Genomic DNA, 56284 nt, shown 5'->3' with positions numbered 1-56284 from the left:
CCGCGACAATGATCGCAGCGCATCTGGCGGGCATCGCGGTCTTTGCCACGGGCGGCATCGGCGGCGTGCATAAAGGGGCCGAAAACAGCTTTGACATCTCGGCCGATCTGATGGAACTCGCACAAACGGCTGTCACAGTCGTGGCCGCAGGCGCGAAGGCGATCCTTGACGTGGAAAAAACGCTCGAAGTGCTGGAAACCCAAGGCGTGCCGGTGATCGCATACGGCCAAGACGCCTTTCCCGCCTTTTGGTCGCGGGGATCGAAACTGAAAGCGCCCTTGCGCATGGATGATCCCGCCCAGATCGCCCGCGCCCATGTGACCCGCGCAGCCCTTGGCCTGCCCGGTGGGCAACTGGTCGCCAACCCCATCCCCGAGGCCGCCGAGATCCCCGTGGCCGAGCTGAGCCCCATCATCGCCACAGCCCAAGCCGACGCAACCCGTGCAGGCATCAGCGGCAAATCGGTCACGCCCTATCTGCTGCAACGCATATTCGAGCTGACCGAGGGCCGTTCTCTGGAGGCCAATATCGCTCTGGTGCGCAACAATGCACAATTGGCAGCCAAGATTGCACTGGAATTGCGCAATCCGGATGCAAATTGACGCGCCAGCGCCATTGTTACTGTCCATGGCAGCCCTTAGTTACTATTGGTTAACAAGCCAAACTGGACACCGCGCACGATGAACACACCTTTTGATCCCGATCCCGTCACCCCGACACGGCGCGGCATCCTCGGCCGTATGCGCGGGAATTTCCTGACGGGGCTGGTGGTGATCGCGCCTGTCGGCCTGACCATCTGGCTGATCTGGAGCGTTGTCGGCTGGATCGACGGGTTCGTGCTGCCGCTGGTGCCGTTCCAATATCACCCCGACCGCTTGATACAGGATTTGCTGGGGCTGGACCGATCGGTCCAGATCAACGTGCGCGGCATCGGCGTCGTGATCTTTCTGCTGTTCACCGTGTTTATCGGCTTTGTTGCCAAGGGCATCATCGGCCGATCGTTCATCCGCTTTGCCGAAAGTCTGGTGGAGCGTACCCCCGTTGTCCGCTCGATCTATTCGGGTATCAAACAAATCTCGGAAACGATCTTTGCCCAGAGCGAGCGTAGCTTTGAGACGGCCTGCCTGATCGAATATCCGCGCAAGGGCATATGGGCCATCGGCTTTATCTCGACCGAGGCGAAGGCCGAAATTGCCGAGAAATCGGACAACTCAGGCACGATGCTGTCGGTCTTTCTGCCCACCACGCCGAACCCCACATCGGGGTTCTTGCTGTTCTTGCCCAAACGCGACGTAGTCGAGCTGAACATGAGCGTCGAGGATTCCGCCAAACTGGTGATTTCCGCGGGGCTGGTCTATCCCAACGCCAAGGCGCTGGAAGACGGCGACGCGCCTATTGCGGATATATCGAACCGCTAAGCATCGCGCTACACCGCCTTGATTACGTTACAGAAACATCTCGCGCAGGTTGACGCTGCTGCGTTTGCCCACATTGTCGATGTCATTGCGCAAAAACGCCTCTCCCGCGGCACGGCCTGCATCGCGCAGCGCGCTGATCACTGCGGCATTCGGCACGATCTTAGTCGCGGCAGAGAGTTTTGCCATCAAACTATCATCGGCAATCATATGCACATACACCCGCGAGAAATGGTGGTCGGAGGTGGCGACCCCTTCTTCGATCAGACGCTGCACAAAATCAATCGCCCGCAACTCACGCAGAAGGCTTGAGTTAAAGCTGATCTCGTTGATGCGGTTCTGGATTTCCTGGGGCGTGGTCGGTACTTCGTCCCGCTCCAGCGGGTTGATGTTGATGATCACAATGTCATCGGGAAACGGGTCAACGAACAGCGGGAAAAGCGCGGGATTACCGGTAAAGCCACCGTCCCAGAATGCCTCGTTCCGGCCCGTGGTTTTGTCAAAGATTTCGACAGCCTGAAAAACAGTCGGCAAACAGGCCGAGGCCATCAGCGCTTTTGGGCCGATCTCTTCGCCCTGAAAAATGCGGATTTTGCCGTTGCGCACGCGGGTGGCACCAACGAAAAACGCAGGTCCCTCGTGGGCGCATATTTTGTCGTAGTTGAATTTCTCGACAATCGGTTCCAGCGGGTTGCGGTACAACGGGCCATAGCTGTAGGGCGACATCACGCGGCTGACCGCATCGCCCATCATATAGGGCAGGCTGAATTCGATCTGTTTGCTCAACGCGCCAAGGCCAAAAGGCGCCATCCAGGTGCCGATCGACAGGTCCGTGACACCCGCGACCTGCATCCACAGCCATTCGAGGTTCTCACGCGCACCCTCACGGCCGCCCGCAATCATCCCCGATTTCAGCGCAGCACCGTTGAGCGCCCCCGCCGACGTGCCGGACATGGCGGCAATCTCCAGCCCGTCCTCTTCCAACAGGCGGTCAAGAACGCCCCATGTGAACGCGCCATGAGCGCCGCCACCTTGCAAAGCAAGGTTGATCTTTTTGGTCAGTGCCATTGGGCGCGCCTTTTATAGGGGATTACAGAGCTGTCCAGCCGCCATCGACGCTGATCGTCGTGCCGGTGATTTGTGCGCCTGCGTCCGAACACAGGAACGCCGCCGTGCCGCCCATCTGCTCAACGGTGGCGAATTCCTTGCTGGGCTGGCGTTTGAGCATGATATTCTTGATCACGTCTTCGCGGCTCATGTCGTATTCTTTCATCGTGTCGGGGATCTGGCTTTCGACAAGGGGCGTCAGCACATAGCCCGGGCAAATGGCGTTTGCGGTGATCGGCTCTTCCGCCGTTTCCAGCGCTGTGGTCTTGGTCAGGCCGACAATCCCGTGTTTCGCCGCGACATAGGCCGCTTTGTAGGGCGATGCCGTCAGCCCATGCGCGGAGGCGATGTTGATCACACGGCCCCAGCCTGCCTTGCGCATCATCGGCAAAGCAGCAGCCGTGGTATGAAACGCCGAGCTGAGGTTGATCGCAATGATCGCGTCCCATTTCGCGGCGGGGAATTCATCAATCGGGGCGACGTGCTGGATGCCTGCATTGTTGATCAGGATATCGCAGGCGCCTGCCTCTTCGATCAGCTTGCGGCACTCGTCCCCTTTGGACATATCCGCCTTGATATAGCGGGCCGTCACGCCTGTGACATTGGCGATTTCTTCGGCCAGCGCGTGATCTTCCTTGCGGTCCGTGAACGAATTGAGCACCACATTCGCGCCTGCCTGCGCCAATTGTTGCGCAATGCCAAGGCCAATGCCCGAGTTAGACCCCGTGATTACAGCCGTTTTGCCGGACAGATCGTAAGTAAGCGCCATTTTCATTCTCCATTACGTGTTTCACCAACTGTACCGAAAATGCTGCAGGTGCGAAAGGGGGAGAGTCCGCAGCGTTATCCCAGTAGGTCAGGCTCCCAAATCGTATCCTGCGAGCCTAGGCCGCCCCAGGCGTAATATCCCCCAGAAGGGCCATCGACAAAGTTTTCCGCGCTCAGATCAGCCAGCACCATGTTCCAGATCACCACGGAATAGTCGCCTTCGGTATAAACCACCAGATTGGCGCGTTGTGTCGCCCCACTAAGGAAAGTGTCATAGGCAGTGGTCGCGTCCCACGTCCCGTTGTTGGAAGGGCCGGTCCAGAGCATATCCTCATCCGCGTCAAAATCCAGAATGACGGTCCGCCCCGATTGCGCGCCGTTGGGGTTGGTGACAAAGACGAATGCATCCGCCCCCTGCCCGCCGATCAACACGTCATCGCCTGCGTTGCCGAACAGAACATCGGCATGTGCGCCGCCGTTCACCGTATCGCTCCCTGCGCCGCCGATCAGAACGTCATTGCCGTGGCTGCCCGCCAACAGGTCGCCCCCCTCCGCGCCACTGATCTGGTCGTCGCCCACGCCCCCGATAACCGTATCATCGCCTGCGCTGCCAGTGGCCGTGTCATTGCCCATGCCCAACCGCAACAGCATCGCATCCGCGTCTTCCGCTGCACGCACATGGTCATCGCCACCCCGCAACATCAAGGACACCCTATCGTCCTGAACCAAAACGACATTATCTTCGATCCCGAACGACATACTCATCCCGGAGCCACCCAGCACGCTGACCTCGGCCTGCCCCGCGCCTTTGTGATCGTTCGTCAGAAAACCGTAAGAAAGGACAAAGGAGAACACCAATGCATCGGCATCTGTCCCCTCGGGGATTACCCACGACTGGTCATACGACTCATAGGGTGACAGATCGGGTGCCGCGACCGGAAGACCGACAGAGGCGCCGGCGGCGGCTTCGTCGAAAACAAATGTCAGCGTGCTGTGTATGATTGTGCCCGTGATGCTTTGATAAGCGGCGTCAAACCAGATCGCTGCCGCTAAGCTCCAGATAGGGGCGGTAAAAGCTGTCCCCCAGAAAATCATCAAGTATCGTCATTGAAACAGGGGACGGGTTCGTGACAACAGGCATGATCTTTTCCAACAGCGATTCTACCGTGGCTACCCTAACGGAAGGCAGTTGGGCTCCAAACATCACAATACGGGGAAAAGCACCTGTAATTGCTCAAAAAAAACGCCCGCACAAGGCGGGCGTCAAGTTATTGAGGCAGGTTTCATACAGGCAAGAAACCTATCGAGCAGTGAGTTCTTTATAAGGAATTACCGCCGTTTCGCCAAGCTAAAAGTTTGCGCCTGCCGCGCAGGCCCGTTAGACGTTATTCATAATAAAAATAAGGGCAGCGCAGGATTGTTTCGAAAATGGCGTTAGATAATTTCTCAAGAGCACAAGGCTTTGCGGCGCTCTCTTCACTGATTCTTTGGGGAATCGGTGCGCAGGCTGAACCACGCCATGCGATTTCCATGTACGGCGTGCCGGCTTTGGCCGATGATTACACCCACCTGCCCTATGCCAACCCCGAGGCCCCGCTGGGCGGTGACATCGTTTTGGGCAACACGGGCGGCTTTGACAGCCTCAATCCCTTCGTCCTCAAAGGCACCAAGCCGTGGCAACTGGGCTTTTTCACACATGAGACGCTGATGGGCCGTTCATGGAACGAGCCGTTCACCCTTTATGGTCTGCTGGCCGAAACGGTCGAGACGGATGAAGACCGCACATGGGTCGAATTCACCCTGCGCGAGGGCACGAGTTTTTCCGACGGCAGCCCGCTGACGGTCGAGGACGTGATTTTCAGCTTTGATTTGCTGGGCACCAAGGGCCATCCGCGCTATCACAATCTGTACAAGCAGATCGACCGCATCGAACAGACAGGTCCGCGCAAGGTCAAATTCACCTTCAACAGCGACAACCGCGAACTGGCCCTACTGGCGGGGCTGCGCCCGATCCTGTCCAAGGCCCAATGGGAGGGGCGCGAATTCGCCAACGCCCCTGTGCAAGACATCCCCCTCGGCTCTGGCCCCTATACGGTTACGGGCTACGAGTCGGGCCGCTATGTCACACTGTCGCGCAACAGCGACTATTGGGGCGTCAACATCCCCTTCCGCCAAGGCACCCATAACTTTGACACGATAAAGCTGGATTTCTACGGCGATTCCAAAGTCTTGTTCGAAGGCTTCAAGGCGGGCGAAATCTCGGCTGTGCGCGAATTCAACGCGGAATCGTGGCAGACCCAGTATGATTTTCCCGCCATTGCCCGTGGTGACATCGTCAAATCCGTGATCCCGCATCAAAAGCCGTCCGGCATGACGGGGTTTGTGATGAACACCCGCCGTGCGCCCTTTGACGACTGGCGCGTGCGCGACGCGCTGCTGCATGCGTTCAACTTTGAATATATCAACGATACGCTGACGGGTGGCGCACAGCCGCGTATTACCTCGTATTTCTCGAACTCGGTTCTGGGCGCCGAGGAAGGCCCCGCAAAAGGCCGCGTGGCCGAATTGCTGCTGCCCTATCAGGACACGCTGCCCGCAGGCACGCTGGAGGGCTACAGCCTGCCTACATCGGACGGATCAGCGCGCAACCGTGCAGGCATCCGTGCCGCCATGGCGCAACTGGAGGCCGCTGGATACTCCGTCACCGAAGGTACGATGCGGCGCGGCGACGGCACGCCCGTTACCTTTGATTTCCTGATCGCCAAAGGCAGCACCGAAGATGTCGCCATTGCCGAGCTTTTCACCCGCGCGCTGGAGCGGCTGGGCATCAAGGCCACAATCGAAACCGTTGATGACGCACAATATTTCTCTCGCACGGGGGAGTTTGATTTTGACATCACGCCCTTCCGCCGGTCCCTCTCGCTTAGTCCCGGGAACGAACAGAAGTTCTATTGGGGAACGGAGGCCGCAGACCAGCCCGGGTCACGCAACCTGATGGGGGCGCGTAATCCCGCGATTGACGCGATGATCGACGCGATGCTGGGTGCCCGCGACAGTGCGGATTTCGTGGCAGCCACGCGGGCGCTGGACCGTGTGTTGACCGCTGGCCGCTATGTTATCCCGTTCTGGTCCTATACCGAAGGGCGCATCGCGCATGTGCGTGAAATGCAATACCCCGACACATTGCCGATTTACGGTGATGGCGCCCAGTGGATGCCGGAACTATGGTGGTGGGACGCCGAATAACGCGGCCTCAGGACGCGGTGTTGCAGCCTCGCACCGCACAAGCTCCTTTTGAATCCACGTCGCTAACTTTGCCAGCCTGATCCCGCACGGATGTCTTTTGCAACATCCATGCCGAGCCCTAATAGAGTTTGACGATCGGCACCTGCGCCGTAATCCCGCTACTGCGCAATGGAAGCCTTGTCAGGGGCCGTTAAACGAGTGAAGTGACCCACAGGATCGTCGCATCCTCGTCCGAGGTCGAGATCACGTTATGCCCCATCGCCGCATCGTAATAGGCGCTGTCGCCGCGCCGCATCTCGATCGGTTCATAGAATTCGGTGAACAGTTTGACCACGCCGGTCAGAACATACAGAAATTCTTCGCCGTCGTGGCGCACCCAACCGTCGAATTCTTCCATCTGCCGCGCACGGATGCGGGCGCGGTAGGGAAGCATGTTCTTTTTACGCAAAGTGTCCGCCAGCAACTCGTGCTCATAGGTGGCTGTGGCCTGCGCCGCGCCCTCGCCCGATTTGGTCACAGCCATGCGGCCGTTGATCTGGTCGCCTGCGGGCGGCGTGAAAAGCTGCGGCACCGAAATCTCCAACCCTACGGCCAGCTTTTTCAACGCGTCATAGGTCGGCGACATCTGGGCGTTTTCAATTTTGCTAAGAGTCGAACGGGCAAGCCCCGCTTGGCTTGCTGCTTGTTCCAGCGTCCAACCACGTGCCTTGCGCAATTCGCGCACACGCGCACCCAGATCAACAGGCGGCACCGTATGGTTTGCCCCGTCTTCGCGGGCAATCTGGATCATGGATTTTGCGGATTCACTGGTCATGGCGCTATCTATAGGCAATGCGCCTCTGCCTTGCAACGCGGGCTTGTGCGCGGTAGCGATACCCCATGCTCAGCCTCTTTGATCAAACGCCCCCGCCGCCCTGCCCTGCGCCCTTCAACATGGCCGCCCATGTCTTGCGGGCGGGCGCAGAGACGCCCGACAAACTGGCCCTGCGGATCATGGGCCAAGAGGACTGGACCTATGGCGCGTTGATCGCCGCCGTGCGCGGTACGGGCACGGGCTTGCTGAACGCGGGGGCCAAGCGCGGGGACCGCGTGTTGATGCGGCTGGGCAATACGGTGGACTTCCCGCTGGCCTATCTGGGGGCGCTGGCCGCTGGATTGGTGCCTGTCCCGACCGCCGCCGCCCTCACCGCTGGCGAAGTCGCCCCGATGATCGAGACCTTGCGCCCCTCGCTGATCGTGCATGACGCCGATGTTGCCTGCCCCGATCACCCCCGCCGTATTGGTCTGGACGCATTGCGCACCATGCGCGGCCTGCCGCCTGTGGCCTACGATATGGGCGATCCTGCGCGTGCGGGTTATATCATCTATACCTCCGGCACCTCGGGCAAGCCGCGTGCCGTGCTGCACGCGCACCGCGCCATCTGGGCGCGGCAAATGATGTTTGAGGGGTGGTACGGGCTGCGCCCCGACGACCGTATGATGCACGCGGGCGCGTTCAACTGGACCTATACGTTGGGTACGGGGTTGATGGATCCGTGGACCGTGGGCGCAACTGCGCTGATCCCTGCGGCGGGAACGGCGGCCCCTGACATGCCGGCGCTGATGGCCGCCCATGACGCCACGATCTTTGCCGCAGCCCCCGGTGTCTACCGCCAGCTTCTTAACAAGGCTGACCTGCCCGCGCTGCCGCATCTGCGCCATGGCCTGAGTGCCGGGGAAAAGCTGCCGCCCGCCGTGGCCGCCCGCTGGCGCGATGCCACGGGATGCGATGTGTTCGAGGCATACGGTATGTCCGAATGCTCGACCTTCATATCCTCCGCCCCCGCGCACCCCGTGTCCGAGGGCGCATCAGGCCGCCCTCAACCGGGTCGCCGCATCGCGCTGATGGGCGCGGATGGCCCTGTTCCCATCGGGATGGAAGGCACGATTGCCGTGCATCACAGCGACCCCGGCCTGATGCTGGGCTACCTTGATGCGCCCGAAGAGACAGCCGCCAAGATGCAAGACGGCTGGTTCATGACGGGCGATCAGGCCCGCATGGACGCGGATTTCCAGATCACCTATCTGGGCCGCACAGACGATATGATGAACGCGGGCGGGTTTCGCGTCTCTCCGGTCGAGGTCGAGGCTACGCTGGCGAAATACAACGGCATTACAGCCGTGGGCGTGGCCGAAGTCGCACCCAAACAGGATGTCACCGTCATCGCCGCCTTCTATACCGCAGCTGCCCCACTGGACGAAGACGCGCTGCGCTTGTATGCGCAGGCCAATCTGGCGCGCTATAAACAGCCGCGCATCTACGTACATCTGCCGCAACTGCCCATGGGCGCCAACGGCAAAATCCTGCGCCGCGCCCTGCGCCGCCATTTCGAGGACATAAAATGACCGAGCTTGTAAAACTGGACATCATGTCAGACCCGATCTGCCCGTGGTGCTATATCGGCAAGGCGCATCTGGACCGCGCCTTGGCCGCAGCCCCCGATCACCCGTTCGAGATCGAATGGCACCCCTTTCAACTCAACCCCGATATGCCCGCCGAGGGAATGGATCGCCGCGACTACCTTGAGGGAAAGTTCGGCGGCAAGGAAGGCGCTGTAAAGGCCTATGCGCCCGTGGTCGAACACGCCGAGGCTGCGGGCCTGAAAATCAACTTTGAAGGGATGCAGCGGACGCCAAACACGCTGAACGCCCACCGTCTGATCCATTGGGCGGGGATTGAGGGTCGCCAGACGGCTGCCGTTAGCGCCCTGTTCAAAGCCTATTTCGTCGACACCCGCGACATCGGCGATGCCGAAGTGCTGGCCGATATTGCAGACAGCATCGAAATGGACGCAAGCCTTGTGACCCGCCTGCTCAAAACCGACGAAGACGCGCAAGCCATCCGCGACCGCGACGGGCACAGCCGAAAAATGGGCATCAGCTCTGTGCCGACCTTCATCGTGGGTGGGCGTCACGCGGTGCCGGGTGCCCAGCCGCCCGAGCTTTGGGCCAAGGTGATTGCCGACATCCAAGCGGGCTAATGCCACGATGTGACAAAAGGGCCGCACCACGCGGCCCTTTGCACAAACTGCTAGGCTGCGGCCGAAATACACCTTAGAATCAACCGCAAGAGGCACAAAGCCTCATCTAAAAAACGAATTCGAGCAGGTGTGCAGGCAGTGAACAGGACCCCCTCGGGACAGGTGGGCCTTTTTCTCAAGTCAAAGCAGAACAAGCATGGCTTCCAGCTCTTGGTGCGCATTTGCGTGCGGTTCGGTGTATTGAGAAAGGGCAGCTATGTTATCCTCCATGTCGTCACGTGTCGTGCTTACCTATGGGTCGTTCGACCTGTTTCATCAGGGGCATGCGCAATTGTTGCAGCGCTTGTCGATGATGGGGACCGAGCTGATCGTGGGATGTTCAACAGATGCCTATAACGCCAAGATGGGCGTGCCTGCGGTAACCCCTTATGCGCAGCGCCGCCTGATGCTGGAAAGCTGCCGTTTCGTCAGCCGCGTCATTGCCGAGCAGGAGTGGGAACAGAAATACACCGACATCGTGAACTACAATGTCTCGGTCTTTGCCATGGGCGACGACTGGAAAGGGCAATTTGACCACCTCAATGATGTGGCGCAGGTAGTTTATGTGCCGCGTGCAAAGATCATCGGCACACGCAAGCCATTCCACGCGGTCAGCCAGCCCGCCCTGCGTATGGTTGCAGGTGCTTGATCTCTAAGCGTTTTAGTGTTGCGGACCGCTCAACCCTAGGTTAAGCCTGCCCTATGGTATCGCCCCGATGCCCTATGTGTACCGGAGCGTGCCTTGTCCGTAACAACATCCGACTTTAAAATGAGCAAGCCAGAGTTCATCGCCCTATTGGCGATGATGATGGCGTCCATCGCGTTTTCCATTGATGCCATGCTGCCTGCCCTGCCCCAGATCGGCGCAGAGCTGTCACCCGATGCGCCGCAACACGCCCCCCTGATCCTCAGCTTTTTTCTGTTCGGTATGGGCGCGGGTACGTTTTTCACAGGTCCCCTGTCCGATGCCTTCGGGCGCAAACCTGTCATTCTTGTCTTTGCGCTGATCTTTATCACCGGCGCGCTGATCGCGTGGATCAGCCCCTCGCTTGAGATGGTGCTGGCGGGGCGTGTCCTGCAAGGGTTGGGGGCTGCCGGCCCGCGTGTGGTGTCGATGGCGCTGGTGCGTGACCGTTTCTCGGGGCGGCAGATGGCCAGAATCGTCTCGGTTGTGATGATGATCTTTACGCTGGTGCCCGCAGTGGCGCCGCTGATCGGTGCCTATCTTATTGCATGGACGGGATGGCGTGGCATCTTTCTGGCCTTTGTCACCTTCACGGTGATTTATCTAGTCTGGATGCTGACCCGCCTGCCCGAAACCCTGCCAAAGGCCAACCGCCGCCCGCTGCGCCTGTCGCTGCTGGTTGCCGCCGTGGGCGAGATGATGCGCCACCGCGTTGTCGCCCTGTCTATCGTTGTGCAGACGCTTGTCTCGGCAATGTTGTTTCTGACGCTGATGCTGGTGCAGCCGATCTATGATACGGTCTATGGCCGAGCGGATGAATTCCCCTTCTGGTTTTGCGTCATCGCCCTGCTGGCCGGACTGGCGAACCTTTTGAATGCGCTGCTGGTGGTGCGTCTGGGGATGCAACGGCTGGTCATGTGGACGCTGGGCGCGCAGATCGTGCTGTCGGGGTCTTTCGTGCTGTTTGGGCTTGGGGACACGGCCTATGGCTTTTATTTCTTTGTGTTCTTCCAGACCTGCATCTTCTTTCAGGCGGGGCTGACCATCGGGAACCTCAACGCCATCGCGATGGAGCCGATGGGCCATATCGCAGGCATGGCGGCTTCGGTCATGGGGGCAATCTCAACCGTGGGGGCTGTGCTGATCTCGGGGCCGATCGGCACGTGGTTCCCCCAAGACCACCACACGCTGGCGATCACCTTTGTCGTCTTGGCGTCTCTCGGGTTTGGCGCGATGCGCATGGTGGCCTGGGCCAGCGAAAGCAACGGTTAAGGCGTCTTTGCCTTCGCCTTTTTGGCGGCTTTTTCTTTTGCAACAACATGCTCGGCCAGATCGCGGGCAATGGCAAACGCGCCTTTGATCTTGTCTGTGTCGCTTTTCCAATCGCGGCGCACGACAATCTTGTTGTCTTTCACTTTGGCCAAGCCGCGCTGGTCGGCCATAAATTGCACCAACCCCTCGGGCGAGGCGAATTTGTCGTTGTGGAACTGGATCGTGGCCCCCTTTGGCCCGCCATCCAGCTTGGCAATGCCTGCGCGTTTGCACATCGCCTTGATCCGCACGACCAACATGAGCGTGTTCACCTCACGCGGCAGCGGGCCAAAGCGGTCGATCAGCTCGGCTGCAAATCCCTCCAGCTCGACCTTCTTTGTCAGCTCCGACAGGCGACGATAGAGGCCCAGACGCACATCCAGATCGGGTACATAGGCTTCAGGGATCAGTACAGGCACGCCCAGATTGATCTGCGGCGCCCATTGGCCGTCATTGTCCACAACGCCTTCCAGCTCGCCCGAGCGGATCTTGGCGATCGCGTCCTCCAGCATGGACTGATACAGCTCGAAACCGACATCGCGCATCTGGCCTGATTGCTCTTCGCCCAGCAGGTTGCCCGCGCCGCGAATATCAAGGTCTTGGGACGCGAGCGTGAACCCTGCCCCCAACGTGTCGAGCGAGCCCAGCACCCGCAGGCGTTTCTCGGCCAGCGGCGTCAGCCTGGCACGCGGTTTGGTCGTGAGATACGCATAAGCGCGGGTTTTCGAGCGGCCAACGCGGCCCCTGATCTGATAAAGCTGCGCAAGGCCGAACATATCGGCGCGGTGGACGATCATCGTGTTGGCGGTGGGGATGTCCAGACCGCTTTCCACAATCGTGGTGGCGAGCAAGATGTCATAGCTGCCGTCGTAGAACGCGTTCATGCGGTCATCCAACTCGCCCGCTGCCATCTGCCCGTGGGCGATGACATATGACAGTTCGGGCAATTGGTCCTTCAGAAACGCCTCGATCTCGGGCAGGTCGCTGACGCGTGGCACCACATAGAACGACTGCCCGCCGCGATAATGCTCGCGCAGCAGCGCCTCGCGCAGGGTGACGGCGTCAAATTCCGAGACATAGGTGCGGATGCTCAGGCGGTCCACGGGCGGCGTGCCGATAATGCTGAGGTCGCGCACCCCCGTGAGCGAGAGTTGCAGCGTGCGCGGGATCGGCGTGGCCGTTAGCGTCAGCACATGCACATCCGTTCGCATGGATTTAAGACGTTCCTTGTGACCGACGCCAAAGTGTTGCTCTTCGTCGATCACCAACAGACCGAGGTTGTTGAATTTAATGGTCTTTGCCAACAGCGCATGGGTGCCGATGACAATATCCACGGTGCCTTTGGTAATGCCATCACGGGTGGCGGCAGCCTCTTTCGCTGTCACGAAACGGCTGAGCGTGCGGACCTCGATCGGGAAGCCGCGAAAGCGTTCGGCAAAGGATTTATAGTGCTGGCGGGCCAGCAAGGTGGTGGGTGCAATCACCGCCACCTGCACGCCCGACATGGCCGCAACAAAGGCGGCCCGCATGGCGACTTCGGTCTTGCCAAAGCCCACATCGCCCACCACCAGACGGTCCATCGGGTTGCCGCTGGTCAGATCGTCGATCACGTCGCCAATCGCGCTCAGCTGATCGTCGGTTTCCTGGTAAGGGAAGCGGGCGGCGAAGGCGTCCCACATGCCGGGCGGCGGCTCCAGCACAGGCGCACGGCGCAAGGCACGCTCGGCTGCGATGCGGATGAGCTTGTCGGCCATCTCGCGGATGCGCTCTTTGAGTTTGGCTTTCTTGGACTGCCACGCACCACCGCCCAGCTTGTCCAGCAGCCCCTCTTCATGGCCATAACGGCTCAGCAGTTCGATATTCTCGACAGGCAGATACAGCTTGGTCTGGTCGGCATATTCCAGCAGCAAACATTCATGCGCGGCGCCGATGGCGGTGATGACCTCCATCCCCAGATAACGGCCCACGCCGTGATCCACATGCACCACCAGATCGCCGGGCGTGAGGCTTTGCACTTCGCTCAGGAAATTCTCGGCACGGCGCTTTTTCTTGGGGCGGCGGATCAGGCGGTCGCCCAGCACGTCCTGTTCGGAAATCACGGTCAGAGACCCATCGCCGAACGGCGCTTCAAACCCATGCTCCAGCGCCCAGACGGCCAGATGCAACCCGCGTTTGCCGATGCGTGTGGCGTCAGGGATCGGGATCGCCTCTGCCAGACCCTCTTCTTCGATCAGCCCAGTGAGCCGCTCGCGTGCGCCCTCGGAGTAGCTGGCGATCAGAACGGGGCCGTCTGCAAGTTTTGCTTTAATATGGGAGGCCAACGCCCCGAAAAGGCTGATGGATTCCTGCTGTCGCTCTGGCGCGAAGCTACGCCCGATGCGCCCGCTTGCGTCCAGCGCACGCGGCCCTGTAGGTTGCGCCAGCGGCACCAGTTGCAGCACACGGCGGTCGGCGATCTGGGCCTCCCAGGCGGCGTCATCCAGATACAGCCCCGCTGCGGGCGCGGGCTTGTAGACACTGTCCATCTTCGAGCGGTTCGCCATGGCGATTTTGCGCGTCTCGTATTGGTCCTCGATGCTCTCCCACCGCGCCAGCCGTGCGGGGGTGAGTTGGTCATCCAGTGATACGGTGGCGTCAGGCAGGTAGTCGAACAACGTCTCGAGCCTGTCATAGTAGAAGGCCAGCCAATGCTCGGCCCCTTGGTGCTTGCGGCCCGCGCTGATCGCCTCGTAGAGCGGATCATCGGTGCCCGCCGCGCCAAATTCGATGCGGTAGTTCTGGCGAAAACGGGTGATGGCGGCCTCGTCAAGGATCACTTCCGAAACAGGCGCAAGCTCGACCAGCTCCAGCTTTTCGGTGGTGCGCTGGGTGGCGGGGTCAAAGCGGCGCGCGCCGTCCAGAACATCGCCGAACAGATCCAATCGCACAGGCCCCAGATCACCGGGGGGATAGATGTCGATGATACCGCCGCGCACGGCGTAATCGCCCGGCTCCATCACTGTGGGGCTTTGCACAAAGCCCATGCGCACCAGAAATTCGCGCAGCGCCTTTTCGTCCACCCGGCCACCGACGCTTGCGCTCCATGCTGCATCGCGTAGCACGTCCCGCGCAGGCAGGCGTTGCGTCGCCGCCCCCAAGGTCGTCAGCAGGATATATTGCGCGGGCATCCCGTGCACCAGCCCCGCCAGCGTCGCCATGCGCGTGGCCGAAATATCGGCATTGGGCGAGACGCGGTCATAGGGCAGACAGTCCCAGCCCGGGAAGATGACCACTGGCATGTCCGGCGCGAAAAAGCGCAGCGCCTCGGCCATGGCGGCCATACGCTTGTCGTCGCGGGCAACGTGCAGGACCGGCCCGCCGGATTTGGCGACCTCGTCCAGCAGAAGCTTTGCGTCAAACCCTTCGGGTGCGCCTGACAGGGTGATATGATCGGGTGTTGTCATGATACCGCAGATGTGGCCCGCTTGTCCCGACTGTCAACCATCAAAAGGGTGTGACGCTCAGGTTCTGGTACATTCCCCACAGGGCGGTCACAAAGATCGAGATCATGCCGATGATCTGTGTATACAGACGGTGACGCGTCAGACGCTTGCGCAACACCTCGCCGCGTGAATCCTCGTCCTGAATAAGACGCGCGGTCGAAATGCTCAGCAGCCCCACCAGTGACAGCGGCAGCGCCAGCAACATCAGCGATTGCGCGAATTCATTGCCATAGACAAAGCCCAGAAGCCCCAGCATCGTCAGGAAGAAACACGCAAACCCCGCGATCCAAAGCCCTGACATCTGCGCGATAAACAACAGACGGTTGGTGTTGATGCGCACAAGGTCTTCTAGGTCAATCTCGGTCTGGCCGCCGTGGCGTCTGGCGCGCAGGACCATATCAAACGGCACACCCAACCCGTAGTGCGATGTCGTTGACCACACGACAGCCAGCACAATCCAGAACCAAAGGTTCGAGAAAGAGCGCATGTCGATCAACTCAAAAAGGGTTTGATACCAGTCCAAAAGGCGTACTCGAAATTCACGTCCCCCGTGTGATAACGGCCAGCCCCGTTGATTTCTACCCCCTAGTTTTGCGCAAATCCGTGCGGCCTCTTGAGCGTGGCAAAAATACGTGTCAATTTTGAAGGGCACCAGCGCCAAGGAACACCCCCATGCAGCCGATCCAAGCCCCCTTTCCCGCCACCCGCCTGCGCCGTGTGCGCCAAAACGACGGCATCCGCGGGCTGGTGCGCGAAAACTATCTGAGCGCGGCTGATTTCATATGGCCTGTCTTTGTACGCGGCGGCGAGAATATCGTTGAGGAAATCCCCTCTATGCCCGGTGTCATGCGCCGTTCGGTCGACCGGATTGTCGAGGCCGCGCACGAGGCGTGGGATCTGGGCATCGGGGCGCTGTGCCTGTTTCCCTACACCGGCATCGAAGAGCGCACCGCCAGTTGCGCAGGCGCGTGGGACCCCGACAACCATGTCAACCGCGCCATTCGCGCCATCAAGGCAGAGCTGCCCGATCTGGTGATTATGACAGACGTGGCGCTGGACACCTATAACATCAACGGGCACGACGGTTTTGTCGTCGAGGGCCAGATCATCAACGACGAAACGGTCGAGGCGCTGGTCAAAATGGCGGTAGAGCAAGCCCGCGCAGGCGCCGACATCATCGGACCCTCCGATATGATGGACGGGCGGATCGGCGCGATCCGCGCAGGGCTGGAGGCCGAAGACCACCGCAACGTCATGATCCTCAGCTATGCCGCCAAATATGCATCGGCTTTTTACGGCCCCTTCCGCGATGCGGTGGGTGCCTCGGGTGCGCTGACGGGGGACAAGAAAACCTATCAGATGGACCCCGCCAATTCCGACGAGGCGCTGCGGCTGGTCGCCCGCGATCTGTCGGAAGGGGCCGATATGGTCATGGTAAAACCCGGCCTGCCCTATCTGGACATCTGCCGCCGCGTCAAAGACGCCTACGGCGCGCCGACCTTTGCCTATCAGGTATCGGGCGAATACAGCATGATCAAAACGGCCTCAGCGGCGGGCATGGTTGATGAAGAACGGGTGATGATGGAAAGCCTGATGGCGTTCAAACGCGCAGGCTGTGACGGGATATTGACGTATTTTGCACCTGCCGCTGCACGTCTGCTGGGCTAAGCGCAGCACCACATAGGGCGGCCTAAATCAGCACAGTTTCGCCAACAACCATATCGCGCATGACAACCCGCAAAATTCCGCCTATACTGCGGGCAAGCTGGACGATACCAGCACGTTGAGCAGTGAATTTTAGTACAGGCAAACACATGACACAGACACAATTGACGCGCCGCGCTTTCGCGTTCGGCGCAGTTGCGGGCACCAGCACACTCGCGGCTTGCGGCAACGGCATCGGCTCCACCGGCGGGGGGACCATCGACGCCCGCGTGGACGCCACCCTGAACGAGATGTACCGCACCTTCCCCAACACCCGCACATTGGCGCAGAAATCCAACGGGATGCTGGTGATGCCGCTGGTGACCGAAGCGGGCCTTGGCCTTGGCGGTGCCTACGGGCGGGGCGCGTTGCGGGTGAACGATGTGACGGTTGACTACTACTCGGTCGCCAAAGCATCGGGCGGGTTGCAGATCGGTGCGCAGCAATACGCGCACGTGCTGTTCTTTATGACCGACAATGCGCTCAGCTCTTTCCGCCGCTCGCCCGGTTGGGCGGCTGGTGCGGATGTTGAATATGTCATCTCGGACCGCGGAGACAGCGTGAACGCAGATACCACAACCGTATTGTCGCCCGTGCTGGCGGTGATCTTTGGCCGCGCAGGCTTGCGTCTGGGGGCCACCCTTGAGGGCAGCAAGTACACCCGCATCATTCCTTGACACCGCTGCGGTTTGAAACAGTCGGCGGGATCATCGCGGCAACCTTTACCGCGCTTAGCCTTACGCTTTTGTCTGGCCTGAGGTGATCCATTGGCTGTTTCAAGTCGCCAGCGACCCCGCCACCGATGTGATGTCGCGCCGTGCGGCGATGTTGTTTGCGGGGCTTGCCACGCTGATGTGGCAGGCACGACTGGCCGAGGACAGCCCCCTACGGCGCAGCCTTTGCCTCGGCGTATCTGTCGCCCTTGCGGGACTGGCCATTCTGGGTGTGGCAGAGCTTGTGCGCGGCGCAGTTGGCGCGGGCATCGGGGTTGAGCTTGTGTTTGCTGCGGTGCTTCTTTCGTTTTGGCGCGCTCCTGCGGGCTAGGCCGACTTTGTGATTTTCATGCCCGCCGCAACGTTGCAGCGGGCATATGCTTTTCCTTGCTGTGATGTTGCGCTATTGCTGCCCTCGAAACCTGTCGCCGTGGCCCTTTCGGGCTGTTGGGCGGGACATGAAGAGGGACAGATATGGCATTGCTCTTTCGCTGGTTGATCCGGCTGGCCGCCACACTTTTGGTGCTGAGCGTTCTTGCCGTCAGCATGGTCTACTGGCTCGCCTCGCGGTCCTTGCCCGACTATACCGCGCAGGTCGAAGTGCCGAACCTGTCCCAACCTGTCGAAATCGTGCGCGACAACGCCAATGTGCCGCATATCTTTGGCCAGTCGGACCGCGATGTGTTCTTTGGCCTTGGCTTTGCCCACGCCCAAGACCGTCTGTGGCAAATGACCACCCTGCGCCGCACCGCCCAAGGGCGCCTGTCCGAGGTATTCGGCGCGGCCACCCTTGATACCGACAAGCTGCTGCGCCGCTTTGACATATACGCGCTGTCCGTGGCTTCATTCGAGGAGCTGGACCCCACAACCCAAGCCGCCCTGCGGTCCTATGCGGCGGGGGTGAATGCGCGGCTTGACCAGATCAACTCGGATGCTTTGGGCCGTGGCGCGCCCGAAATGTTCCTGTTCAACGCGCCCATGGCTCCGTGGCGACCCGCCGACAGCATTGCTATCGTCAAACTGATGGGCGTGCAGATGTCGGGCAACATGGACGCCGAAGTGGTCCGCGCCCGCGTCTCGCTTGCTCTGCCCGACGCGGCGCGGCTGCGCGACATCATGCCCGATGCGCCCGGAACAGGTGTCGCTGCCCTGCCCAAATACACCGAGCTTATCGGCGGGGCCACCCGCTTTGCCGCAGCACAGCCATTTGTGCAGCACCCGCTGTCCCCGTTCAAACGCACAGCGCTTGCGGGCGCGTCCAATGCGTGGGCTGCCGCGCCCTCCCGCTCGGCCTCTGGCGGGACGCTGCTGGCCAATGACCCGCACCTCGGCTTTACCGCACCTGCCATCTGGTATCTTGCGCGGCTAGAGCTGCAAACAGGCGGCGTCATCGGTGCCACGATCCCTGGCGTGCCTGCGGTGCTGAGTGGTCGTTCTGCCGATCTGGGTTGGGGGCTGACGTCATCGTATCTCGACGACCAAGATGTCTATATAGAAGAGCTGAACCCGGCAAACCGCGAGGAATACCGCACGCCCGACGGGTTCAAGAAGTTCCGCACCCGCGCCTCGATCATCAACGTCAAAGACCTTGATCCCGTCACGCTGACCCTGCGGTGGACGGACAATGGCCCCGTGCTGCCGGGCAGCCACTATAACCTCGGCACGATCACACCGCCGGGCCATGTGGCCTCTGTGAACTGGACCGTGCTCAGCCAGCGCGACACCACCCTGCAATCCGCGATCGAGCTAATGCGCGCCAAAACCGTAGCTGACGGGATCGCCGCCGCACAGCACTTTATCGCGCCGTCACAGAACCTTACGCTGGTGGACCGCGAAACCATCGCGATGAAAACCATCGGGGCCGCCCCCAAACGCGATGCCGCCCACCAAAGCAAAGGCCGCATGCCCAGCCCCGGCTGGATCGCGGCCAACCGCTGGCAGGGCACCCTGCCCTTCACCGCGAACCCGGGCTTTGTTGCCCCCGCAGGCGGCATCCTCGGCAACACCAACAACAAGATGGTCGAGCGCCCGTTTCCCAACCACATCTCCTATATGTGGGGCGACACCCAGCGGGTGCAGCGCTGGCAGCGCCTGATGCAGGACCGTCAGGTCCACACCCGCGACAGCTTCATCGAGGCGCAGCTCGACACCGTCAGCTTCACCGCCCGCTCGCTGTTGCCGCTGATCGGCGCCGAACTGTGGTTCACAGGCGAAGCCGCCCCCGAAGGCACGCCAGAGCGTCTGCGCCAACGCGCCCTGACCCTGCTTGCCGGCTGGTCGGGCGATATGGGCGAACACCTGCCGGAGCCGCTCATCTACGCGACATGGCTACGCGCCCTCCAAGACCGCCTGATCCGCGATGAGCTGGGCCCCATCACCCCCGAATTTGCCCATGTCGAGCCGCTGTTCATCGAACGTGTCTACCGCGACATCGAAGGCGCATCTGCATGGTGCGACGTTTTCCAATCCGCCCCTGTTGAGACCTGCGCCGACATGGCCCGCCTCGCCCTTGATGACGCCTTGCTGGAAATCTCCGAAAAATACGGCACAGCACTCGAGGCTCTGCGCTGGGGCGACGCACACCAAGCCACCCATGACCATCCCGTACTGGGCACCGTGCCCGTGCTGCGCTATTTCGTGAACATCCGCCAAAGCACCTCTGGCGGCGATCACACGCTGATGCGCGGCCGCACCAAAGGCACAGACCCCGACCCGTTCCACAATGTGCACGGCGCAGGCTACCGCGGCGTCTACGACTTCGCCGACCCCGACAGCTCGGTCTTTGTGACCTCAACGGGCCAATCGGGCCACCCGCTGTCGCGCCACTATGACGATCTGGCGCAGCTGTGGCGGCGCGGCGAATATATCCCCATGTCACTGGATCAAGAGCTCGCCCGTGCGGCAGCCGTTGGCATCACAACCCTGACACCGGCCCCGCAATGACCTCCCGCGTCTTGCTGTTTAACAAACCCTTCGGCGTACTGTCGCAATTCACCGACAAAGGCACCGAAGGCTCCCCGCGGCCAACATTGTCGAAATACATCTCAGAACCGGGATTCTACCCCGCAGGCCGTCTTGACCGCGACAGCGAAGGCCTCATGGTCCTCACCGACCACGGGCCCCTACAAGCGCGCATTTCGAACCCGAAATACAAACTGGCAAAGACCTACCTCGTCCAGGTCGAAGGCACACCGGACGAGGCCGCCCTGAACGCCCTGCGCACTGGCGTGACCCTGAAAGACGGCCCCACCCGCCCCGCAAAAGTCGAGCTAACGGACCCGCCCGAAGACCTCTGGCCCCGCGACCCACCCGTGCGTTTTCGCAAATCCGTCCCCGATGCGTGGCTCAAAATCACCATCTCAGAGGGCCGCAACCGTCAGGTCCGCCGTATGACAGCCCATGTCGGCTTGCCCACGCTGCGCCTGATCCGTATCCAGATCGGCGACTGGCAGCTCAACAGCCTGAAACCAGGCGCTTCGCGCTTCGCCTCCGCCACTGGCGCGTAGTCCCCCCTACCTTCGCATCCTATTTTTTCTGGCCTTATATCCTCTGGGGGAATTGGCCCGCCATGGCCAAGGGGGGGCTGGCCCCCACACTTTTGCTGCACCCTCTTTACCCCAGAACCAGCCGTGCAACCCAAACGCCACCCGCACAAGTCACGCCTGTCACAACCGTCCCCCAAATCAGATCAACCATGACCATCTGCGCCGTCCAGTCTTTCAGAACCGCATAGTTGGTAAACTCGTATGTCCCGTAAGACGCCGCACCAATCAGCGCGGCAGACCCGAACACCCATAGCAACGACTTCCCCTGATCCAGCGCGGGCCAGCCCACGAACCACATGACCACGAACACCAGAAACGCATAGAAAAAGAACGCGGGCACGACGCGGAATTGCTCCAGCATCAGCGGCCCGATCGACTTCATAAAAAGCGGTTTGAGCAGATAGCTCAGCCCGACAAAGTCAACGACCAGAAACAGGACAAAAGCGGCGACATAGGCGACAAGATAGGACATGGGGGTACGGGCTCCTCAAAGGTTAACCCGCTACAACATGCGCCGCCCCTTTAAAAAAACGAGGGGACCACACCATTTTTTTTCAAAGCCGGAGGTAGGCCGCTTCCACATCCGCAGACCAGCGCACCACCAGATCAAAGCCCGTCTCGGTCTGTGTCTCGCTCACAACCACGTCCCGCTCGAAGAGCCACGCACGCTTGCGCCCGTCAGCAAAGTCGAGCGACAGATCAGCGGTGCGCAATGCACCCTGCAGCGCGGCCGCGACCGCCTCTTGCAAGTCATCCAACCCCTCGCCCGTCAGCGCCGAGATGGCCAGCACGTCTTCGTCACGGGCCGCCCGTTCGCGCATGGCGGCGGCTTTGTCGCCCTCCATCAGGTCCAGCTTGTTCCAGACTTCGAAGGTGCGCGTGTCGTCGGGCACCCCCAGCGAGGTCATGATATCGCGCACATTGCGCGCCTGCGCTTCGGATTCGTCATGGCTGATGTCGCGCACATGCAGCACGATGTCCGCGGCCAGTACTTCCTCCAGCGTGGCGCGGAAGGCTGCGACCAATTCCGTCGGCAGGTCCGAGATAAAGCCAACGGTGTCGCTCAGAATAATCTCGGGACCATCCAGCAGTTCCAGACTGCGCATCGTGGGGTCCAGCGTGGCAAAGAGCATATCTTTGGCCATCACATCCGCGCCCGTCAACTTGTTGAAAAGCGTGGATTTCCCAGCGTTGGTATAGCCAACCAATGCGACGATGGGGAATGGTATCTTGGCACGGGCCGCCCGGTGCAGTGCGCGCGTTTTGACCACTTTGTCCAGCTGACGGCGTAGGCGCACAAGCTGGTCGTCAATGGCACGGCGGTCCGCCTCGATCTGCGTCTCGCCGGGGCCACCGACAAAGCCAAGGCCGCCGCGCTGACGCTCAAGGTGGGTCCAGGCCCGCACCAGCCGCGTGCGTTGATAGTTCAGGGCCGCCATCTCGACCTGAAGCACACCCTCTCGGGTGGCGGCACGGTCGCTGAAAATCTCGAGGATCAGACCCGTGCGGTCCAGCAGCTTTACGTTCCACGCTTTTTCAAGGTTGCGTTGCTGCACGGGCGTCACGGGACCGTCGACCAACACCAGCTCGACCTCGTTGTCGTGCAGCAGGTCGTGCAGCTCGTCGATCTTGCCTTTGCCGAACAGTTGCCCCGCACTGACCGTGCGCAGCGGCACAATGTCAGAGCCTACAACCTCAAGGTTTGGCATGGCTTCGGCCAGCGCAATTGCTTCGGCCAAGGCAGGCGCGGGATCGCGGCGCGCGTTGTCGTTTTTGATGTCAGGATGCAGGACCCATGCACGCGTCAGCGCGGGGCCATCTGTCTCGTCAATCTGAAAGTCAGGTTTACTCAAGCGGCGTCTTCGCCCTCATACAAGCTGATCGGCTGGCTTGGCATGATTGTAGAGATCGCGTGTTTATAGACAAGCTGGGATTGGCCATCGCGGCGCAGCAGGACGCAGAAGTTGTCAAACCAGGTGATGACACCTTGCAGTTTCACACCGTTGATCAGGAAAATCGTGACCGGTACTTTGGTCTTGCGCACGTGGTTCAGGAACGCATCCTGAAGGTTCTGTCTATCAGACGCCATAGTTTGTTCTTTCATTTTTTCTTTTCGCACACCCAATCAGCGCGCCTTATCCCAACTATGGAGGGCGAATCCCCAAGTATCCAGCCCCAAACAAGCCCCTTTTGCTGCAAACGCGCCCATTCGTGTCAGCTTCGCCACAGGTCGGGGGTCAGCAAGGCGATAATCGCCAACGTCTCAAGCCGGCCCAAAACCATGGCGCCCGCCATGATGAGCTTGGCAGGATCGCTCAGCGCCAACAGCGAAATCGGTGCCGCGCCGCCGAAGTCCGTCAGCGGCCCCGTGGTCGTCAGCATGGCAGTGGCCAGCACCAGCGCATCATCAAAGGACACGCCCGTCAGCGTCAGCGCAAGGGTCACACCCGCAAATGACAACGCCAGCAGCATAAAGAAGATCCACGCAATGAACGCCCCCCCCGATTGCAACCGCCGCCCCGCAGCCCCCGCCCCCGATACCGAGTTGGGATGCACCAGTTGGTCCATCTCGCGCACCGCATTGCGGTAAAGCGCATAGACCCGCAGCAGTTTGACCCCGCCCGCCGTGGTCGCCACCCCGCCACCGATCAGGGCCAGCCCCATCAGGATCAACCCCGGCGTGCCCAAACCAGAATAGCTTTGCGTCTGGCCCCAGTACTCCGAGGCAAAGCCCGTCGTGGTCAGGAACGAGACGGCGGTGAAAATCGACCCCCATAGCGCCTGAAGCGCAAGGGTGATCGGCGGCTCGCTCGACAGATCAATCGCGCCAAAGAAGTGGCGGGCAAACAGGATTGACGGGACAAGGATCAGGATACCCAACCCGATGCGGAATTCGGGGTCGGTGCGCAACCCGCCCATCGTCGCCGTCACCGTGTCAGAGGTAAATGTCAGCCGCGACAACGCAAACAGCATGAATAACACCATAATCATCTCGGGGATCACGCCGCCAAAGCCGTCAGTGCCCGTGCTAATCCCCGAGGTCGCCATGACCGACATGGCGTGGCACAAGGCCGTCAGACCCTCCTGCCCCGTTGCCAGCAGCAATATCCACAACAGCAGCGTCAGCCCGCCATAAAGCGGCGCCAGCATATACAACGCGCGCCTGATGCGCTGGTGCGGGGTCAGTGGCGCGTTGTTGTACAGGCCCGTCTCGCGGCGGCCCGGCTCGGCCTGTGCCGTCACCTCGAACCCGCCCAGATTGAGCGGCGCAAGGATCGCCACCGCCGCCACCCACATCAACAACCCGCCCATCCAGCCGACCTGGGCCCGCCACAAATGCAATGGCCCGCTGAGACGTGAGGGATTGTCGAACATCGTAGCCCCCGTTGTTGTCAGGGCGCTCAGCATCTCGAAATATGCGTTGAAATACCGTGTGGTGGGCAGTGCTTCGACAAAGGGGACGGCAAAGAAGGCAGGCAAAAAGACAAAGGCGCAAAACAGCGATAGCAGCGGTCCCAACGCACCATGGCGCGGGGTGCGCCCCGCATGGGCCACGCCGATCAGCAGAAAGGCCACACAGCCCAGAAGCCCCGCGTAAAGGAAGGCTTGCGACGCGCCGTGCTGATCCACCGCAAGCGCATAGACAGCAGGTACAAACATCGCTGCCGAGCCGATGCCGAACATCAGCAAGAACAGCGGCAGTTGTGTCAGATCACGGCGCAGATGGGTCTTGGAGGCCATTGCGGCACCCTTCCTAGAAAAAGTCGATCGAGACCTGCATCAACTGTTCAAGCTGCGGCACGTCCTTTGTCAGCACAAAAACCGCAATCACGTCGCCCTCTTCGATGCGCGTATCGCCACGCGGGCGGATCACCTCGTCGCCCTTGCGGATCGCGCCCACCAGCACCCCTTCGGGGAAGTCGATCTCGTTTACGCGTTTTCCGGTGATGGGCGAGGTAGAAAGCACTTCGGCCTCGATCACTTCGGCCTCGGCGTCGCCGATGGAATAGACCGCCCGCACACGTCCGTGGCGAATGTGGCGCAGGATCGAGCTGACGGTGGTGGCACGCGGGTTGATATAGGCATCAATGCCCAAGGGCTGCATCAACGGCACCAGCGTGGGGTCGTTAATAAGCGCGATCACATAGGGGCAGCCCTCGGCTTTGGCGCGGACACAGGCCAGCATGTTGGTTTTGTCGTCGTCGGTCACGGCCAGCATGGCGTCGGCGCGCTGGATGCCTGCCTCGGCCAACAGGGCAGCGTCCAGACCGTCGCCGTTCAGAACAATCGTGCGCTCCAGCGCTTCGGCGGCGAATTCGGCGCAGTGGCGGTTTTTCTCGATCACTTTGGCGCGGATGCGTTTCACGCGCCGCTCCAGCGTCTGGGCCACCGAGAGGCCGACATTACCCCCACCCACCAGCACCACACGGTCCTGCGTCGATGAGGTTTTGCCAAAGATCTCCATCGCGCGGCTGATGTCATCGCGGTGCACAAAGAGATAGGCATCGTCGCCCGCGAAAAGCTGGTCTTTTGGCTCGGGCGCGAACAGACGCCCGTCGCGGCGGATGCCCACGACCACGGCCCGCAGGGTCGAGAAAAGATCGGTCAGCTGGCGCAGCGGCGTGTTCAGCACGGGGCAGTCTTCGTCCAGCGTGATGCCCAACAGCTGCGCGTGGCCCTCCATGAACACCTCGGTGTCAAAGGCGGCGGGGGCAGACAGGCGTTGCAGGGCAGCGGCGGCTACTTCGCGTTCGGGGGAAATGACCACGTCGATTGGCAGATGATCGCGGCGGTAAAGATCGGAGTAGATCGCATCGAGGTAGGATTGAGAGCGCAGGCGGGCGATCTTGCGGTTGATACCAAAGACCGAATGGGCGACCTGACAGGTGACCATGTTCACCTCGTCCGAATGGGTGGCCGCAATGATCATATCCGCGTCCCGCGCCCCCGCACGGGCCAGCACGTCAGGGTAGCTGGCAAAGCCTGCCACGCCTTGAACGTCCAGCGTATCCGTGGCGCGGCGCACCAGATCGGCGTTATTGTCGACGATTGTGACGTCGTTTTGTTCACCCGACAGGTGACGTGCGATTTGCCAGCCAACCTGACCTGCGCCGCAAATGATAACTTTCATGATGTGGAAATCCCCTGCTGCGATAGGCGCATGCTGTGCGTGTCTGTGGCGCACCATTCGAGAGACCCAGCATTGCCAGATGGGGGGATTGGGGTCAATTCAAATGTCGCGTGCGTGCGATCGGCTGCATCAGAAGAACGGGGCGTTGCCCCATTCCCGCGCCTGTCGGCGCAGGAATTCGCCAAAGGATTTAAGCCCAGAAAAAATAGGAGTTAGTCGTCATCGACATGGGCGACACGGGTGCCCGATTTGGCGGAGGTAACGACGCCGAGGCTTTTGAGTTTGCGGTGCAGCGCCGAGCGTTCCATGCCGACGAAATTGGCGGTGCGGGAGATGTTGCCGCCAAAGCGGTTGATCTGCGTGAGCAGGTATTCACGCTCGAACGCTTCGCGGGCTTCGCGCAACGGCAGGCTGGCCATGGCACCCGAGAGGACAACGCGGCCCTCCTCTTCGGAGTGGTCCTCTTCGCCGGGGAGTTCGCGGGCCTCGATGGGGGCTGTGCCTTCGCCCAGGATCAGGATACGTTCGACCATGTTTTTGAGCTGGCGCACGTTGCCGGGCCAGACCATCGTTTGCATGAGCGCCTCGGCATCGTCCGAGATTTCGCGTTGCGGCAGACCTTGGGTCGCGTTGAATTCCGCGATGAAATGGGCGGCGAGCAGAGGGATGTCTTCGCGCCGCTCTGCCAGTGAGGGCACGGCGATCGGCACCACGTTCAGACGGTGGTAGAGCTCTTCGCGGAATGTTTCTGCGTTAATCTCGGCCTCTAGGTCTTTGTTTGTGCTGGAGATCACCCGCAGGTCGACGCGGATTTTATCGTTACCGCCGACGCGGGTGAATTGTTGATCTACCAACACGCGCAGGATCTTGGACTGCGTGCCAAGGGGCATATCCGCCACCTCGTCGAAATAGACCACACCGCCGTGCGCTTGCTCGAGCAGGCCCGGCTCTACGCCCCGCTCGGGGGTTTCGCGACCAAAGAGCACTTCCTCCATCCGTTCGGGCGCGACGCCTGCGCAATTGACCGTGATGAAGGGGGCCGAGGCGCGGTTGGAATTGGTGTGGATATAGCGTGCAGCGACTTCCTTGCCCGCCCCTGCGGGGCCTGTCAGCATCACGCGGCCATTGGATTTGGTGACTTTATCAAGCTGGCCGACCAGTGTTTTAAACGCGCCCGAATTGCCGATCATTTCGGTGTTGGAGCTATCTTTGCGCTTGAGGCTGATATTCTCGCGGCGCAGGCGGGAGGTTTCCATGGCGCGGCGGATGACGACCATCAACTGGTCGATGTTAAAGGGCTTTTCAATAAAGTCATACGCCCCCTGTTTGATCGCCGCCACCGCGATTTCCACGTTCCCATGCCCCGAGATAATTACAACCGGCACATCCGGGTAGTCGCGTTTGACCACCTTGAGAATGTCGATCCCGTCCATTTTGCTGTCTTTAAGCCAGATATCGAGGATCATCAGCGCAGGCTGTTCGGTCGTCACCTGCGTCATGGCATCGTCGGAATTTCCTGCAAGCCGCGTGGTAAAGCCCTCATCCTCCAGAATGTCCGAGATCAGCTCGCGAATATCGCGCTCGTCATCTACGATCAGAATATCGCTCATGGTGTAGGCTCCTTTGGGTCGGATTGGCGTGTGGGCGCGTCTAGGGGCAGCGTAATATGTGCCAGTGCGCCGTGATGGGTTTGGCCCTCAAATACGGGGGCGTCGGTGAGGGTCAGGCTGCCGCCGTGTTCCTCGATGATCTTCTTGACGATGGGCAAGCCCAGCCCTGTGCCTTCGCTGCGGGTCGTCACGTAAGGCTCGAACAGCCGGGCGCGGTCTTCGGGCAGACCGATGCCGTTGTCGGCGATGGTGATATGCGCCGCCCCCCCGTCGACCGATAGGGCAACGTGGACCTGAGGCACCAGATCGTCCGGTGCGCCGTCTTCTTTGAGGGTGTCGATGGCTTCGCCTGCGTTTTTTATTAAGTTTGTTAACGCCTGTGTAATCATTGTCCCGTCGATCAGCGCGGGGAGTTCTGCGGCCGGCACGTCAGATATGAGTTTTATGTCCGGCCTGCCCGTCTTTTGCAGCAGCACCGCATCGCGGACCAGTTGGCCAAGGTCTTGGGCCTTGCGCTCGGGCTCTGGCATACGGGCGAATTTCGAGAATTCATCGACAATACGGCGCAGATCACCCGTTTGGCGAATGATAACGCCGGTCATCTGTTCAAGGCTGTCGCTGTCGTCGCCCAGCTTTGGCGCGAATTTGCGTTTGATCCGCTCGGCCGAGAGTTGGATCGGGGTGAGCGGGTTCTTGATCTCGTGGGCGATGCGGCGGGCAACGTCGCCCCATGCGGCCATCCGCTGGGCGCTGACCAGATCGGTGACATCGTCAAAGGCCACAACATAGCCCTCAAGCCGCCCGTCATCGGTGCGCCGAGTCGCCATGCGCACCAGCAGGTTTTCCATGCGGCCTTGTCGTGAGACTTTGATCTCTTGCTGCGTGGCTTCGGCGGCGGTGGTGGTCAGTGTCTGGTATAGAGGACCGAATTCAGGCACCACAACCGACAGCGCCAGCGATTGCTGGTCTTCCTTCCAGTCGAGCAGCCGCATGGCAGAGCGGTTTACAAAGGTCACGCGCCCTTCGGGGTCAAGGCCGACAACGCCTGAAGTGACCGAGCTAAGCACAGAATCAAACAGACGGCGGCGGCGTTCAATCTGGCGGGTGTTATCCAGCAGCGTGTTGCGCTGGCCCTTCAGCTGTTTGGTCATCTGGTTAAAGTAGACGCCCAGCATGGCGATTTCGTCATCGCCGTCATCCTCGCGCACTTGCACGTCCAGATCGCCTGCCCCGACACGCTGTGCGGCACCGGTCAGACGGCCAACGGGGCCGGACAAACGCTCGGCAAACCACAGACCCAGCCAGACGGCGGCAAGGATGATGATAACAGCAAAGGCGAGGTACAGCAGGCCGAATTCGAACAACATGCGCCCCCGCTCGCTCTCAAGCTGTTGATAGAGGCGGATCGTTTCTTGGGTGTCGTCCAGCAGGCTGAGAATTTCGCCGTCGACTTCGCGGCTGACATAAAGGAACCGATCGACGAAAGAGGTAAGCCGGATCAGGGCGCGGAACTCGTTATTCTCCCAATCCTCGATCAGGCGCACATCTGTGGCGCTGGCGGTTGCGATTTCTTCGGCGGTAGGCGCGTCATAGTCGAACAGATACGAGCGATCGCCGCGGGCGCGAATTTCTGCTGTGCCATCAATCATATAGGCCTCGCGCAGGCCGCGCTGGATTTGCCGCTGCCCCTCGCTCAACAATTCGCTATCCCCCAGCCGTGTGCCGCCACGGCGCGCGCGGTCGATGCTGCGCGCAAGGCCAAGCGCGTCGGCCCGCAGGCCTGCGCGTTCTTCCTCGGCGTAGGCTTCGGCAGCCAGCAATGAATTGCCAACCACCACGCGCACGCGCTCGGAAAACCAGCCCTCGATGCCGACATTGATGGTCAGCACCGCAAACACCGCGACGGATACTGTGGGGATCAACGCCATGAGCGCGAAAACACCCGTCAGCCGCAGGTGAAGCCGCGAGCCCGCCGATTTCGCCCGCCGCGCCGTGATCAACCGCGCCACCTGCGCCAGCACAAGGGCGGCGACAACCAGAATATAGACAAGATCCAGCAGCAAGATCAGGCGCAGGATATCCGTGCTGCCCTGATCCAGCGGCCCCAGCGCCAGATAGGTCGCCAGCGCCAGCACCGGCCCCAGAATCACCAACCCGAACGTCATTACCGTGCGCACGCGCCTAAGCCGCCGCAAACGCGACAGGGTAACCAGCCAAGAACTACGTGTTAGGGAAGCCACAAAGAGCCCCTTACCTGATGTGGTGCATATGCACCGTACCGCCATTTTATGTGGTCCTGACCAAGGATGTCCCTTGATGGCCACGCTTATGTGGTACTTTTACATCATTTTTCGACCGCGTGTAACCTCTATTTCAAGGTCCGTGATCTTCTTTCGCAAAGTATTTCGGTTAATTCCCAAGAGCTCGGCACATTTCGCCTGATTTCCCGAGGTCGCGGCAAGGGCGACCTCCAGCAACGGGCCTTCCACTTCGCGCAAGATCCGCTGATAGAGGCCGGGGGGCGGCAGCATATTGCCGTGCAGCTCAAAATAACGGCGGATGTGGCGCTCGACGCTGGCGCCCAGCTTTTCACTGGTGGGACCAGAGATGGCGCGCATGGGTTCGGGGCCTTGCTGGCCTCCGACGATCTGTTCGGCCTCGGCACCGGTGATTTCAACCGCGCGGCTGGTCAGGGCCAGCTGGCGCATCGCATGTTCCAACTGCCGCACGTTGCCGGGCCATGCATAGGTTGAAAACACCTTGGCCGCGAGGTCTGACAGCGCGTGAGGCGCCCCCCCGGCAGCATCGGCTTTTTCCAGAAAATGCGCAGCCAGCAGGGGAATATCCTCAACGCGGTCGCGCAGGGCCGGCACGTGCAGCGTGGCCCCCGACAAACGGTAAAACAAATCACGGCGCAGCGGAGCACCCTCATGGGCCAGATCGTGCTGCGAGGTGGCAATAAAGCGTGGCGGGCTGTCGGTTTCGGCATCCATCATCCGCGCGATGCGGGCCTGCACCTCCTCCGAAATATCGCCAATCTCATCGATCAGTAGCGTGCCGCCGCGCACACGGGCCAACACGCGCGCGGGGCCTTCGATGTCGCGCAGATCGGCCTCGGTCACGGTCACAAACGGCAGCGAGCGGCGGTCGGACAGATCATGCACAGCCTTGGCGATCAGGGACTTGCCCGTGCCGCTTTCGCCCCAGATCAGGACGGGCAAGTCGGTGTTCATCACCCGCGCAATCACGCGGTAAAGCGCCTGCATCACAGCCGTTTTGCCCACCATGGGCAGATCGTCCTCGTCGTTTTGCGCCGTTGTATCGGGGGCGCGGCGCGGCGCGCCTGCCCGCTCCAGTGCGCGCGCGGTGCGCTTCATCAGGTCGGGCAGATCAAAGGGTTTGGGCAGATAATCATAGGCCTCTGCCTCGGCCGCTTTGATCGCCGTCATAATTGTATTCTGCGCCGAGATCACAATCACAGGCAGATCGGGGCGGTCCTGCGCGATCTTCGGCAACATTTCGAGCCCGTTTCCGTCGGGCATCACCACATCCGAGATGACAACATCGCCCTTCCCTTCTGCCACCCAGCGCATCAGCGTGGTCAGGCTGGACGTCGCGTGAACCTTGCAGCCCGCACGCGTCAGCGCCTGCGTCAGGACCGTGCGAATGGTGCGGTCGTCATCGGCCACCAATACTGTGCCATCCATGGTTAACTCTCCTTCTGGGGGGCTGCATCTGCACGCGGCAGGGAAATGCGAAACACCGTTCGACCGGGGGTCGAGTTGACGGCGATCCAGCCGTCATGCTCGGATATAATCTTGCTCACCAATGCGAGCCCAAGGCCGGTGCCGTTTTCACGGCCCGACACAAAGGGATCAAACACATCGTCGGCAATGGCCGCGGGCAAGCCCGGCCCGTCGTCGATCACTTCGATCTGCAAAGGCAGCGCCACGCCGCGCCCGTCTGCACGGCGCAAGCGAAATGAATGCTCGTAATAGCTGTGCAGTCGGATGGTGCCACCGCTCAGGCCTGCCGCCTCGGAGGCGTTTTTCACAAGGTTCAGCACCACCTGCAACAGCTGGTCCTTGTCCCCCCACGCCAGCGGCAGCGACGGGTCATAGTCTTCGACGATCTTCATCCGCGCCCCAAAGCCCAGCAAGGCCGAGCGCCGCGCACGGTCCAGCACGTCATGCAGGTTCACAGGCCCGCGTTCGGGCAAGGTGAGGTTGCCAAACTGCTCGACCTGCTCCAGCAGCTTCACGATACGGCGGCTTTCGGCCACAATAAGGTCGGTCAGTTCCTGATCTTCCTTGCTCAGGTTCATGCTAAGCAATTGCGCCGCGCCCGTGATCCCCGCCAGCGGGTTCTTGATCTCATGCGCGAGCATTTCTGCCATGCCGATGGCGGATTTCGCGGCGGATTTGACCGAATTGCTTTGGGTCATGCGCCCCGCCAATTCCCGGGGAGAGATCATGAGGATCATCACCCCGTCAGAATCGGCCAAAGGCGCAATCTGTAGCTGGGATTGCAACGGCGGGCGCATCCCGCTGCCCACATCCACATCGTTCACAAACAGCGTGGTTTGCGTGTCGCGGGCGCGGGCAAAGGCTTCCTCCAGCGGGGCGTCAACGGCGATGAGGTCCCAGACAGGCACATCCGCCACGCTTTTGGCCGAGGTATTGAGAAACCCTTCGGCGGCGGCGTTGATGTCTACAATGCGGTCGGCGCGGTCCACCAGAATGGAGGGCACGGGCAGCGAGGCCCACAGGCTGCGCTCTGCCATTGGGACAGCGGCGCTCATGCGGCGGCCTCCCACTGGGCGGGGTCAAGGGCTGCGGGCAGCAGAACCATCGTTTCCTCAACGCTGCGGGCGGTCAGCACGGCGCGGCGGTGTGTGTCTGGCGTGGCTGCGTGATCCATGTACCACCCCAAATGTTTGCGGGCCACGCGCAGGCCCAGTTTGGTCCCGTAGAACCGCAGCAGGTCGTCGTAGTGGTCCAGAACCATCTGGGTAAACTCCGCCCCTTGCGGCACCACTGGTGCGGGCGTGCCATAAATGTCATGCGCCACCTGCGCCAACAGCCAGGGCCGCCCCTGCACACCGCGCCCGATCATCACGCCGTCCGCACCCGATTGCGCCAGCGCAGCCCGTGCGGTTTCCGTGTCCACGATGTCGCCATTTGCGATAACAGGTATGTCCACCGCCTCGACCACACCGCGAATGGCCGCCCAGTCGGCGCGGCCCTTATAGAACTGGCACCGCGTGCGCCCGTGGATCGTGATCATCTGGATGCCGGCCGCCTCTGCCCGCCGCGCAATATCGGGCGCGTTCAGCATATCGTCGTCCCACCCCAAACGGGTCTTGAGCGTCACAGGCACGTTCACCGCCTCCACCACCGCCTCGATCAGGCGCAGCGCGTGGTCAGGCGTTTTCATCAAGGCCGAGCCTGATGCCCCTTGCGTGACCTTCTTGGCGGGACAGCCCATATTGATGTCGATCAGCCGCGCACCTTGCGCCTCGATCATCCGCGCGGCCTCGGCCATGGGTGCGGCCTCGCGGCCCGCGATCTGCACGGCGGTGCCTTCGATGCCAAGGCCCAGTTCGGCCTTCTCACGCGTGCCGGGGCGGCTGGTCAGCCACTCGCCCGAGGCGATCATCTCGCTCACCACAAGGCCCGCGCCAAACCGCGCCACAAGGCTGCGGGTCGGCAGGTCGGTGATGCCGGCCATGGGGGCCAGAAAAACAGGTGGGGTGAGGGAAAGCGGAAAACTCATCAGGCTCGTGCTTAATTGCTAGGCGATAGAGCAGAAGCTACGGCAACAGCGGCGCTTTATCAATGCCAGCCGGAGGGATTTGCCCCCTCAGACCGTACGTAATGCTTAAAAATTAGGCAGCATTGCCCTGCGCGTGCATTGCACGGGCGCGTGTGATTTCCTAAGACTGATCCACGCAAAAAAGGAGAGCCCATGCGCATCTATGCCCTGATCGTCGCCGCAGGCCGTGGCACCCGTGCGGGCGGGGATATGCCAAAGCAATGGCAGCCGCTGTGCGGCGCCCGCGTGATCGACCATACGATCGCCGCGTTCGAGGCGCATGCAGGCGTCGCGGGCATCACCGTGGTGCTTCACGCGGACGACATGGACAAAGCCCCCGAATTCGAGGCACGCGGCATCACCGTCATAGCAGGCGGCGCCGAGCGGAGCCTGTCGGTCCAAGCGGGCTTGAGCGCCCTGCCCGATTGTGATGCGGTTCTGATCCATGACGCGGCGCGCCCTTGTGTCAGTGCGCGTGTCATCCAGGACGTGATCGACGCATTAGAAACCTCCGCAGGGGCCGCACCGGGGTTGGCGGTGACAGATGCGCTTTGGACCGGCACAAACCAGACCGTGACAGGCACCCAAGACCGCAGCGGCCTGTATGCGGCGCAAACGCCGCAAGGATTTCACCGCCAAGCCATCGCAGACGCCCATGCCGCCCACACAGGCATCGCTGCCGATGATGTCGCCGTGGCCCGCGCCCACGGGCTGACGGTTGCCATTACGGCTGGCGACACGGATAACATCAAAATCACAGGTCCGGACGATTTCGCCCGCGCCGCAAGGATATTGGAGAGCAGGATGGACATTCGCACAGGTAACGGGTTCGACGTGCATGCCTTTGGTGAGGGCGATCATGTGATGCTTTGCGGTGTTGCGATCCCGCATAGCCACGGGTTGGTCGGCCATTCGGACGCGGATGTGGGACTGCATACAATTACCGACGCGATCTATGGCGCTTTGGCGGCGGGCGACATCGGCACGCATTTCCCGCCTTCGGACCCACAATGGAAAGGCGCCGAAAGCCATATCTTCCTGCGGCACGCGGCGCAGATGGCGCGGGACCTCGGCTTCACCCTCGCCCATATTGACTGCACGCTCATCTGCGAACACCCCAAGGTCGGCCCCCACGCCGCGCCGATGCGCGACGCAGTGGCCCAGATGGTCGGGATCGAGCGCGACCGCGTTTCCGTCAAGGCAACCACCTCCGAGCGGTTGGGCTTTACCGGACGCGGCGAAGGGATTGCGTGTATGGCCACCGCAACTCTGGTGAAATTGTGATGCTGGCGCGGATGATCGCGACCCTGCTTGGCACAGGGTATTTGAAGCCCGCGCCGGGGACTTGGGGCTCGCTTGTGTCGTTGCCTTGGGCATGGCTGCTGCATGTGATCGGCGGGATGCCCTTGCTGGTACTGGGCATTGTCGCCGCGTTTTTCAAAGGCTGGTGGGCCACGGCGCAGATGACAAAAGGCAGCGATGACCACGACCCTTCCGAGATTGTCGTGGACGAGCTGGTCGGCCAATGGATCGCCGTGCTGCCGCTGTCGATTGCAAGCTGGCGGATGGGGATTGATATCACCGTCATGTGGCCCGGCTGGATCGCGGCCTTTGTGTTTTTTCGGCTGTTCGACATCTGGAAGCCGTGGATTGTCGGCTGGGCCGACAGGCGCGGAGATGCGCTGGGGGTGATGTTGGACGATGTGTTTGCCGGCGTGTTTGCGGCCCTCGCGGTCGTCGCACTTGCGGGTCTGTATCATGCGTTCTGAAATCCTTGATCTGGCCCGCGCCCGCGGCATCATGATCGCCACCGCCGAAAGCTGCACCGCAGGCATGGTAGCGGCCGCCCTCACCGATCCGGCGGGATCGTCGGCAGTGTTCGAGCGCGGCTTTGTCACCTATTCCAACGCCGCCAAGATCCAGATGCTGGGGGTGGATGCCGCCACCCTTGCGGCGCATGGCGCGGTGTCAGAGGAAGTTGCCGCAGAGATGGCACAGGGCGCAGTCCATCGCAGCGATGCCCAATTGGCCGTATCCCTCACCGGCATCGCAGGCCCGGGAGGGTCCGAGCACAAGCCCGAAGGCCGCGTGTGTTTTGGCCTGTCAGGACCGCAGGGCACCCAGACCCAGATCATTGAGTTCGGCGCGTTGGGACGCGACGGGGTGCGCACAGCGGCCCGCGATCATGCCCTGGACCTGCTGCGCGGCGCGCTTTGCGAACTGCCCGAAGTTTAATCACACGACGCACAAACGCGCCCGAATTCTAGGCAGACGCAAAATTGCCCGATTAAATGGCACTCGATTCTCAATTGCCGCTTTTCGCAGCACCTCGCGTACGGTTTATCCCCCGCAAAACTTGTGGGAGACAACAAATGAACGGCGCAGATACAGCTTGGATAATGACGGCCACCGCCTTGGTGCTGCTGATGACACTACCGGGGCTTGCCCTGTTTTACGGCGGGCTGGTCCGCGCGCGCAACGTGCTGAGCGTGTTCATGCACTGCTACGCCATCGCCTGTTTAATGAGCGTTCTTTGGTTCCTCTTCGGCTATAGCATCGCCTTTGGCGAGGGCGGCACAGGTTACTGGGGCGGCTTGGGCAAAATGGCATTGGCGGGCGTGACCGCCGACAGCCAGTCAGGCACCCTGCCCGAGATCCTGTTCTTTGCCTTCCAGATGACTTTCGCAATCATCACGCCCGCGCTGATCGTTGGCGCCTATGTCGAGCGGATCGGCTTTGGCTTTGTCATGCTCTTCTCGGGTCTGTGGATGCTCTTGTGCTATGCGCCTGTGGTGCATTGGGTCTGGGGCGGCGGGATGCTGGCCGATGGCGGTATCTTCGGCGAAGTCGGCGTGCGTGATTTTGCAGGCGGTATTGTGGTGCACGAGACGGCGGGCATCGCGGCGATCATCCTTGCGATCTTCCTTGGGGCACGCAAAAACCAGACAACACCCCCGCACAACCCCGGACTGGTCATGATCGGTGCGGCGCTGCTGTGGGTCGGCTGGTTCGGCTTTAACGGCGGCTCGCAACTGGCCGCTGACGGTGGCGCCGCTATGGCGATCACGGTCACGCATATCTCTGCCGCGACAGCTTCGCTTAGCTGGGCGCTGTGGGAACGGATCAAATTCGGCAAATCCTCAATGGTGGGTCTGGTGACGGGTACGATTGCGGGCCTTGCCTCGATCACGCCTGCGTCCGGCTTTGTCGGCCCGTGGGAGGCGCTGTTGATCGGTGCTGTGGCGGGTGTCTTGTGTCAGGAAGCGGTCACCCTGATCCGCAACAAGGCCAAGATCGACGACACGCTGGACGTCATGGCCGTGCACGGTGTGGGCGGTATCTTTGGCACGATCATGATCGCGGCCTTTGGTGCGGGGTCTTGGGCCGCGCAACTGGGTTCGCTGGCGATTGTCGGCGTGTTCACCACCGTCGTCACCATCGTGCTGGTCCTTGTTTGCCGCATGGTCACGCCACTGCGTGTGGACGCCGAGACCGAGGTGAACGGCCTTGATCTGGCTGTTCATGGCGAGCGGGCCTACGACATCACAAGCTGATCTATCAAGGATCGCATTTTATCGGGGCGGCGTTGGAAACAGCGCCGCCCCTTTTGCGTCAGTTGCCTGCGAAACAGGCGGTCACTGCGTCCAATTCGGGCCCGATGACAGCGTGCCACAGCGCCTCTTCGCGGTCCTCGCCCAGCAATGCCCGCACCTTTCCCCGCAGCTTGTCGCTGCGCGCCTCCAGCGTCATGGGGGCCAGCAGATCGTGGCGCATCCGGCGGACCTCGCCACTGTCCAGCGTCAGGGTGATCTGGCTTTGCGTCTCGCTCAGCGTGGGATCCTCCATCACCTCGATCTTGGCGCGCAGATCGCGGATGTCCTTGTCGCGGGTGATCGCGTCCGTGAAGTTCCCCACCGTGCCTGTGGCATGGCCCAGCAGCGCCATCGCCGCCGTCTGGGTATAGCTGAACTTGGCCTCCAGCCCTGTCTTTGGCTCCGCGATGTTGCACACGCTCATCCAGCGCGGGCTGGTGCGGATTTTAAGTGCGGCAATGCGGTCGGCCGCGACATTCGCCCCCGACAGTGCCTCAAGCATGGCGTGCAGCCCGTGACAACAGGCGTGGAACTTGTGGCTGATCTCGCTGATCTGCCAGTCTTTGCGGGGCAGTTTCACATCAGCCCCCTCGCCGTGGTGCGTCGCCCCAAAGCCCAAGGCACCGTCCAGCCCGTCCGCCGCCGCCGTCATCCCCGCCTGTGCCCAGAGCGCGGCCTCGACACCCGTGCGTGCGGCCAATCCCGCGTTGAGCGGCTTGCCCATCGTCCCGAATTGCGCCTTCAGCCCCGAGGCCATGCTGGCACACAGCCCCAGCGCATGACGCGTCTGGTGCTTGTCCAGATCCAGCATACGTGCGGCGGCCAAGGTGGCGCCAAACGCGCCCGCCGTCGCCGTCTGGTGATAGCCGATCTGGTAGTGATCGCGCCCCAGCCAGACCCCCACCATGATCGACGCCTCAACCCCGATGGTGGCCGCATCCACAGCATTGGTCAGGCGCATATCCAGCGTCTCGGCCAGCGCCATCACAGCGGGCAGCACGGCCACGGAAGGGTGCCCGATATGGGCGAAATGCGTGTCGTCGTAATCGAGCGCGTGGCTCAGCGTGCCGTTGACCAGCGCCGCCGTGGCCGCCCCGCTGGCGTCACCGCCAAAAACATGGGCGGGGCCTTCCTCGATCATCTGGGCGCGGCGGAAACCCGCAAAGTCAGCCTCACCCGCGCCGATAATTCCGCAAGCGGCCCAATCAAACAGCGACAGCCGCATCATCGCCGCCGCCTCTTCGGGCACATCCATGCCGCCCAGTTTAATGAGTTGTTCTGTGATCCCCATGGCGTCCTCCCCTGACGGGCCTAGCCATAAAGCGCGTCTGCCCGTTTCTCAAACGCTTTCACCACCCGCTGCATCGCCTCGTTAAAGACGACGCCGATGATTTTCTGCAAAATCGCGTTGCGGAATTCGAAGTCCACAAAGAACGAGACCTCGCAGCCGCCGTCGATGTCGCGGAATTCCCAGTTGGATTTCATATATTTGAACGGACCATCCAAATATTCGGTATCAATCTTTTTGGCCTGCGGCCACAGCACCACGCGCGAGGTGAACCGCTCGCGGAAGACTTTGAACGAGATGACAAGATCGGCGTCCATGACGCTGTGATCGCCCTTGTCCTCATGCGATTTGATACGCGCAGCGGCGGTCCATGGCAAAAACTTGGGGTAACTGCCCACATCGGCCACAAGGTCGTACATCTGCTGCGCGGTATAGGGCAGCGGTCGGGTCTCGGAATGGGTGGGCATTGATTTCCTGTGCGTCTTTGGTATGGGCTGTACCTGAGGCCCGAGGGCCATGCAATCAAGAGGTGGCCATGCAGACGCGTCCTTATGTCATAGACCAGATGATCTCGGCCAAATCTATCGCCGCGCGGATCGAGGAGCTGTGCCAAGCGATCCAGATCGAGTTTGCGGATACCGACAAGCTGGTTGTTGTGGGGCTGTTGCGCGGGTCATTCGTGTTCATCGCCGATCTGGTGCGGGAACTGGACCTGCCGATCGAGGTGGATTTCCTTGAGGCCTCAAGCTACGGCGACGGAATGGAAAGCACACGCGAAGTGCGTATTCTCAAGGACTTGCGCGGCGGTATTGAAGGGCGCGATGTACTGCTGGTTGAGGATATTGTGGACACGGGCCATACGCTGCACCACGTTACGGGTATGTTGCGGGCGCGCAAACCTGCGCGGCTGAAAACGGTAGCGCTACTGGACAAACCCACCCGCCGCGAGGTTGATTTGCGGGCTGATTATACCGGTTTTGAAATTCCTGATGAATTTGTCGTAGGCTACGGCATCGACTTTGCGCAACGCAACCGCAACCTGCCCTTTATCGGCAAGGTGCGTTTCACCGATGGTGCCTGAACCGTGCTGACCCCCCGCCACTTGATGCGTGCCAAACGCTGGGTGCAAAACCCGCCCTCGGCGCGTCGGGTCAAGTTTGTCTTTGGCGCTGTGGCATTGGCCCTGCTGGTGGTGGGGCTGGAGCATTTCGGATTTTGGCCCGAATGGGCCAAGGCCGAGCGGATCAAACGCCCGCTCTGACTAAGGCGGCACGCTTTCACAAGCACGCCGCCCGATCGCCTCAGGCTACGCCGAGCTTTTTCATTCGTGCAGCCCGCAGGCGGGCAAAATCATCTCCCGCGTGATAGCTTGACCGTGTGAGCGGTGTGGCAGAGACCATCAGGAAGCCCTTGCCGTAAGCGGCTTTTTCATAGGCCGCGAATTCATCAGGATGCACAAAGCGGTCCACGCGGTGGTGTTTCGGCGTGGGTTGCAGGTATTGGCCGATGGTCAGAAAATCAATGTCGGCGGCACGCATGTCTTCCATCACCTGCATCACGGCCTGACGGTCTTCGCCAAGGCCGACCATGATACCCGATTTGGTGAACATCGACGGGTCCAGCTCTTTCACGCGCTGCAACAGGCGCAACGAGTGAAAATACCGCGCACCGGGGCGGACCTCGGGGTAGAGGCCCGGCACGGTTTCAAGGTTGTGGTTAAACACATCGGGCCGCGCCTCGACCACCTGCTCCAGCGCCTCTGGCCCGCATTTGATGAAATCGGGGGTCAGAATTTCGATTGTGGTGTCGGGGGCACGGTGGCGAATGGCGCGGATGGTTTGCGCAAAATGCGCCGCCCCGCCGTCTTCGATATCGTCGCGGTCCACCGAGGTGATGACCACATGGTTCAACCCCAGCTTGGCGACCGCATCGGCCACGCGCCCCGGCTCGAACGTATCGAGCGCCTCTGGCGGCTTGCCCGTCGCGATGTTGCAAAATGTGCAGGCGCGGGTACAGACCTCGCCCATAATCATCATGGTGGCATGACCCTGCGACCAGCATTCACCTACATTGGGACAGCCCGCTTCTTCGCAAACTGTGACCAGTTTATTGTCGCGCATGATCTTTGCAGTGTCTTCATATCCTTTTCCGCCGGGCGCACGGACCCTGATCCAATCGGGTTTTTTCGGCTGCGGATTATCGGGGCGGCGCGCCTTCTCGGGGTGGCGCATTTCGGGGATCTTCAGATCACGCATGGGGGACCTCACCTATGGCTGTTGCGCCTTACTTAGCACATCGCGGGTTAAACAAAACCCTGCTGTGGCACATGGCCGCCATGCACGCGCAGCACCTAACCGATCATGGCCGTCCGGCGGACCGACGCCTGCCCGTAATGCAGGTGCAACCGCATTAATGCAATTCGCAACACAATTTTGCCCGAACGGGCAGACCATCCCAAGACTTTCTCGGCCGTTTCAAGCCCTTCCAAAAAGCAGCAACAGCGCAGCGTAATATCCGACAGGCCCGGTCCCAAATTGGTAAGCGCGGCAATCACGCGGGAATGGGCACGCGCACCGGCATCCGCGCTGTCATGCAAGACAGGCGGCTTCCCCTCGGCCAGCCCTTCCAGAAAGCTGTCCCAATTGCGCGCAACATCGGGACCCATCTGGGCCAGCTCAAAGTCTTCGCGCAACCGCTCGCCCGCGTTCACCAGCTCCGAGCTTAGAAATAATGAGCCGTCCTTGTCACGGCGCCGCGCCAAAGCCGCCAGCGGGCTTTCAGCCAGACCATAGCGGATGCGGTTCGGCGTTTCGGTCACCTTGCCATTGGCCGTTTCCGATGCCAGCTCGCTCTCATCGCGGGCCATAAAATCCGCCAAAGCCGACCGCCCCTGCGCCGTGATATGATACCGCGCAATCCGCCCACCATCAGGGGCGGTAATCCAGCCTTTCAACGCCATCGCTTCCACGACCGAGCGGTCAACGACCCCTGTGCGCGTGTTCTCACCGCCCGCGCTGTCGCGCACGATCACCGCCTTGTCCATATCCGCCGCAACCGCCAGAACCGCGCCCGTCTCACACAACCGCTTTAGAACGCGGTTCCCGTGGGCCGACAATTCGCCGATGTTAGGCAGCTCTTCGGACTTCCTGATCTTGAGCCGCTTTGTCGTTGTCTGGTGAACAGGCTGAGCCTGCGCAGTGCCGGATGCAGGCGTGCCGCCCAGCGTCTTGAGCGCATTATCCACCAACGGATCGTCGCGCAGTGTCTCAACCCGCCTGATCTGGCGCAAGATCGTCGAGGCATGGCACCCCTGCGCACGCGCCAGCGCACGGATCGGGATCCCCATTTCCGTGTGATCAATGTAGTTTTGAACCGAACGCGGCACCCATGCGGGTATCTCGGACGTGTCCTCCGCATCTACCTGTTTTCTGTTTTCCAAGGCCTGCACCATCTGTCCCATTACCTGAGTTTCCCCTCTCAGCATCGCTTGAATTCGATATATCAACCTAAAGGTGAATTGGTTACACATTGGTTAAAATATCGGCTGATAGCTAAGATTGTTGAAAAATGATAAACAATATTGAATGACCCGAACGCTGTTTAAAGCCGTCACGCAACACACTCAAAACTAGGAGATTATGGCTGCAATCAAAGCCCGCATTCGCCGTGGCTTTGGCTAAAAGGAGAACATTGACATGCAAGATATCCACAGCCTACTCGCCTCTATGCACCGCCCCCGTCTGCTGATGCGCGCCGCCCGCATCGGGGCTCACGACTATCGCCGCGCAGGGCATCTGCCCCGGCTTTTGGGCTATGGCGCGTTGCCACGCCACGGGGCCGCGTTAATGCGGTTGATCGACATCGAAGGAGAGCTGGAGAGCCAGCGGACCGGCAATGACGCGGGCTATTCGCTGATCACCCATGTGGATGTGCTGATCGCGATCTTGGGCGAAGCGCGTGCGCTGCGGGATGCGCAATCCACCCCGCAGCTGGAATCCGTCAGATAAAGCTGTCGGGCTCGGCCGCTTTGCGCGCTGCAACAAAGGCGTTCAAAGCGTCAAGGATCGCGGGGTCCATGGCGGGCTGCTGGTAATCGGCCAGCATCTTTTCCACCCGCAAGGTGGCAAGGGTCTGCGTATCGCGCGCGCCCTCGTCCTCCCACGTCTCGAACGGCTTATAGTCCAGCAGATCGGACTTCCAGAACGCCGCCTTGAAGTTGGCCTGCGTATGGTCACAGCCAAGGTAATGACCGCCGGGGCCGACCTCGCGGATCGCATCCATGGCTTGTGCGTTCTCGTCCATCTCGACGCCGCGCGCCAGATGGTGCAGCGTGCCTAACTGGTCCGCGTCCATCACGAATTTCTCGAAGGACGACACCAGACCGCCCTCCAGCCACCCACAAGCGTGCAGCATAAAGTTCACGCCAGACAGCAGCCCCATGTTCAGGCTATTCGCTGTCTCGTAGGCCGCCTGCGCGTCAGGCAGCTTGGAGCCGCAAAACGATCCGGCAGAGCGGTAAGGCAGCCCCAGCCGCCGCGCCAACTGCCCCATGCCATAAGTAATGTGGCTGGCTTCAGGCGTGCCAAACGTCGGCGCGCCAGAGTTCATATCAATCGACGTCACCATCGCGCCCAACACCACCGGCGCGCCCTTGCGGCACAACTGGCTATAGGCAACGCCGGCGAGGCTCTCGGCCAGCACCTGCGTCAACGTCCCCGCCACAGAGACAGGCGCCATCGCGCCGCCCACAATAAACGGAGAAATAATGCAGGCCTGATTGTTCTGCGCATAGACCTCCAACGCACCCATCATCACGTCATCAAACGTCATGGGCGAGTTGATGTTGATGAGCGAGGTCATCACGGTATTTTCCTGCACAAATTTCTCACCAAAGAGAATCCCGCACATATCCACCGAATCCTGCGCACGGCTCGGCTCGGTCACCGATCCCATGAAAGGTTTGTCGCTCAGCGTCATATGCGCCAGCAGCATGTCCAGATGGCGCTTGTTCACGGCCACATCCGTCGGCTCGCACACAGTCCCGCCAGAATGGTGCAACCACTTGGACATATAGCCCAGCTTCACGAACTTGCGGAAATCCTCCATCGTGGCGTAGCGCCGGCCGCCTGCCGCATCACGCACAAAGGGCGGGCCATAGACAGGGGCCAAGACCAGATTATTGCCGCCCACAACGACATTACGCTCAGGATTGCGGGCATGCTGCACGTAAGACGCGGGTGCCGACTTGATCAATTCGCGCGCCAGACCTTTCGGCAACCGCACCCGCTCGCCCTGCACATCGGCGCCTGCGTCACGCCACCGCTCCAACGCACGCGGATTATCGGGGAAATTCACGCCGATTTCTTCCAGTACTGTCTCGGCATTGGCCTCGATGATCTGCAAAGCTTCCTCGCTCAACACTTCAAAGTTCGGAATGTTGCGCTCGATGTATTTGGCCGTCTCAAAGGACACAGCCGACCGTGCCGCCCGCCGTGCAGCCCCGCCTCCGCCCCGTGTGCGCCGTGCAGTTTCCGCCATATCCCGTTCCCTTCATGCCAGATTTCGGCCCTGCCTACCGCACCCCCACCCTGCACCGCTCGCAAATAGCGGCCATGCAGGTAAAAAAGCGACATCGCGCCCCGCCCGCTCTATTTTTTCCGGCCATAAATCCTCCGGGGGACGCCTTGGCTCTGGCCAAGGTGGGGGGCTGGCCCCCAAATCAACCTTGCCAGCCAGCACACACAGGCATAATCAGAGCACATGACAGACATATCCCATGACCGCCTCCTCATCATCGACTTCGGCAGCCAGGTCACCCAGCTGATCGCCCGCCGTTTGCGTGAACTTAACGTCTATTGCGAAATCCACCCGTTCAACACGGTGGATGATGCGTTTCTGGACCGCTTTGCGCCCAAGGCGATCATCCTGTCGGGTGGACCCGCAAGCGTGGTGCACGCCGATGCCCCGCGCCCGCCTGCTTCGGTATTTACCCGTGGCCTGCCGGTGCTTGGCATCTGTTATGGCCAGCAATTGATGATGGATATGCTGGGCGGCACGGTCGAGGGCGGCAAAATCTCGGGCGGCGGGGGCACAGCCGAATTCGGCCGCGCCTATGTCACGCCCACTGCAACAAAAAACGAATTGCTCGATGGTTGGTTTGCGCAAGACCGCGAACAAGTCTGGATGAGCCACGGCGACCACGTCAGCGCAATCGCCCCGGGTTTCGAGGTCCTCGGCACCTCGCCCCACGCGCCTTTTGCCATCGCTGCGGATGAAAGCCGCAATTTCTACGCCGTGCAATTCCACCCCGAGGTTCACCACACCCCCAACGGCCTGAAATTCTTTGAGAACTTTGTGAAACTTGCAGGGTTCACAGGCGACTGGACCATGGGCGCCTACCGCGAAGAGGCCATCGCCAAAATCCGCGCCCAAGTGGGCGATGCCCATGTCATCTGCGGCCTGTCGGGCGGCGTTGATTCGTCCGTTGCCGCCGCTTTGCTGCATGAAGCCATCGGTGACCAGCTCACTTGCGTGTTTGTCGACCACGGTCTGCTGCGCAAGGACGAGGCGGCCGAAGTCATCACCATGTTCCGCGACAACATGAACCTCAAAGTCATCCACGCCGACGAGGTTGATCTGTTTCTGGGCGAACTTGAGGGCCAGTCCGACCCCGAGACAAAGCGCAAGATCATCGGCAAACTCTTTATCGACGTCTTCCAGAAATACGCAAACCAGATCGAGAACGCCAAATTCCTCGCCCAAGGGACGCTGTATCCCGACGTGATCGAATCGGTTTCCTTTTCGGGCGGGCCGTCCGTGACCATCAAATCGCACCACAATGTCGGCGGTTTGCCCGAAAAAATGGGCCTGAAGCTGGTCGAGCCGTTGCGTGAACTGTTCAAAGACGAGGTCCGCGTGCTGGGCCGCGAGCTGGGATTGCCCGACCATTTCATCGGCCGCCACCCCTTCCCCGGCCCCGGCCTTGCAATCCGCTGCCCTGGTGAGATCACGCGCCAAAAACTCGACATCCTGCGCGAAGCGGACGCCGTCTATATCGACCAGATCCGCAAACACGGCCTTTATGACGAGATTTGGCAAGCCTTCGTGGCCATCCTGCCTGTACGCACCGTGGGTGTGATGGGCGACGGGCGGACCTATGATTTTGCCTGTGCGCTGCGTGCGGTGACTTCTGTCGACGGTATGACCGCCGATTATTACCCGTTTACGCATGAATTCCTTGGCGAAACCGCCACGCGGATCATCAACGAAGTGCCGGGCATCAACCGCGTGACCTATGACATCACCTCGAAACCTCCCGGAACGATCGAATGGGAATGAAGAACGTCACCCTGACGGGCACGCTGACCTGCGCATCCGAGGACGAGGCCGCGCGCGTGCGCGCCGCCCTCGACACCCACATCGCACTCACCCGCGATGAGGCGGGGTGTATTTCTTTCGAAGTGACACCCACAGACGATCCGATGGTCTGGCATGTGTCCGAGCGGTTCACCGATGCGGCAGCATTCGAGGCGCATCAGACGCGCGCCGCCGCATCCGACTGGGCCACGCAGACGGCAGGCATTGCCCGCGACTATACTATTGAAGGTCTTGAATGAACGTCATTTTCAAGGCCGCCTTGTGGATGACGGGCGCCATCGCGTCGTTCTCTTTCATGGCGGTCGGCGGGCGCGAGCTGGCAGGCGATTACGACACATTCGAGATCATGCTCTACCGCAGCCTTGTCGGCGTCATCGTCGTCCTCGGCTTTGTCACGGTTCAAAACAAATGGGCCGAGCTGCGCTTTGACCAATGGCGCCAGCATCTTGTGCGCAACCTCTTTCACTTTACGGGCCAGAACCTGTGGTTCTATGCCGTGGCGGTCATTCCGCTGGCGCAGGTCTTCGCGCTCGAGTTTACCTCGCCGTTGTGGGTTGCGATCCTTGCGCCGCTGTTTCTGGGTGAAAAGATGACCCGTATGCGGGGGCTTGCTGCGGTGATGGGTTTTGTCGGTATCTTGATCGTGGCGCGGCCCGATATGGACAGTTTCGAGATCGGGCTGCTTGTGGCTGCAACGGCTGCGATTTTCTTTGCGTTGACCAATATCATGACCAAACGGCTGACGCGGGATAATTCGATCCTGTCGATCATGTTCTTCCTGACCAGCCTGCAATTGGTCTTTGGCCTTGTGACTGCGGGTTTCGACGGAGACATCGCCCTGCCCACGGCCTCCAGCCTGCCCTTTTTGTTCTTCATCGGCTGTGCGGGGCTGGTTGCGCATTTTTGCCTGACCAACGCGCTGGCGATTGCACCTGCAACTGTGGTTGTCCCGCTTGATTTCGCCCGCCTGCCCGTGATCGCGATTGTCGCGATGGTTCTGTATGACGAACCGCTCGAGGTTTGGGTCTTTGTCGGCGCGGGCATTATCTTTGTGGGCAACTACCTCAACATCTGGAACGAGACGCGCAAGCGGCCGTGATGCGTTTGCGCAGCAATCGGGTCGCCCCCAGATATCCCCGCCCCTAAGGTCTTCGCCATGACACACCGCAGCATATCAACCGAAAGCTGGCTCTTGCTGATTGCACTGGCCACGCTGTGGGGGGCGTCTTTTCTGTCGATCCGCATCGCTTTGGACGAGATCGGGCCGATAACGGCGGTGGCGCACCGCGTCGGGTGGGCCGCGCTGGTCTTGTGGGCTTATGTCGCCTTGCGCAGATTGCCCCTGCCGCGGGGGCGGCGCGTCTGGGTCGGTTTTCTCGGCATGGGCGTGCTCAACAATGTGATCCCCTTCACGCTGATGGCATGGGGGCAGCTGTATATTCCTTCTGGCCTGACCTCGATCTTCAACGCGGCCACGGCGGTCTTTGGCGTGCTGATCGCGGCACTACTGCTGAGTGACGAGCGCTTGACCCCGCGCAAAGCCATCGGCGTGGCCGTGGGCTTTGCCGGTGTTGTCACCGCCATCGGGGTCGAGAACCTGCGCAGTTTCGACATCACCTCGCTTGCGCAACTCGCTGTGCTGGCGGGCACGGTGTCTTATGCGCTGGCGGGGGTTTGGGCGCGCAAACGGCTGGCGGGCCTCGCCCCGCAGGTGGCCGCGGCAGGTATGCTCAGCGCCTCGGCTCTGATCATGATCCCGCTTGCGTGGGTGGTTGAAGGGCCGATCAACCTTGACCTGCAACCGCGCACAATCTGGGCAATCGTCTATTACACGCTGGGGGCCACGGCGCTGGCTTATCTACTGTACTACCGCGTGCTGGCACTGGCAGGCAGCGGCAATCTGATGCTGGTGACGCTGATGATCACCCCCATTGCCATTGTCCTTGGGGCATGGGTTCTGGACGAACAACTGGCCCCCAATGCATACACAGGGTTCGCCCTTCTGGCGCTGGGGCTGGTCATCATTGACGGGCGGTTGATTGACCGTCTGCGGGCGGCGCGGTAGGGGTTGGACGACCACAACACCGGAGGCTCCCATGCTTTACCCCGACGCAGACAGCTGGCACGCAGCACCCCGTAAATCCGTGCTGCTGTTCGGCATGTCGGGGCTGGGCAAAACCCACGTTTCCAAGGCGCTGGTGCAGCAGGGCGACTGGTTCCATTACTCGGTGGATTACCGCATCGGCACATCCGGTATGCATGGCCACATCAAGGACAACCTGATCGCCCACGCCATGCGCGAGCCGTTTCTGGCGCAAATGCTGCGCGCCGATGCTATGTATCTTGAACCCAACATCCACGACGATGATCTGAGCGCGGTTGCCGCCTACCTTGGCAAACCGGGTGATCCCGCGCGCGGCGGCCTGCCCATGGCTGAATACACCCGCCGCCAAAGCCAGTTCCGCGATGCCGAAATCGCCGCCTTGGCCGAGACGGCGCAGTTCATGACCCGTGCGCGGGACTTGTACAAATACCCGCATTTCATCTGCGACACGGGCGGCTCGATCTGCGAATGGATCGACCCAGAGGATGACAACGACCCGCTACTGACCAAGCTAGCCGAACACTGCCTGCTGGTCTGGATCAAGGGCGACGAGGCCCATACCCAAGAGCTGGTCCGCCGATTTGACCGCGCCCCCAAACCGATGGCTTATCAACCCGCATTCCTTGCTGAAATGTGGGCCACATACCTAAGCGAAAACAACACACAAGAAGCCGATGTTGATCCCGATACCTTCATCCGCTGGACCTATGCCAAAGCATTGGCACACCGCCAACCGCGCTACGCCGCGATGGCCCGCCACGGCATTACCGTCACAGCCGAAGACGTCTATGCCGTCACATCCACGGATGATTTCGACGCCCTCATCGCCTCCAAGCTTTGAACACAACACCGTGCGTCCCCTTGAGGAATGGCCCCAGCGGCCCTACCTGTGATGCCCGCCTGAATAAGAAGTAAGACCCATGCCCATCAAGATCCCCAGCACCCTGCCCGCCTATGACGTTTTGACCCGCGAGGGCGTCAGCGTCATGGACGAGGATCAGGCCGCCCGTCAGGACATTCGCCCCCTGCGCATCGCGCTGCTGAACCTGATGCCAAAAAAGATCCAGACGGAAAACCAGTTCGCCCGCCTGATCGGGGCCACGCCCCTGCAGATCGAACTGACGCTGCTGCGCATGTCCGACCACCAGACCCGCAACACCGCCGCCGAACATATGGAGAGCTTCTACCGCCCCGTCTCGGAGGTATGGGACGAAAAGTTCGACGGCCTCATCATCACCGGTGCCCCGATCGAGCATTTGCCATTCGAGGATGTCGACTATTACGCCGAATTGCAGCGCGTGATGGACTGGACCCAGACCAACGTGCAATCCACCATGGCCGTGTGCTGGGGCGGGATGGCGATGATCAACCACTTCCACGGCGTGGCCAAACACATGCTGGAGGCCAAAGCCTTTGGCTGTTTCCGCCACCGCAATCTGGCCGATGCCTCGCCCTATTTGAACGGATTCTCGGATGAATGTGTAATTCCCGTATCGCGCTGGACCGAAATACGGCAGGCCGAGGTGGACGCCGTGCCCGCGCTCAAGACTTTGCTGGGCAGCGAAGAGGTCGGACCCGCCCTGATCGAGGATACCGCCCACCGTGCGGTCTATGTGTTCAATCACTTTGAATATGACCGCGACACGCTCAAGCAGGAATATGACCGCGATGTCGCCGCTGGTACGCCGATCAACGTGCCCGTGAACTACTATACAAACGATGATCCAAGCCTTGCGCCCGTGAACCGCTGGCGCAGCCATGCGCATCTGCTGTATGGCAACTGGATTCAGGAAATCTATCAATCGACGCCCTATGACATCGGGCAGATTGGTGCGTAGCGTGCTTTTTCTTATCGCTTTAATCGTGATCTTCATCGCCGTGGTGCAATGGCGCGCCGCCGCACGCGAGGCCACGACAATGCGCGACTACCCGCCGCAGGGGCGCCTGATTGATGTAGACGGCACGCCCGTGCATGTCCTGATCGAGGGCAGCGGCCCCGATCTGGTCCTGCTGCACGGGGCCAGCGGCAATTTGCGCGACTGGACGCTGGATTTTGTGGACCGAGTGTCGGGCCGCTACCGTGTGATCATGTTCGACCGTCCGGGCCTTGGCCATACGGGCCGTCTGCGTGGCAAATCAGGTGCTTGGAATGCCGCGTTCGAAACGCCTGCCGAACAGGCCGAGCTTTTGCAAAAAGCCGCCGCGATTGTCGGGATCGAACGGCCCGTGGTGGTTGGGCATTCTTTCGGCGGGGCTGTGGCGATGGCGTGGGCGCTAAACGCTCCTCGTGACACGGGGGCTGTTGTCATGCTGGGCGCTGTGTCGAACCCTTGGCCCGGCACTTTGGGCTGGACCTATACGATGCTTGGCTCCGCCTGGGGCGGTGCGTTGGTGGTGCCCGTGCTGTCGGCCTTTGTGCCGCAATCCTATGTGGATGCCAGCGTCGAGACAATATTCGCGCCGCAGCCCGCGCCCGACGGCTATGCCGCCCATGTCGGCGCGGGTCTGGTTCTGCGCCGCGAAAGCATGCGCGCCAACGCCCAGCAAGTGAACCACCTGCGCCCGCATATCGTAAAGATGTCAAAGCGGTACGAGAGCCTGTCCATGCCGTTCGAGATCGTGCACGGCGATGCCGACACCATTGTCCCGCTTGCCGTGCATTCGGTTCCCCTGTCCCAGCAAGTCGCGGGTGCAAACCTGACCGTGCTGGAAGGTATCGGCCACATGCCACAACACGCACGCCCCGACGCCGTCGAGGACGCGATTGACCGCGCCGCCGCCCGTGCGGGTTTGCGTTAAGCCTGTTAACATCGCATAATACACAGAACTTCTGACAGGAGGCCCGTGATGGACCTACCCTTTGACGGTGCAATCAGCGCCTTTTACAAAAACGACGCGCCAGACGCGGTCCGCGAGGCGATCAAATCGGCGGATAAGGACGACATCCTGTCGCCTGCCTACCCCCATGATACCCGCCTAAGCCGCAAGAAATACGAGCGTGAGATGGCCGCCCTTCAGATCGAGCTGGTCAAGCTGCAAGCATGGGTGCGCGAGACAGGCACCCGCATCGCTATGGTTTTTGAAGGCCGCGATGCCGCAGGCAAAGGTGGCACCATCGGGCGCTTCCGCATGAACCTGAACCCGCGTGCGGCGCGTGTTATTGCGCTCAGCAAACCCAGCGATACAGAGATGTCGCAATGGTATTTTCAACGCTATATCAAACACCTGCCTGCCGCGGGTGACATGATCTTCTTTGACCGCTCGTGGTATAACCGCGGCGTGGTCGAACCTGTCTTCGGCTTTTGCACGCCTGCGCAGAACGCCCGGTTCTTTACCCAAGTGCAACCCTTCGAGAGAATGCTCGTCGAGGACGGGGTGCATCTGTTCAAATTCTGGCTCAACGTTGGCCGCGCCGAGCAATTGCGCCGTATGCTCAAACGCGAGAGTGATCCGCTCAAACAATGGAAACTGTCAGGCATCGACGTCAAAGGCCTGCACCTGTGGGACGAATATACCGCCGCTATTCAGGACACGCTGACGCGCAGCCATACGGATCACGCACCTTGGACCATCGTCCGCTCGGACGATAAACGCCGCGCGCGACTGAACGCGATCCGCCATGTGCTGCACAGGTTCGACTATACCCACAAAGACGCAGACGCGATTGGCGCGATTGATACTGCGGTGCTGGGCGGGCCAGACATCTGGGATGCCTAAACGCGGCTATCACCACGGCAACCTGCGCCAGGCGCTGGTCGATGCTGCCTTGCAGTTGATCGAGTCCAAAGGCCCCACGGGGTTCACCCTGTCCGAGGCTGCAAAGCAGGCGGGCGTGACCCCTGCCGCTGTTTATCGCCATTTCGAGGGCCGCGAGGATCTGATCGCCGAGGCCGCCCTGCAAGGCTATGAAATCTTTGGGGAGTTAATGCAATTCGCCTATGAAAGCGGCCAGCCCTCGGCGCTGCAAGCGTTCGAGGCCACGGGCCGTGCCTATCTGGCTTTTGCGCGCAAATACCCCGGCCATTACATCGCGATGTTCGAAAGCGGCATCCAGATCAACCGCACCGCCGCGCTTGCATCGGTGGTCAATCGCGCCAACGCGGTGTTGGAGAAGGCCGCAACGGACCTTAGCCAGCACATCCCCGAAGACAAACGCCCGCCCGCCTCGATGTTCAGCGCCCATATCTGGGCGATGAGCCACGGCGTGGTTGAGCTGTTCGCCCGCAACTCTCCCGGTCGTGCATCGCCCTTCCCGCCCGAGGATTTGCTGGAAACGGGCATCGGGATTTACTTGCGCGGGCTGGGGCTGATCGCGCCTGACGACTAGGCTTATGCGTCTTCCAACACCACATCCGCCATCGCCTCTGCCGCGATGGAAAAGGAGCGCTTTCGCGCGGCAGGATCATGGATTTGCCCTGTCAGGATGACTTCGTCCGGTTGGTATTTCGCAATGAGCTCTGCCAGTTGGCGGCGCACCGTTTCCGGCCCGCCGACGGCAGAGATGCGCAAAGCCTGATCCACCCCCTGACGCAGGCCAAGGCCGATCGTCGCGTCGATGTCCTCTACCGGCGCGGGCAGTTTACCAGGCGTGCCACTGCGCAGCCGTGCAAATGCCTGCTGGACCGAGGTCCGCAGATAATGCGCCTGTGCGTCCGTCTCGGCGGCGATCACATTGATGGCCAACATGAACTGCGGCTTGGCCAGCGTGCCCGATGGTTTGAAATCACGACGGTAGATATAGGCCGCATCCTCCAACGCGTCGGGCGCGAAATGCGAGGCAAAGGCATAGGGCAGCCCGAAATGCGCCGCCAGCTGCGCACCATAGAGCGATGATCCCAAAATCCACAGCGGCACATGCGTGCCTTGACCGGGGTGCGCCTGAACGGCAGCTTGCGGATCCGCATCCCCCAAATATCCCATCAATTCAGCCACTTCCGCAGGAAAGTTATCCTCTCCCGTGCGGCCGCGCCGCAGGGCGTGCCAGACCGCATGGTCGCCACCGGGCGCACGACCCAGCCCCAGATCAATGCGGTCGCCATAAAGCGTAGCAAGCGTGCCGAACTGCTCTGCAATCGTCAGCGGCGCGTGGTTGGGCAGCATGATCCCGCCCGCGCCCACGCGAATGGTCGAAGTCTTGCCCGCCACATGCCCCAGCAGCACGGAGGTCGCCGCCGAGGCGATGCCCGGCATGTTGTGATGCTCGGCCATCCAGTAGCGGTGAAAGCCCAAGGCCTCGACATGCTGCGCCAGATCGGCGGTATTGCGCATGGCGTCAGCGGCGGTGCTGCCCTCGGGCACGGGGCATAGATCGAGGATTGAATACTTCATGGGCTGCTTTCCTTGGTTGAGGTCAACATAGGCACTCCCCCCCGATGAAAAAAGCCCCTAGACCCCGTCAAACCATCCGACGTGGCGTATCGCCGCCTGCACAGCCTCACCGTGGGTAGCGTAGCGTTGCGCACCATGGTGCCCGATGGAGAACCACCCCCGCCCGTCCTCGGCATCGCGGCGGAATTCATCAAAGCCAAAGCTGCCATCTGCGCGCTGGAACACATCCACACAGATGTTATCACCATGCAGGTTGACCGAATGAATAACCTTATGCGGATGAGCCATTAAAGAAATGCCCCCCTAAACGAAAAAGGCCGCACCAGAGCGGCGCGGCCATTTCCAAAATATCGTAAAACTTAACGCTTGGAGAACTGGAAGCTCTTACGCGCTTTGGCCTTACCGTATTTCTTACGCTCGACCACACGGCTGTCACGGGTCAGGAAGCCTGCCGCTTTCAGCGCGCCGCGCATGGAAGGATCAAACAGTTGCAGCGCCTTGGAGACACCGTGCTTTACCGCACCAGCCTGACCGGACAAACCGCCGCCTTTGACTGTCGCGTAGACGTCAAACTGGCCATCGGTGCCGGTGATGGTGAAGGGCTGCTGAAGGATCATTTGCAGCACGGGGCGTGCAAAATATTCGTTCTGTGGCTTGCCGTTTACGACGACCTTGCCGGAGCCGGGCTTGATCCAGACGCGGGCGACCGCATCTTTACGTTTGCCTGTGGCATAGGAGCGGCCGAATTCGTCTTTGACGGGCTCACGGGGGGTCAGCTCGACTTCTGGTGTGGCTTCTACGCCTGCAACAGATGCGAGATCTTCGAGTGTGTTGATTTCGTCAGACATGCTCATGCGCTCCGTGTGTTTTTCTTGTTCATGGATGCAACATCCAGAACTTCAGGCGCTTGGGCCTCATGAGGATGCTCACCACCGGCATAGACGCGCAGGTTGGTCATGATCTGGCGGCTCAGACGGTTGCCGGGCAGCATACGCTTGACGGCCAGTGTCACGATACGCTCGGGGTGTGCACCCTCGAGGATCTGTTCTTTTGTGCGTTCTTTGATGCCGCCGGGGTGGCCGGTGTGCCAGTAGAACTTTTCGTCCCGCTTTTTGCCGGTCATCTGGATTTTCTCGGCATTGATTACGATGACGTTGTCGCCGCAATCCATGTGAGGGGTGAAGGATGGCTTGTGCTTGCCGCGCAAACGCATGGCAATGATCGAGGCAAGACGGCCCAGCACGATGCCTTCGGCATCAATGATGATCCATTTCTTGTCGATGTCAGCCGGTGTTGCTGAAAAGGTTTTCATGTACGGTAATCCCGTTAGTGGTGAGGAAGGGCGGATGCCCCGTTGTGATGGGCTGCTTATATAGGCCCCCGCGCCCACGTCAAGAACACCAAACCCCAATATGGCATTCAAAAACAACACCTTACAAATAAGGTATCATATTACCCCACGCCAAGCCCGAGTCGCGGCCGCCCTTTTCGCCTAAACCCCGATCTCCTCCGTGGGATTGTCCAGCAAGTCGCGCAGACGCGCCATCGCGGCCTCGAAACTGCGCAAACTGACGCCCGCGTTGATCGCCATGCGCACGGCGTGGGGCGATTGCGCTTGGCGGGCGGCGAATTCCTCGGCGGCGCGGACCCGCACGCCCCGCGCTTCGGCGGCGCGGCAAAATGCATTTGCCCGCCAGCCCTGCGGCAGGTTCAGCCATAAAAGAGGTACATCCTCGCGCCAGTGCAGATCATACGCCCCCAAAGCGTTCACCGCCGCTTTGACGTAATCGCCCACTTCACTGCGGGTGCGCGCCATGATCGCGTCCAGCTGCGGATGGACCAGCAAGGCGGCGGCCAGATCGGTGATCGGAGTGGCCAGCCCGAAGAACCCGTGCTCTGCCGCGCGGTGCAGCTCGGCCGTATGCGCCCGCGGGCCAATTGCACAGCCCAACCGCAAGGCGGGCGTGATGGATTTACTGAGCGAGGTGATGTACCACCCCCGCTCGGGCGCAAGCTGTCGGTAGCCGGGTGCCTGCGCGGCCCCCAGACGGTAACAATCATCCTCCAGAATTTGCAGATCAAAGCGGCGGGCGACCTCGACAATCTCTTGGCGGCGTTCAAGCGGCGTAAACCCGCAGGTCGGGCTGTGGACCTCGGCAGAGGTGCAGATGATCTGGCCTTCGGGGTGACGCTCGGCTGCGGCGGCAAGGGCGTCGGGGCAAATCCCGTGGGCGTCCATGGCCACCGGCACCACCTCGGCACGCAGCGCATCCGCCACGCGGCGGAACCCGGGATAGCAAAGCTCCTCGACGAAAACGACGGGCCTGCGCCCGCGCAACACGGCCTGCATCACCAGCATGATCGCGTTCTGCCCCCCGTGCGACAGGACGATATCGCTCTCGTCCAGCGGCCCGATCAGCGTGTCGCGCAGCCAATGGCACATCGCCGCCCGCGCCGCTGTCGCGCCCCGCCGCGAGGGATAGTGCATCATCCCCGAAGGCGGATCGGCGGCGACCTGTGCCAGCAAAGAGCGTATCAACTGGCTCTGCCCGCCATTGGGCAGATGCGGCGAGAACAGATTCACGTCGAACATATCCCCGCCCGTCTTGTGCGGAACAACGTCCATCTCGCTCAGGTTCAGTGGCGGCTCGACCTTGGGCGAGGCCACGAAGGTCCCGCGCCCGACCTCGGCCCGCAAAACGCCTTCATCGGTGAGAATGGTAAAGGCCCGCGCCACGGTGCCGGGTGTCATCTCCAACCGCCAGCCAAGTTCGCGCACCGGGGGCAGCTTGTCCCCCTCGCCCAGATCACCCGATGCGATGCCGTCACGCACAGCTTGCACCACGGCGCGGTATTTCGGTTTAACCTGCGGATCGAGGGTCGGCACCCAAATTGTATCCATTACAATGTTTCCCTAGCGTTCAGTACAATCGCATTGTACCCATATTGTATGGCAATCATGCCATATTGTGTCAATACAATTTAATCATAGGAGATTTTCCCA

55 protein-coding genes (2 of these 55 only partly in view) are annotated in these 56284 nt (G+C 61.1%); 29 read left to right on the top strand and 26 right to left on the bottom strand.

Going from position 1 to position 56284, the window contains the following annotated elements; all coding sequences use genetic code 11:
• Nucleotides 1–602 carry the 3' portion of a pseudouridine-5'-phosphate glycosidase gene (locus tag ABMC88_RS12615; RefSeq protein WP_349577252.1) on the top strand. It extends 316 nt beyond the left edge of the window, so 602 of the gene's 918 nt are visible here — the last part of the coding sequence; its start codon lies off the left edge, out of view; the stop codon is at nucleotides 600–602.
• 78 nt (nucleotides 603–680) lie between these two features.
• Entirely contained in the window at nucleotides 681–1418 is a 738-nt protein-coding gene (locus ABMC88_RS12610; RefSeq protein WP_349577251.1) for a DUF502 domain-containing protein, read from the top strand.
• A 27-nt stretch (nucleotides 1419–1445) separates the two neighbouring features.
• Here ABMC88_RS12610 and ABMC88_RS12605 read toward each other — a convergent pair whose 3' ends face one another.
• The 3 genes from ABMC88_RS12605 to ABMC88_RS12595 form a co-directional block, all read right to left on the bottom strand.
• On the bottom strand, nucleotides 1446–2483 hold the full coding sequence (locus ABMC88_RS12605) for a patatin-like phospholipase family protein (protein WP_349577250.1): 1038 nt from the start codon (nucleotides 2481–2483) through the stop codon (nucleotides 1446–1448).
• A gap of 22 nt (nucleotides 2484–2505) precedes the next feature.
• Entirely contained in the window at nucleotides 2506–3291 is a 786-nt protein-coding gene (locus ABMC88_RS12600) for a 3-hydroxybutyrate dehydrogenase (protein ID WP_349577249.1), read from the bottom strand.
• A gap of 74 nt (nucleotides 3292–3365) precedes the next feature.
• Nucleotides 3366–4385, bottom strand: a complete 1020-nt coding sequence (locus ABMC88_RS12595; protein ID WP_349577248.1) for a calcium-binding protein — start codon at nucleotides 4383–4385, stop codon at nucleotides 3366–3368.
• Nucleotides 4386–4718: 333 nt separating this feature from the next.
• On the opposite strand from ABMC88_RS12595, the gene ABMC88_RS12590 reads away from it, so the two are divergent.
• The gene (locus ABMC88_RS12590) at nucleotides 4719–6536 is read left to right on the top strand and encodes an extracellular solute-binding protein (protein WP_439655599.1); all 1818 of its coding nucleotides are present in this window, start codon (nucleotides 4719–4721) and stop codon (nucleotides 6534–6536) included.
• 190 nt (nucleotides 6537–6726) lie between these two features.
• On the opposite strand, the gene ABMC88_RS12585 is transcribed toward ABMC88_RS12590, so the two are convergent.
• Nucleotides 6727–7350, bottom strand: coding sequence for a helix-turn-helix domain-containing protein (locus ABMC88_RS12585; RefSeq protein WP_349577247.1), 624 nt, complete (start codon nucleotides 7348–7350; stop codon nucleotides 6727–6729).
• Between the two features lie 65 nt (nucleotides 7351–7415).
• Here ABMC88_RS12585 and ABMC88_RS12580 point away from each other — a divergent pair, with 65 nt between their 5' ends.
• The 4 genes from ABMC88_RS12580 to ABMC88_RS12565 all read left to right on the top strand — a co-directional run bounded on the left by ABMC88_RS12580 (nucleotide 7416) and on the right by ABMC88_RS12565 (nucleotide 11552).
• Nucleotides 7416–8921: a class I adenylate-forming enzyme family protein gene (locus ABMC88_RS12580; RefSeq protein ID WP_349577246.1), complete on the top strand. Its 1506-nt coding sequence runs from the start codon at nucleotides 7416–7418 to the stop codon at nucleotides 8919–8921.
• Complete coding sequence (locus ABMC88_RS12575) at nucleotides 8918–9556, top strand: DsbA family oxidoreductase (RefSeq protein ID WP_349577245.1); 639 nt, start codon at nucleotides 8918–8920, stop codon at nucleotides 9554–9556. Before ABMC88_RS12580 ends, ABMC88_RS12575 begins: the two co-directional genes overlap by 4 nt.
• 268 nt (nucleotides 9557–9824) lie before the next feature.
• Entirely contained in the window at nucleotides 9825–10244 is a 420-nt protein-coding gene (locus ABMC88_RS12570; RefSeq protein WP_349577244.1) for an adenylyltransferase/cytidyltransferase family protein, read from the top strand.
• A gap of 120 nt (nucleotides 10245–10364) precedes the next feature.
• Entirely contained in the window at nucleotides 10365–11552 is a 1188-nt protein-coding gene (locus ABMC88_RS12565; RefSeq protein ID WP_349577341.1) for a multidrug effflux MFS transporter, read from the top strand.
• Here ABMC88_RS12565 and mfd read toward each other — a convergent pair.
• Both mfd and ABMC88_RS12555 read right to left on the bottom strand, forming a co-directional pair.
• Entirely contained in the window at nucleotides 11549–15034 is a 3486-nt protein-coding gene (mfd, locus tag ABMC88_RS12560; protein ID WP_349577243.1) for a transcription-repair coupling factor, read from the bottom strand. The two genes, ABMC88_RS12565 and mfd, sit on opposite strands and share 4 nt — an antisense overlap.
• A gap of 40 nt (nucleotides 15035–15074) precedes the next feature.
• The gene (locus ABMC88_RS12555) at nucleotides 15075–15596 is read right to left on the bottom strand and encodes a component of SufBCD complex (RefSeq protein WP_349577242.1); all 522 of its coding nucleotides are present in this window, start codon (nucleotides 15594–15596) and stop codon (nucleotides 15075–15077) included.
• 149 nt (nucleotides 15597–15745) lie between these two features.
• Between ABMC88_RS12555 and hemB the strand changes: the two genes are divergently transcribed.
• From hemB to ABMC88_RS12530, 5 genes are all read left to right on the top strand, one after another.
• The gene (gene hemB, locus ABMC88_RS12550; protein ID WP_349577241.1) at nucleotides 15746–16741 is read left to right on the top strand and encodes a porphobilinogen synthase; all 996 of its coding nucleotides are present in this window, start codon (nucleotides 15746–15748) and stop codon (nucleotides 16739–16741) included.
• 146 nt (nucleotides 16742–16887) lie between these two features.
• The gene (locus ABMC88_RS12545; RefSeq protein ID WP_349577240.1) at nucleotides 16888–17454 is read left to right on the top strand and encodes a lipid-binding SYLF domain-containing protein; all 567 of its coding nucleotides are present in this window, start codon (nucleotides 16888–16890) and stop codon (nucleotides 17452–17454) included.
• Nucleotides 17455–17536: 82 nt separating this feature from the next.
• On the top strand, nucleotides 17537–17821 hold the full coding sequence (locus ABMC88_RS12540) for a hypothetical protein (RefSeq protein ID WP_349577239.1): 285 nt from the start codon (nucleotides 17537–17539) through the stop codon (nucleotides 17819–17821).
• 143 nt (nucleotides 17822–17964) lie between these two features.
• On the top strand, nucleotides 17965–20433 hold the full coding sequence (locus ABMC88_RS12535; protein ID WP_349577238.1) for a penicillin acylase family protein: 2469 nt from the start codon (nucleotides 17965–17967) through the stop codon (nucleotides 20431–20433).
• Nucleotides 20430–20996 (top strand): pseudouridine synthase, encoded by a 567-nt coding sequence (locus ABMC88_RS12530; protein WP_349577237.1) that lies wholly within the window; start codon nucleotides 20430–20432, stop codon nucleotides 20994–20996. The genes ABMC88_RS12535 and ABMC88_RS12530 overlap by 4 nt, the downstream gene beginning before the upstream one ends.
• A 106-nt stretch (nucleotides 20997–21102) precedes the next feature.
• On the opposite strand, the gene ABMC88_RS12525 is transcribed toward ABMC88_RS12530, so the two are convergent.
• The 10 genes from ABMC88_RS12525 to dusB all read right to left on the bottom strand — a co-directional run bounded on the left by ABMC88_RS12525 (nucleotide 21103) and on the right by dusB (nucleotide 33551).
• Nucleotides 21103–21507: a DUF2177 family protein gene (locus ABMC88_RS12525; protein WP_349577236.1), complete on the bottom strand. Its 405-nt coding sequence runs from the start codon at nucleotides 21505–21507 to the stop codon at nucleotides 21103–21105.
• An 82-nt stretch (nucleotides 21508–21589) separates the two neighbouring features.
• Entirely contained in the window at nucleotides 21590–22888 is a 1299-nt protein-coding gene (gene hflX, locus ABMC88_RS12520) for a GTPase HflX (RefSeq protein WP_349577235.1), read from the bottom strand.
• A complete protein-coding gene (hfq, locus tag ABMC88_RS12515) occupies nucleotides 22885–23124 on the bottom strand; it encodes an RNA chaperone Hfq (protein WP_349577234.1) in 240 nt (79 codons plus the stop codon). Before hfq ends, hflX begins: the two co-directional genes overlap by 4 nt.
• Nucleotides 23125–23249: 125 nt before the next feature.
• A complete protein-coding gene (locus ABMC88_RS12510; protein WP_349577233.1) occupies nucleotides 23250–24776 on the bottom strand; it encodes a TrkH family potassium uptake protein in 1527 nt (508 codons plus the stop codon).
• Nucleotides 24777–24789: 13 nt separating this feature from the next.
• A complete protein-coding gene (gene trkA / locus ABMC88_RS12505) occupies nucleotides 24790–26166 on the bottom strand; it encodes a Trk system potassium transporter TrkA (RefSeq protein WP_349577232.1) in 1377 nt (458 codons plus the stop codon).
• A 212-nt stretch (nucleotides 26167–26378) separates the two neighbouring features.
• Nucleotides 26379–27776: a nitrogen assimilation response regulator NtrX gene (ntrX, locus tag ABMC88_RS12500; RefSeq protein ID WP_349577231.1), complete on the bottom strand. Its 1398-nt coding sequence runs from the start codon at nucleotides 27774–27776 to the stop codon at nucleotides 26379–26381.
• The gene (locus tag ABMC88_RS12495; RefSeq protein ID WP_349577340.1) at nucleotides 27773–29941 is read right to left on the bottom strand and encodes a sensor histidine kinase NtrY-like; all 2169 of its coding nucleotides are present in this window, start codon (nucleotides 29939–29941) and stop codon (nucleotides 27773–27775) included. The genes ntrX and ABMC88_RS12495 overlap by 4 nt, the downstream gene beginning before the upstream one ends.
• A gap of 174 nt (nucleotides 29942–30115) precedes the next feature.
• Complete coding sequence (locus ABMC88_RS12490) at nucleotides 30116–31483, bottom strand: response regulator (protein WP_349577230.1); 1368 nt, start codon at nucleotides 31481–31483, stop codon at nucleotides 30116–30118.
• Nucleotides 31484–31485: 2 nt separating this feature from the next.
• Entirely contained in the window at nucleotides 31486–32577 is a 1092-nt protein-coding gene (locus ABMC88_RS12485) for a two-component system sensor histidine kinase NtrB (RefSeq protein WP_439655598.1), read from the bottom strand.
• The gene (dusB, locus tag ABMC88_RS12480) at nucleotides 32574–33551 is read right to left on the bottom strand and encodes a tRNA dihydrouridine synthase DusB (protein ID WP_349577228.1); all 978 of its coding nucleotides are present in this window, start codon (nucleotides 33549–33551) and stop codon (nucleotides 32574–32576) included. The genes ABMC88_RS12485 and dusB overlap by 4 nt, the downstream gene beginning before the upstream one ends.
• Nucleotides 33552–33743: 192 nt before the next feature.
• Here dusB and ABMC88_RS12475 point away from each other — a divergent pair, with 192 nt between their 5' ends.
• The 4 genes from ABMC88_RS12475 (at nucleotide 33744) to ABMC88_RS12460 (ending at nucleotide 37144) form a co-directional block, all read left to right on the top strand.
• Nucleotides 33744–34874 carry a bifunctional 2-C-methyl-D-erythritol 4-phosphate cytidylyltransferase/2-C-methyl-D-erythritol 2,4-cyclodiphosphate synthase gene (locus ABMC88_RS12475; protein ID WP_349577227.1) on the top strand — a complete coding sequence of 377 codons (1131 nt, stop codon included), beginning with the start codon at nucleotides 33744–33746 and terminating at the stop codon, nucleotides 34872–34874.
• Nucleotides 34871–35359: a phosphatidylglycerophosphatase A family protein gene (locus ABMC88_RS12470; protein WP_349577338.1), complete on the top strand. Its 489-nt coding sequence runs from the start codon at nucleotides 34871–34873 to the stop codon at nucleotides 35357–35359. Before ABMC88_RS12475 ends, ABMC88_RS12470 begins: the two co-directional genes overlap by 4 nt.
• Nucleotides 35349–35825, top strand: a complete 477-nt coding sequence (locus tag ABMC88_RS12465) for a CinA family protein (RefSeq protein ID WP_349577226.1) — start codon at nucleotides 35349–35351, stop codon at nucleotides 35823–35825. Before ABMC88_RS12470 ends, ABMC88_RS12465 begins: the two co-directional genes overlap by 11 nt.
• Nucleotides 35826–35962: 137 nt before the next feature.
• On the top strand, nucleotides 35963–37144 hold the full coding sequence (locus ABMC88_RS12460) for an ammonium transporter (protein WP_349577225.1): 1182 nt from the start codon (nucleotides 35963–35965) through the stop codon (nucleotides 37142–37144).
• Between the two features lie 58 nt (nucleotides 37145–37202).
• Here the strand turns inward: ABMC88_RS12460 and ABMC88_RS12455 are convergent, their stop codons facing one another.
• Nucleotides 37203–38474 (bottom strand): MmgE/PrpD family protein, encoded by a 1272-nt coding sequence (locus ABMC88_RS12455; protein WP_349577224.1) that lies wholly within the window; start codon nucleotides 38472–38474, stop codon nucleotides 37203–37205.
• A 20-nt stretch (nucleotides 38475–38494) separates the two neighbouring features.
• Nucleotides 38495–38938 (bottom strand): type II toxin-antitoxin system RatA family toxin, encoded by a 444-nt coding sequence (locus tag ABMC88_RS12450; RefSeq protein ID WP_349577223.1) that lies wholly within the window; start codon nucleotides 38936–38938, stop codon nucleotides 38495–38497.
• A 68-nt stretch (nucleotides 38939–39006) separates the two neighbouring features.
• Here ABMC88_RS12450 and hpt point away from each other — a divergent pair, with 68 nt between their 5' ends.
• Both hpt and ABMC88_RS12440 read left to right on the top strand, forming a co-directional pair.
• The gene (gene hpt / locus ABMC88_RS12445; RefSeq protein WP_349577222.1) at nucleotides 39007–39552 is read left to right on the top strand and encodes a hypoxanthine phosphoribosyltransferase; all 546 of its coding nucleotides are present in this window, start codon (nucleotides 39007–39009) and stop codon (nucleotides 39550–39552) included.
• A 3-nt stretch (nucleotides 39553–39555) separates the two neighbouring features.
• A complete protein-coding gene (locus tag ABMC88_RS12440) occupies nucleotides 39556–39732 on the top strand; it encodes a hypothetical protein (RefSeq protein WP_349577221.1) in 177 nt (58 codons plus the stop codon).
• A 40-nt stretch (nucleotides 39733–39772) separates the two neighbouring features.
• Here ABMC88_RS12440 and lipA read toward each other — a convergent pair whose 3' ends face one another.
• Both lipA and ABMC88_RS12430 read right to left on the bottom strand, forming a co-directional pair.
• Nucleotides 39773–40726, bottom strand: coding sequence for a lipoyl synthase (lipA, locus tag ABMC88_RS12435; protein ID WP_349577220.1), 954 nt, complete (start codon nucleotides 40724–40726; stop codon nucleotides 39773–39775).
• A gap of 95 nt (nucleotides 40727–40821) precedes the next feature.
• A complete protein-coding gene (locus ABMC88_RS12430; protein ID WP_439655601.1) occupies nucleotides 40822–41919 on the bottom strand; it encodes a DUF6456 domain-containing protein in 1098 nt (365 codons plus the stop codon).
• Between the two features lie 247 nt (nucleotides 41920–42166).
• Here ABMC88_RS12430 and ABMC88_RS12425 point away from each other — a divergent pair, with 247 nt between their 5' ends.
• Nucleotides 42167–42478, top strand: a complete 312-nt coding sequence (locus ABMC88_RS12425) for a DUF6477 family protein (RefSeq protein ID WP_349577218.1) — start codon at nucleotides 42167–42169, stop codon at nucleotides 42476–42478.
• Here ABMC88_RS12425 and ABMC88_RS12420 read toward each other — a convergent pair.
• Nucleotides 42471–44009, bottom strand: a complete 1539-nt coding sequence (locus ABMC88_RS12420; protein ID WP_349577217.1) for a trimethylamine methyltransferase family protein — start codon at nucleotides 44007–44009, stop codon at nucleotides 42471–42473. The two genes, ABMC88_RS12425 and ABMC88_RS12420, sit on opposite strands and share 8 nt — an antisense overlap.
• A gap of 222 nt (nucleotides 44010–44231) precedes the next feature.
• Here ABMC88_RS12420 and guaA point away from each other — a divergent pair, with 222 nt between their 5' ends.
• The 9 genes from guaA (at nucleotide 44232) to ABMC88_RS12375 (ending at nucleotide 52279) form a co-directional block, all read left to right on the top strand.
• Nucleotides 44232–45809 carry a glutamine-hydrolyzing GMP synthase gene (gene guaA, locus ABMC88_RS12415; RefSeq protein WP_349577216.1) on the top strand — a complete coding sequence of 526 codons (1578 nt, stop codon included), beginning with the start codon at nucleotides 44232–44234 and terminating at the stop codon, nucleotides 45807–45809.
• Nucleotides 45800–46087 (top strand): putative quinol monooxygenase, encoded by a 288-nt coding sequence (locus ABMC88_RS12410; RefSeq protein WP_349577215.1) that lies wholly within the window; start codon nucleotides 45800–45802, stop codon nucleotides 46085–46087. Before guaA ends, ABMC88_RS12410 begins: the two co-directional genes overlap by 10 nt.
• A complete protein-coding gene (locus ABMC88_RS12405) occupies nucleotides 46084–46947 on the top strand; it encodes a DMT family transporter (RefSeq protein WP_349577214.1) in 864 nt (287 codons plus the stop codon). The genes ABMC88_RS12410 and ABMC88_RS12405 overlap by 4 nt, the downstream gene beginning before the upstream one ends.
• Nucleotides 46948–47004: 57 nt before the next feature.
• Entirely contained in the window at nucleotides 47005–47913 is a 909-nt protein-coding gene (locus tag ABMC88_RS12400) for a DMT family transporter (RefSeq protein WP_349577213.1), read from the top strand.
• A 31-nt stretch (nucleotides 47914–47944) separates the two neighbouring features.
• A complete protein-coding gene (locus ABMC88_RS12395; RefSeq protein WP_349577212.1) occupies nucleotides 47945–48793 on the top strand; it encodes an ATPase in 849 nt (282 codons plus the stop codon).
• A 79-nt stretch (nucleotides 48794–48872) separates the two neighbouring features.
• Nucleotides 48873–49790 carry a homoserine O-acetyltransferase MetA gene (metA, locus tag ABMC88_RS12390; protein WP_349577211.1) on the top strand — a complete coding sequence of 306 codons (918 nt, stop codon included), beginning with the start codon at nucleotides 48873–48875 and terminating at the stop codon, nucleotides 49788–49790.
• A 1-nt stretch (nucleotide 49791) separates the two neighbouring features.
• Nucleotides 49792–50751, top strand: coding sequence for an alpha/beta fold hydrolase (locus ABMC88_RS12385; protein WP_349577210.1), 960 nt, complete (start codon nucleotides 49792–49794; stop codon nucleotides 50749–50751).
• 48 nt (nucleotides 50752–50799) lie between these two features.
• A complete protein-coding gene (gene ppk2, locus ABMC88_RS12380) occupies nucleotides 50800–51669 on the top strand; it encodes a polyphosphate kinase 2 (RefSeq protein ID WP_349577209.1) in 870 nt (289 codons plus the stop codon).
• Nucleotides 51662–52279, top strand: coding sequence for a TetR/AcrR family transcriptional regulator (locus ABMC88_RS12375; protein ID WP_349577208.1), 618 nt, complete (start codon nucleotides 51662–51664; stop codon nucleotides 52277–52279). Before ppk2 ends, ABMC88_RS12375 begins: the two co-directional genes overlap by 8 nt.
• A 2-nt stretch (nucleotides 52280–52281) precedes the next feature.
• Here the strand turns inward: ABMC88_RS12375 and ABMC88_RS12370 are convergent, their stop codons facing one another.
• The 5 genes from ABMC88_RS12370 to ABMC88_RS12350 all read right to left on the bottom strand — a co-directional run bounded on the left by ABMC88_RS12370 (nucleotide 52282) and on the right by ABMC88_RS12350 (nucleotide 56182).
• Nucleotides 52282–53280: an LLM class flavin-dependent oxidoreductase gene (locus ABMC88_RS12370; RefSeq protein WP_349577207.1), complete on the bottom strand. Its 999-nt coding sequence runs from the start codon at nucleotides 53278–53280 to the stop codon at nucleotides 52282–52284.
• 57 nt (nucleotides 53281–53337) lie between these two features.
• A complete protein-coding gene (locus ABMC88_RS12365; protein ID WP_349577206.1) occupies nucleotides 53338–53568 on the bottom strand; it encodes a hypothetical protein in 231 nt (76 codons plus the stop codon).
• A gap of 71 nt (nucleotides 53569–53639) precedes the next feature.
• Nucleotides 53640–54128 (bottom strand): 30S ribosomal protein S9, encoded by a 489-nt coding sequence (gene rpsI, locus ABMC88_RS12360; RefSeq protein ID WP_349577205.1) that lies wholly within the window; start codon nucleotides 54126–54128, stop codon nucleotides 53640–53642.
• A 2-nt stretch (nucleotides 54129–54130) separates the two neighbouring features.
• Entirely contained in the window at nucleotides 54131–54592 is a 462-nt protein-coding gene (rplM, locus tag ABMC88_RS12355) for a 50S ribosomal protein L13 (protein WP_349577204.1), read from the bottom strand.
• A gap of 180 nt (nucleotides 54593–54772) precedes the next feature.
• Nucleotides 54773–56182 (bottom strand): aminotransferase-like domain-containing protein, encoded by a 1410-nt coding sequence (locus tag ABMC88_RS12350; protein ID WP_349577203.1) that lies wholly within the window; start codon nucleotides 56180–56182, stop codon nucleotides 54773–54775.
• Nucleotides 56183–56283: 101 nt separating this feature from the next.
• Here ABMC88_RS12350 and ABMC88_RS12345 point away from each other — a divergent pair, with 101 nt between their 5' ends.
• Nucleotide 56284, top strand: partial view of a DUF1127 domain-containing protein gene (locus ABMC88_RS12345; protein ID WP_349577202.1) — a 1-nt sliver only. The gene runs 233 nt beyond the window's last position; a 1-nt sliver of its 234-nt coding sequence is all that appears in the window; only part of the start codon is in view: it crosses the right edge, with 1 base visible at nucleotide 56284; the stop codon falls past the right edge of the window.

Origin of the sequence: Sulfitobacter aquimarinus, assembly GCF_040149565.1 — a bacterium.
Taxonomy (GTDB): Bacteria; Pseudomonadota; Alphaproteobacteria; order Rhodobacterales; family Rhodobacteraceae; genus Sulfitobacter; species Sulfitobacter aquimarinus.
This window is presented reverse-complemented; position numbering and strand designations above follow the sequence as displayed.

Excerpts from the sequence above, each read along its gene's own strand:
- ABMC88_RS12610 (WP_349577251.1), top strand. The coding sequence starts at position 681 with ATGAACACACCTTTTGATCCCGATCCCGTCACCCCGACACGGCGCGGC.
- ABMC88_RS12605 (WP_349577250.1), bottom strand. The coding sequence starts at position 2,483 with ATGGCACTGACCAAAAAGATCAACCTTGCTTTGCAAGGTGGCGGCGCT.
- ABMC88_RS12600 (WP_349577249.1), bottom strand. The coding sequence starts at position 3,291 with ATGGCGCTTACTTACGATCTGTCCGGCAAAACGGCTGTAATCACGGGG.
- ABMC88_RS12595 (WP_349577248.1), bottom strand. The coding sequence starts at position 4,385 with ATGATTTTCTGGGGGACAGCTTTTACCGCCCCTATCTGGAGCTTAGCG.
- ABMC88_RS12590 (WP_439655599.1), top strand. The coding sequence starts at position 4,719 with ATGGCGTTAGATAATTTCTCAAGAGCACAAGGCTTTGCGGCGCTCTCT.
- ABMC88_RS12585 (WP_349577247.1), bottom strand. The coding sequence starts at position 7,350 with ATGACCAGTGAATCCGCAAAATCCATGATCCAGATTGCCCGCGAAGAC.
- ABMC88_RS12580 (WP_349577246.1), top strand. The coding sequence starts at position 7,416 with ATGCTCAGCCTCTTTGATCAAACGCCCCCGCCGCCCTGCCCTGCGCCC.
- ABMC88_RS12575 (WP_349577245.1), top strand. The coding sequence starts at position 8,918 with ATGACCGAGCTTGTAAAACTGGACATCATGTCAGACCCGATCTGCCCG.
- ABMC88_RS12570 (WP_349577244.1), top strand. The coding sequence starts at position 9,825 with ATGTCGTCACGTGTCGTGCTTACCTATGGGTCGTTCGACCTGTTTCAT.
- ABMC88_RS12565 (WP_349577341.1), top strand. The coding sequence starts at position 10,365 with ATGAGCAAGCCAGAGTTCATCGCCCTATTGGCGATGATGATGGCGTCC.
- mfd (WP_349577243.1), bottom strand. The coding sequence starts at position 15,034 with ATGACAACACCCGATCATATCACCCTGTCAGGCGCACCCGAAGGGTTT.
- hemB (WP_349577241.1), top strand. The coding sequence starts at position 15,746 with ATGCAGCCGATCCAAGCCCCCTTTCCCGCCACCCGCCTGCGCCGTGTG.
- ABMC88_RS12545 (WP_349577240.1), top strand. The coding sequence starts at position 16,888 with ATGACACAGACACAATTGACGCGCCGCGCTTTCGCGTTCGGCGCAGTT.
- ABMC88_RS12535 (WP_349577238.1), top strand. The coding sequence starts at position 17,965 with ATGGCATTGCTCTTTCGCTGGTTGATCCGGCTGGCCGCCACACTTTTG.
- ABMC88_RS12530 (WP_349577237.1), top strand. The coding sequence starts at position 20,430 with ATGACCTCCCGCGTCTTGCTGTTTAACAAACCCTTCGGCGTACTGTCG.
- ABMC88_RS12525 (WP_349577236.1), bottom strand. The coding sequence starts at position 21,507 with ATGTCCTATCTTGTCGCCTATGTCGCCGCTTTTGTCCTGTTTCTGGTC.
- hfq (WP_349577234.1), bottom strand. The coding sequence starts at position 23,124 with ATGGCGTCTGATAGACAGAACCTTCAGGATGCGTTCCTGAACCACGTG.
- ABMC88_RS12510 (WP_349577233.1), bottom strand. The coding sequence starts at position 24,776 with ATGGCCTCCAAGACCCATCTGCGCCGTGATCTGACACAACTGCCGCTG.
- trkA (WP_349577232.1), bottom strand. The coding sequence starts at position 26,166 with ATGAAAGTTATCATTTGCGGCGCAGGTCAGGTTGGCTGGCAAATCGCA.
- ntrX (WP_349577231.1), bottom strand. The coding sequence starts at position 27,776 with ATGAGCGATATTCTGATCGTAGATGACGAGCGCGATATTCGCGAGCTG.
- ABMC88_RS12495 (WP_349577340.1), bottom strand. The coding sequence starts at position 29,941 with ATGACGTTCGGGTTGGTGATTCTGGGGCCGGTGCTGGCGCTGGCGACC.
- ABMC88_RS12490 (WP_349577230.1), bottom strand. The coding sequence starts at position 31,483 with ATGGATGGCACAGTATTGGTGGCCGATGACGACCGCACCATTCGCACG.
- ABMC88_RS12485 (WP_439655598.1), bottom strand. The coding sequence starts at position 32,577 with ATGAGCGCCGCTGTCCCAATGGCAGAGCGCAGCCTGTGGGCCTCGCTG.
- dusB (WP_349577228.1), bottom strand. The coding sequence starts at position 33,551 with ATGAGTTTTCCGCTTTCCCTCACCCCACCTGTTTTTCTGGCCCCCATG.
- ABMC88_RS12475 (WP_349577227.1), top strand. The coding sequence starts at position 33,744 with ATGCGCATCTATGCCCTGATCGTCGCCGCAGGCCGTGGCACCCGTGCG.
- ABMC88_RS12465 (WP_349577226.1), top strand. The coding sequence starts at position 35,349 with ATGCGTTCTGAAATCCTTGATCTGGCCCGCGCCCGCGGCATCATGATC.
- ABMC88_RS12460 (WP_349577225.1), top strand. The coding sequence starts at position 35,963 with ATGAACGGCGCAGATACAGCTTGGATAATGACGGCCACCGCCTTGGTG.
- ABMC88_RS12455 (WP_349577224.1), bottom strand. The coding sequence starts at position 38,474 with ATGGGGATCACAGAACAACTCATTAAACTGGGCGGCATGGATGTGCCC.
- ABMC88_RS12450 (WP_349577223.1), bottom strand. The coding sequence starts at position 38,938 with ATGCCCACCCATTCCGAGACCCGACCGCTGCCCTATACCGCGCAGCAG.
- hpt (WP_349577222.1), top strand. The coding sequence starts at position 39,007 with ATGCAGACGCGTCCTTATGTCATAGACCAGATGATCTCGGCCAAATCT.
- lipA (WP_349577220.1), bottom strand. The coding sequence starts at position 40,726 with ATGCGTGATCTGAAGATCCCCGAAATGCGCCACCCCGAGAAGGCGCGC.
- ABMC88_RS12425 (WP_349577218.1), top strand. The coding sequence starts at position 42,167 with ATGCAAGATATCCACAGCCTACTCGCCTCTATGCACCGCCCCCGTCTG.
- ABMC88_RS12420 (WP_349577217.1), bottom strand. The coding sequence starts at position 44,009 with ATGGCGGAAACTGCACGGCGCACACGGGGCGGAGGCGGGGCTGCACGG.
- guaA (WP_349577216.1), top strand. The coding sequence starts at position 44,232 with ATGACAGACATATCCCATGACCGCCTCCTCATCATCGACTTCGGCAGC.
- ABMC88_RS12410 (WP_349577215.1), top strand. The coding sequence starts at position 45,800 with ATGGGAATGAAGAACGTCACCCTGACGGGCACGCTGACCTGCGCATCC.
- ABMC88_RS12405 (WP_349577214.1), top strand. The coding sequence starts at position 46,084 with ATGAACGTCATTTTCAAGGCCGCCTTGTGGATGACGGGCGCCATCGCG.
- ABMC88_RS12400 (WP_349577213.1), top strand. The coding sequence starts at position 47,005 with ATGACACACCGCAGCATATCAACCGAAAGCTGGCTCTTGCTGATTGCA.
- ABMC88_RS12395 (WP_349577212.1), top strand. The coding sequence starts at position 47,945 with ATGCTTTACCCCGACGCAGACAGCTGGCACGCAGCACCCCGTAAATCC.
- metA (WP_349577211.1), top strand. The coding sequence starts at position 48,873 with ATGCCCATCAAGATCCCCAGCACCCTGCCCGCCTATGACGTTTTGACC.
- ppk2 (WP_349577209.1), top strand. The coding sequence starts at position 50,800 with ATGGACCTACCCTTTGACGGTGCAATCAGCGCCTTTTACAAAAACGAC.
- ABMC88_RS12375 (WP_349577208.1), top strand. The coding sequence starts at position 51,662 with ATGCCTAAACGCGGCTATCACCACGGCAACCTGCGCCAGGCGCTGGTC.
- ABMC88_RS12370 (WP_349577207.1), bottom strand. The coding sequence starts at position 53,280 with ATGAAGTATTCAATCCTCGATCTATGCCCCGTGCCCGAGGGCAGCACC.
- ABMC88_RS12365 (WP_349577206.1), bottom strand. The coding sequence starts at position 53,568 with ATGGCTCATCCGCATAAGGTTATTCATTCGGTCAACCTGCATGGTGAT.
- rpsI (WP_349577205.1), bottom strand. The coding sequence starts at position 54,128 with ATGTCTGACGAAATCAACACACTCGAAGATCTCGCATCTGTTGCAGGC.
- rplM (WP_349577204.1), bottom strand. The coding sequence starts at position 54,592 with ATGAAAACCTTTTCAGCAACACCGGCTGACATCGACAAGAAATGGATC.
- ABMC88_RS12350 (WP_349577203.1), bottom strand. The coding sequence starts at position 56,182 with ATGGATACAATTTGGGTGCCGACCCTCGATCCGCAGGTTAAACCGAAA.